At 62.5% G+C, this 57,671-nt stretch carries 46 protein-coding genes and 2 pseudogenes (1 of these 48 running past the window's edge); 40 read left to right on the forward strand and 8 right to left on the reverse strand.

Annotation, left to right across the window (positions count from 1 at the left end):
* Positions 1–320: 320 nt before the first annotated feature.
* Positions 321–1,229 carry a PRC-barrel domain-containing protein gene (locus J1C48_RS04750; protein WP_231081622.1) on the reverse strand — a complete coding sequence of 303 codons (909 nt, stop codon included), beginning with the start codon at positions 1,227–1,229 and terminating at the stop codon, positions 321–323.
* Between the two features lie 361 nt (positions 1,230–1,590).
* A complete protein-coding gene (locus tag J1C48_RS04755; RefSeq protein WP_207256656.1) occupies positions 1,591–2,862 on the reverse strand; it encodes an SAM-dependent methyltransferase in 1,272 nt (423 codons plus the stop codon).
* Between the two features lie 355 nt (positions 2,863–3,217).
* Between J1C48_RS04755 and J1C48_RS04760 the strand changes: the two genes are divergently transcribed.
* Positions 3,218–3,787 carry a carboxymuconolactone decarboxylase family protein gene (locus J1C48_RS04760; RefSeq protein ID WP_207256658.1) on the forward strand — a complete coding sequence of 190 codons (570 nt, stop codon included), beginning with the start codon at positions 3,218–3,220 and terminating at the stop codon, positions 3,785–3,787.
* Positions 3,788–3,923: 136 nt separating this feature from the next.
* Here the strand turns inward: J1C48_RS04760 and J1C48_RS04765 are convergent, their stop codons facing one another.
* On the reverse strand, positions 3,924–4,874 hold the full coding sequence (locus tag J1C48_RS04765) for a TAXI family TRAP transporter solute-binding subunit (RefSeq protein ID WP_207256659.1): 951 nt from the start codon (positions 4,872–4,874) through the stop codon (positions 3,924–3,926).
* A 147-nt stretch (positions 4,875–5,021) separates the two neighbouring features.
* On the opposite strand from J1C48_RS04765, the gene mscL reads away from it, so the two are divergent.
* The 11 genes and pseudogenes from mscL (at position 5,022) to J1C48_RS04820 (ending at position 15,161) form a co-directional block, all read left to right on the forward strand.
* A complete protein-coding gene (gene mscL, locus J1C48_RS04770) occupies positions 5,022–5,459 on the forward strand; it encodes a large conductance mechanosensitive channel protein MscL (protein WP_207256660.1) in 438 nt (145 codons plus the stop codon).
* A gap of 183 nt (positions 5,460–5,642) precedes the next feature.
* Positions 5,643–7,010: an ethanolamine ammonia-lyase subunit EutB gene (locus J1C48_RS04775; protein WP_207256661.1), complete on the forward strand. Its 1,368-nt coding sequence runs from the start codon at positions 5,643–5,645 to the stop codon at positions 7,008–7,010.
* A complete protein-coding gene (gene eutC / locus J1C48_RS04780; protein ID WP_207256662.1) occupies positions 7,010–7,816 on the forward strand; it encodes an ethanolamine ammonia-lyase subunit EutC in 807 nt (268 codons plus the stop codon). The genes J1C48_RS04775 and eutC overlap by 1 nt, the downstream gene beginning before the upstream one ends.
* Before the next feature lie 239 nt (positions 7,817–8,055).
* Positions 8,056–9,576 (forward strand): annotated as a pseudogene (locus J1C48_RS04785) (amino acid permease).
* A 490-nt stretch (positions 9,577–10,066) separates the two neighbouring features.
* Entirely contained in the window at positions 10,067–11,101 is a 1,035-nt protein-coding gene (locus J1C48_RS04790; RefSeq protein ID WP_207256663.1) for a TerC/Alx family metal homeostasis membrane protein, read from the forward strand.
* Positions 11,102–11,185: 84 nt separating this feature from the next.
* Positions 11,186–11,593, forward strand: a complete 408-nt coding sequence (locus tag J1C48_RS04795; RefSeq protein WP_207256664.1) for an AtpZ/AtpI family protein — start codon at positions 11,186–11,188, stop codon at positions 11,591–11,593.
* 118 nt (positions 11,594–11,711) lie between these two features.
* Positions 11,712–12,470, forward strand: coding sequence for a F0F1 ATP synthase subunit A (locus J1C48_RS04800; protein WP_207256665.1), 759 nt, complete (start codon positions 11,712–11,714; stop codon positions 12,468–12,470).
* Positions 12,471–12,563: 93 nt separating this feature from the next.
* On the forward strand, positions 12,564–12,791 hold the full coding sequence (locus J1C48_RS04805; protein ID WP_134764362.1) for a F0F1 ATP synthase subunit C: 228 nt from the start codon (positions 12,564–12,566) through the stop codon (positions 12,789–12,791).
* A 75-nt stretch (positions 12,792–12,866) separates the two neighbouring features.
* The gene (locus J1C48_RS04810; protein ID WP_207256666.1) at positions 12,867–13,472 is read left to right on the forward strand and encodes a F0F1 ATP synthase subunit B; all 606 of its coding nucleotides are present in this window, start codon (positions 12,867–12,869) and stop codon (positions 13,470–13,472) included.
* 15 nt (positions 13,473–13,487) lie between these two features.
* A complete protein-coding gene (locus J1C48_RS04815; RefSeq protein WP_207256899.1) occupies positions 13,488–13,967 on the forward strand; it encodes a F0F1 ATP synthase subunit B in 480 nt (159 codons plus the stop codon).
* Between the two features lie 224 nt (positions 13,968–14,191).
* Positions 14,192–15,161 (forward strand): annotated as a pseudogene (locus J1C48_RS04820) (IS481 family transposase).
* Between the two features lie 339 nt (positions 15,162–15,500).
* On the opposite strand, the gene J1C48_RS04825 reads toward J1C48_RS04820, so the two are convergent.
* Complete coding sequence (locus J1C48_RS04825; RefSeq protein ID WP_207256667.1) at positions 15,501–17,648, reverse strand: TonB-dependent siderophore receptor; 2,148 nt, start codon at positions 17,646–17,648, stop codon at positions 15,501–15,503.
* Between the two features lie 449 nt (positions 17,649–18,097).
* Between J1C48_RS04825 and J1C48_RS04830 the strand changes: the two genes are divergently transcribed.
* From J1C48_RS04830 to J1C48_RS04940, 23 genes are all read left to right on the forward strand, one after another.
* Positions 18,098–18,970 carry an ABC transporter ATP-binding protein gene (locus J1C48_RS04830; RefSeq protein WP_207256668.1) on the forward strand — a complete coding sequence of 291 codons (873 nt, stop codon included), beginning with the start codon at positions 18,098–18,100 and terminating at the stop codon, positions 18,968–18,970.
* A 5-nt stretch (positions 18,971–18,975) separates the two neighbouring features.
* Positions 18,976–19,980, forward strand: a complete 1,005-nt coding sequence (locus J1C48_RS04835; RefSeq protein WP_231081629.1) for a FecCD family ABC transporter permease — start codon at positions 18,976–18,978, stop codon at positions 19,978–19,980.
* On the forward strand, positions 19,977–21,023 hold the full coding sequence (locus J1C48_RS04840; protein ID WP_207256669.1) for a FecCD family ABC transporter permease: 1,047 nt from the start codon (positions 19,977–19,979) through the stop codon (positions 21,021–21,023). Before J1C48_RS04835 ends, J1C48_RS04840 begins: the two co-directional genes overlap by 4 nt.
* On the forward strand, positions 21,020–21,991 hold the full coding sequence (locus J1C48_RS04845; RefSeq protein WP_207256670.1) for an ABC transporter substrate-binding protein: 972 nt from the start codon (positions 21,020–21,022) through the stop codon (positions 21,989–21,991). Before J1C48_RS04840 ends, J1C48_RS04845 begins: the two co-directional genes overlap by 4 nt.
* Positions 21,992–22,128: 137 nt before the next feature.
* Positions 22,129–23,013: a MurR/RpiR family transcriptional regulator gene (locus tag J1C48_RS04850; protein WP_207256671.1), complete on the forward strand. Its 885-nt coding sequence runs from the start codon at positions 22,129–22,131 to the stop codon at positions 23,011–23,013.
* Between the two features lie 55 nt (positions 23,014–23,068).
* Positions 23,069–23,881, forward strand: a complete 813-nt coding sequence (locus J1C48_RS04855) for a TetR/AcrR family transcriptional regulator (RefSeq protein WP_207256672.1) — start codon at positions 23,069–23,071, stop codon at positions 23,879–23,881.
* Positions 23,878–25,182 carry a phenylacetate--CoA ligase family protein gene (locus J1C48_RS04860; protein ID WP_207256673.1) on the forward strand — a complete coding sequence of 435 codons (1,305 nt, stop codon included), beginning with the start codon at positions 23,878–23,880 and terminating at the stop codon, positions 25,180–25,182. The genes J1C48_RS04855 and J1C48_RS04860 overlap by 4 nt, the downstream gene beginning before the upstream one ends.
* Positions 25,179–25,943, forward strand: coding sequence for an enoyl-CoA hydratase/isomerase family protein (locus tag J1C48_RS04865; RefSeq protein WP_207256674.1), 765 nt, complete (start codon positions 25,179–25,181; stop codon positions 25,941–25,943). Before J1C48_RS04860 ends, J1C48_RS04865 begins: the two co-directional genes overlap by 4 nt.
* A gap of 99 nt (positions 25,944–26,042) precedes the next feature.
* The gene (locus J1C48_RS04870) at positions 26,043–27,233 is read left to right on the forward strand and encodes an ABC transporter substrate-binding protein (protein WP_231081621.1); all 1,191 of its coding nucleotides are present in this window, start codon (positions 26,043–26,045) and stop codon (positions 27,231–27,233) included.
* 111 nt (positions 27,234–27,344) lie between these two features.
* On the forward strand, positions 27,345–28,127 hold the full coding sequence (locus J1C48_RS04875; protein ID WP_207256675.1) for an ABC transporter ATP-binding protein: 783 nt from the start codon (positions 27,345–27,347) through the stop codon (positions 28,125–28,127).
* A 52-nt stretch (positions 28,128–28,179) separates the two neighbouring features.
* Positions 28,180–28,890 (forward strand): ABC transporter ATP-binding protein, encoded by a 711-nt coding sequence (locus J1C48_RS04880; RefSeq protein WP_207256676.1) that lies wholly within the window; start codon positions 28,180–28,182, stop codon positions 28,888–28,890.
* Positions 28,891–28,893: 3 nt separating this feature from the next.
* Positions 28,894–29,904, forward strand: coding sequence for a branched-chain amino acid ABC transporter permease (locus J1C48_RS04885; RefSeq protein WP_207256677.1), 1,011 nt, complete (start codon positions 28,894–28,896; stop codon positions 29,902–29,904).
* Complete coding sequence (locus tag J1C48_RS04890) at positions 29,901–31,217, forward strand: ABC transporter permease subunit (RefSeq protein ID WP_207256678.1); 1,317 nt, start codon at positions 29,901–29,903, stop codon at positions 31,215–31,217. Before J1C48_RS04885 ends, J1C48_RS04890 begins: the two co-directional genes overlap by 4 nt.
* 45 nt (positions 31,218–31,262) lie before the next feature.
* Positions 31,263–32,864: a carboxyl transferase domain-containing protein gene (locus J1C48_RS04895; RefSeq protein WP_425523485.1), complete on the forward strand. Its 1,602-nt coding sequence runs from the start codon at positions 31,263–31,265 to the stop codon at positions 32,862–32,864.
* 8 nt (positions 32,865–32,872) lie between these two features.
* Positions 32,873–33,682: an enoyl-CoA hydratase/isomerase family protein gene (locus tag J1C48_RS04900; RefSeq protein ID WP_207256680.1), complete on the forward strand. Its 810-nt coding sequence runs from the start codon at positions 32,873–32,875 to the stop codon at positions 33,680–33,682.
* Positions 33,664–35,643: an acetyl/propionyl/methylcrotonyl-CoA carboxylase subunit alpha gene (locus J1C48_RS04905; protein ID WP_207256681.1), complete on the forward strand. Its 1,980-nt coding sequence runs from the start codon at positions 33,664–33,666 to the stop codon at positions 35,641–35,643. The genes J1C48_RS04900 and J1C48_RS04905 overlap by 19 nt, the downstream gene beginning before the upstream one ends.
* Positions 35,640–36,542 (forward strand): hydroxymethylglutaryl-CoA lyase, encoded by a 903-nt coding sequence (locus tag J1C48_RS04910; protein ID WP_207256682.1) that lies wholly within the window; start codon positions 35,640–35,642, stop codon positions 36,540–36,542. The genes J1C48_RS04905 and J1C48_RS04910 overlap by 4 nt, the downstream gene beginning before the upstream one ends.
* The gene (locus tag J1C48_RS04915) at positions 36,542–37,222 is read left to right on the forward strand and encodes a glutathione S-transferase family protein (protein WP_207256901.1); all 681 of its coding nucleotides are present in this window, start codon (positions 36,542–36,544) and stop codon (positions 37,220–37,222) included. The genes J1C48_RS04910 and J1C48_RS04915 overlap by 1 nt, the downstream gene beginning before the upstream one ends.
* A 324-nt stretch (positions 37,223–37,546) precedes the next feature.
* A complete protein-coding gene (locus tag J1C48_RS04920; RefSeq protein WP_207256683.1) occupies positions 37,547–39,082 on the forward strand; it encodes a cryptochrome/photolyase family protein in 1,536 nt (511 codons plus the stop codon).
* Positions 39,083–39,366: 284 nt separating this feature from the next.
* Complete coding sequence (locus J1C48_RS04925) at positions 39,367–39,648, forward strand: usg protein (RefSeq protein WP_207256684.1); 282 nt, start codon at positions 39,367–39,369, stop codon at positions 39,646–39,648.
* Positions 39,649–40,166: 518 nt separating this feature from the next.
* Positions 40,167–41,180, forward strand: a complete 1,014-nt coding sequence (locus J1C48_RS04930; RefSeq protein WP_207256685.1) for a DctP family TRAP transporter solute-binding subunit — start codon at positions 40,167–40,169, stop codon at positions 41,178–41,180.
* A gap of 255 nt (positions 41,181–41,435) precedes the next feature.
* Complete coding sequence (locus tag J1C48_RS04935) at positions 41,436–42,116, forward strand: TRAP transporter small permease subunit (RefSeq protein ID WP_207256686.1); 681 nt, start codon at positions 41,436–41,438, stop codon at positions 42,114–42,116.
* A gap of 7 nt (positions 42,117–42,123) precedes the next feature.
* The gene (locus J1C48_RS04940) at positions 42,124–43,749 is read left to right on the forward strand and encodes a TRAP transporter large permease (RefSeq protein ID WP_207256687.1); all 1,626 of its coding nucleotides are present in this window, start codon (positions 42,124–42,126) and stop codon (positions 43,747–43,749) included.
* Positions 43,750–43,953: 204 nt separating this feature from the next.
* Here J1C48_RS04940 and J1C48_RS04945 read toward each other — a convergent pair whose 3' ends face one another.
* The 4 genes from J1C48_RS04945 to J1C48_RS04960 form a co-directional block, all read right to left on the reverse strand.
* Complete coding sequence (locus J1C48_RS04945; protein ID WP_207256688.1) at positions 43,954–46,269, reverse strand: putative bifunctional diguanylate cyclase/phosphodiesterase; 2,316 nt, start codon at positions 46,267–46,269, stop codon at positions 43,954–43,956.
* Positions 46,270–46,804: 535 nt separating this feature from the next.
* Entirely contained in the window at positions 46,805–47,722 is a 918-nt protein-coding gene (locus J1C48_RS04950) for a crotonase/enoyl-CoA hydratase family protein (protein ID WP_207256689.1), read from the reverse strand.
* Between the two features lie 254 nt (positions 47,723–47,976).
* Complete coding sequence (locus J1C48_RS04955; protein ID WP_231081620.1) at positions 47,977–49,971, reverse strand: putative bifunctional diguanylate cyclase/phosphodiesterase; 1,995 nt, start codon at positions 49,969–49,971, stop codon at positions 47,977–47,979.
* Between the two features lie 275 nt (positions 49,972–50,246).
* Positions 50,247–51,704, reverse strand: a complete 1,458-nt coding sequence (locus J1C48_RS04960; RefSeq protein WP_207256690.1) for a cryptochrome/photolyase family protein — start codon at positions 51,702–51,704, stop codon at positions 50,247–50,249.
* 223 nt (positions 51,705–51,927) lie between these two features.
* Here J1C48_RS04960 and J1C48_RS04965 point away from each other — a divergent pair, with 223 nt between their 5' ends.
* The 5 genes from J1C48_RS04965 to denD all read left to right on the forward strand — a co-directional run.
* On the forward strand, positions 51,928–52,875 hold the full coding sequence (locus J1C48_RS04965; RefSeq protein ID WP_207256691.1) for a ring-cleaving dioxygenase: 948 nt from the start codon (positions 51,928–51,930) through the stop codon (positions 52,873–52,875).
* Positions 52,876–52,902: 27 nt separating this feature from the next.
* Positions 52,903–53,553 (forward strand): alpha/beta hydrolase, encoded by a 651-nt coding sequence (locus J1C48_RS04970; protein ID WP_207256692.1) that lies wholly within the window; start codon positions 52,903–52,905, stop codon positions 53,551–53,553.
* A gap of 363 nt (positions 53,554–53,916) precedes the next feature.
* Complete coding sequence (locus J1C48_RS04975; protein ID WP_207256693.1) at positions 53,917–55,737, forward strand: IlvD/Edd family dehydratase; 1,821 nt, start codon at positions 53,917–53,919, stop codon at positions 55,735–55,737.
* Positions 55,738–56,004: 267 nt separating this feature from the next.
* Complete coding sequence (locus tag J1C48_RS04980) at positions 56,005–56,757, forward strand: SDR family oxidoreductase (protein WP_207256694.1); 753 nt, start codon at positions 56,005–56,007, stop codon at positions 56,755–56,757.
* Positions 56,758–56,807: 50 nt separating this feature from the next.
* On the forward strand, positions 56,808–57,671 hold the 5' portion of the coding sequence (gene denD, locus J1C48_RS04985; RefSeq protein ID WP_207256695.1) for a D-erythronate dehydrogenase. 120 nt of this gene lie beyond the right edge of the window; the window shows 864 of its 984 coding nt (coding positions 1–864); it begins with the start codon at positions 56,808–56,810; its stop codon lies beyond the right edge, outside the window.

The following is a 57,671-nucleotide window of genomic DNA, read 5'->3' on the forward strand; positions in this document are numbered from 1 at the left end:
GAAAGTTCATGCCCGCCTGGGCCAACCGCTTTGCGCACCATCATTGCGGTGTTGCACCACCCCAATGACACTTGAGGCCGGAGCATCTTAACCGATGCTCCGGCCTCACAATGTATAAGGCCCGCCAGGAGAGCTGCGGCGGGCGAAGTTTGACAGAGAGGCTGAAAGTCTGTGCCGCCGAACCTGCGGGCGCGAGGTCTTGAAAGTGCCGCCCCGGAGGGTCTTGGTGACGCAGGTGATGGGGAGCGGTGACGCAGCTTCCCCAAACCCTGCCGCGCGGGCGGCGGGCGCGCCGCCCTAAGGGCGACGCGCGGTGACAGTTAGTTCGACGAGCCCGAGGCGCCGCCGTCTGCCGGGGCGGGGGCTGCGGCGCCGCCGGTCGCCGGGGTGGAGGCGCTACCTGCAGCCGGCGCCGTCGACGCATCGCTGGAGCTGCTCTTCTCCTCCTTCGGCTTATTGTAAGCTGGAGCATTCTCGAGCTGGTCGCGCGAGACGTTGAGGACGATGCGGTCCGGCAGATTATCCTCGCCGACCACCGGCTTTTGCGGCTCGGCGCTGGCTGCCGGTGTCGCCGTGCCTCCGCCAGCCGCGCCACCCGCTGCCATGCCGGTGCCGCCTGCCGATCCTGTGGCCATACCGGCGTCGCCTGTCGTGGTCGAGGCGGTCGTTTCAGCCGCCGCTTCCTTCTCGCTCTTCAGGCCCTCGGTCTTGCCCGGGCCGAATTCGAGCGCCGTCATCGAAACCGCGACGTCTTTTTCGCCGATCCCGAGGAAGCCGCCGACGCCGACGAGAACCGCCATCACCTTGCCGTCCTTGGACACGAGCACGTCGGTGATCTCGCCGATGCTGTCGCCCTTCGGATCATAAACGTCCTTGCCTTCCAAGTCCGTCGCCCGCCAGGCACCGCTCGGCGGCACGGTGACGAAGGGCCCCGACGATGCGGCTTCGGCACCGGCGGCGGTTGTCGCCTGATCGCTCGGGGTCGACGACGCGCTGCCGGAACTCATGTCACTGGTGCCATCGGACGCCGGCTTTGCCGGTGCCGCATCCGACGACTGGCCGGAGCTGTTCGACATCGCGTCGCCGCTGCTCGATCCGGCCGTTGTGGAATCGCTGGCGGCCGGCGGCGTGGTGCTGCCGGCGTCGGGGGTCTTGGTCGCGTCCTGCGCAAAAGCGCTGAGCGGCAGGGCGACGCTGGCGAAAAGGGCGATGATTGCTGACTTACGCATGGTACAGTCTCCCGATTGGAATTCGACAGACAGAATTGTTGAGTGGAGATGACGTTCCTTCACGGATTGTGATTTTTCTTTTCAAGACTGACGATCGGCGCATCAGTAACGATCGATCACAATGGTGACCGGTCGCATTCGCAAGCGCGAAAAATGTTTCAAATCACTGGGAATTTTGCTTCCGCGATGCAGCACCTGAAGGTGATTTCGATCGCATTTTCACGGCGCGTCCAAATTTTTCAAAAGTGAAGTCGGGGCTAAACAATCGGGCGAAAGCCGGCAAAGCAATGGCGACAGCACCGCCGTCGATAAAATCCGACAGCGGCATATCCCCCGAACATATGTTTCGGCGCTCGCATGCTCAGCGGTAGAGGTCCCGCCGCGTTGGCGGCAACCCGCTCGGGCCCTTGGAGCGCTTCGAGGCGAGCGTCTGGTAGATCAACAGGCCGCCGCGTTCGAAGCCGAGGGAGACGCCGGCGAGATAGAGCAGCCACAGCCGCGCCCGCTCTTCGCCGGCGATCGCCGCCGCCTCGTCCATGCGTGACAAAAGCCGATCATGCCAGAGCCGGCAGGTGCGGGCGTAATGCTCACGCCAGTTCTCGACGTCATGGACCTCGAAGCGGTGCTTTTCCAGAAACTGCGCCGAATGGCCGATATGGTCGAGTTCGGCGCCGGGAAAGATGTAGCGGATGATCGCCGCATATTCCTTGGTGCCCTTGCGAAATTTCGCGTCGGTCTCTTTGCCCGGCCGGGTGATCGCGTGGTGCAGATAAAGCCCGTTCGGCTTGAGCAGCTTGCGCACGGCTTTGAAATAGGCGTCGTGCTTGTCCCAGCCGACATGTTCGAACATGCCGATCGAGGCCACCTTGTCGAACTGGCCGGTCAGCGCTTCGAAGGGTTTGAGTTCGACGGTGATCCGATCGCTGAGACCCTGTTCGGCGATCCGCTGCGTGGCGAGATCGAACTGCGCCTGGCTCAGCGTCACGCCGTGGCCGGTAACGCCGTAATGTTTTGCGGCGTGGATCAACAATGCGCCCCAGCCGCAGCCGATATCGAGAAACCGCTCGCCGGATTTCAGCCGCAGCTTGCGGCAGATCATCTCCAGCTTGTCGGTCTGGGCCTTGTCGATATCGTTGTGCCAGCCGTCGAAATAGCCGCAGGAATAGACCATGCCGGCATCGAGAAAGAGCCGGTAGAAGTCGTTGGAAACGTCGTAGTGGAACTGGATTGCCGCCTGCGACGAGCCGCTCGCGGTGGCATCGTTGCCCAAGGTCGGGCCGCTGGCCTTGGCTTTGCGCGACAGGCTGTAAAGGGCAGGCAGGGCGCTTGCCACCTTCAGCTTGTTGACCTTCGCCAGCGCCGTCTTGCTGCGGATCTCGGAGCGTGCGGCGGCCAGATCGAAGATCGTGCCATGCTCGACGTCGATTGCCTTGGTCATCCACAGCCCGACGGCGATGGCGATGTTCGGCTTGACCACCAGCCGGGCGATGGCGGCCGGATCGTTGAGGGCGAGCACCGGCCCGTCGGTCGGGCCCAGCCATTCGCCATTCCACAGCCGCACCGAAATGCGCGGCTCGAAAGCGGCGACGACCTGCCGAATGAGATCGGCCAGCTTGTCTTCCGCACCTGCCATTCGTCTGCTCCGATTGACTGCATCGGCCTGACAATCGGAATCGATTTTCGGCACAGCGCGATGCTTCGATTCAAGGGGTCAGAGCGTCGGTTCTGCGGCCGATCGGACGCAGGGCGCTCTAACGTGAAACGCCATTGGGTTGCGCGGGGCTTATCCTGCCCGCGTGCACGGCGCAACTGACCGCGGCGTGGCGCGGTGAAGGATCGCGGTCGCCGCTGCGGTTCGATGAAATTTCGGCAAGCTGCGTCTTCGGCGAAACGATGACGGGGTGTTTTGCATTGCAACAACGACGCGCCCTTGCGGAGCTGCGCCGCGCGCCGATGCGCGCTTCCTGATGACCCGAGAGGATCCCCCAATGCGTCTTCCCTTGATCGAACCGGCCCATCTCAGCGACGAGCAAAAGCCGCTCTATGACGATATGAAGGCCGGCATTTCCAGCAATTTCAACGCGTTCGAAGCGGTGCGCGAGGATGGTGCGCTGATGGGCCCGTGGAATCCCTGGCTGCACGAGCCGAAGATCGGCGGCGCCATCTGGGAGCTGACCAAGGCGATGTCGCTGGCGGCGACGCTGCCCGACAATGCCCGCCAGATCGCCATTCTGGTCACCGGCGCGCATTTCAACGCGGCCTATGAGATCTACGCCCATGTGGCGGTGGCCGAGAAGGAAGGGATGACCGACGAGCGGCTCTCCACGCTCGTCGCCGGCGTCAAGCCGACCGGCCTGAAGGGTGAGGAAGAGGTCGCTTACGACGTGACCTTTGCGCTGCTCAATGGCGGTGGGGTGTTGCCGCGCCCGACCTATGAGATGGCGGTCAAGACCTTCGGCCAGCACGGCGCCAACGAGCTGATCTATCTCGTTGGTCTCTACTGTCTGGTATCGGTGACGCTGAACGGCTTCAACGTCCCGGTGCCGGAGAAGGAATAAGCCGGCTAATTTTAATGTCCCGGGCCGGGCCGGGTCCGGCAGATCATGCGGCGGGCGCGGTGCTTACGGATCGCAAAGCCGGCGCGTCAGGACATCACGCGCCGGCCTCTGCGTGTCGTTTGAAGCCGCCCGTCGCTCAGAGCAGGCCGGCTTCCTTGTAGTAGCGCTCGGCCCCCGGATGCAGCGGCACCGGCAGGTTCTTGGCAGCCGTCTTCGGGTCGATGCCCTTGGCGGCATTGTGGGCGGCGACGAGCTCCGGCAGATGCTCGAACAGCTGCTTGGTCATCTGATAGGCGAGTTCGTCGTCGACATCGGCCGAGGTGACGAGAATGTTGGTGATCGCCAGCGTCGGCACCGCCTTGTCCTGGCCGTCATAGGTGCCGGCCGGGATCTCCGCGGCCCGGAAGGGCGCGCCGAGCTTTTCGGCGATCGACGCAGGCACGGCGACGACATTGATCGGGATCGAGGCGGCGAGGTCGCGGATCGAGGCGACGCCGAGGCCGGCCGATTGCAGCGTGGCATCGAGCTGGCGGTTCTTGATCAATTCGACCGATTCGGCGAAGGGCAGATATTCGGTCTTGCCGAGATCGTCATAGCTCATGCCGTCGGCCTTGAAGATCGCCCGGGCGTTCAGCTCGGTGCCCGAGGCCGGCGCCCCGACCGACAGCGCCTTGCCTTTCAGCCCGGCAAGATCGGTGATGCCGGATGCCTTCGAGGCGACGATCTGAACATAGTTCGGATAGATCGCGGCGATCGCCCGCAGCTTGTCCATCTTCTGCGGAAAGCCCGCTTCGGCATCACCCTCGGCCGCCGCCTTGACGGAGTCGCCGAGCGCGAAGCCGATTTCGCCCCGCCCTTGCGAGATGAGTTTGATGTTCTCGACCGAGGCCTTGGTCGATTGGACCTGCGTTTTCACATTCGGGATGTTGTCGCTGTAGATCTTGGCGAGCGCAACGCCGAGCGGATAATAGACGCCGGACGTGCCGCCGGTCAGGACGTTGATGAACTGCTGGGCCAAGGCGCCCGAGGGGGCGAAGGCGAAGCCGGCTATGACGGCCGACGCCGTAAGGCGCGCAAAATGTTTCATATTTTTCCTCCCGATTTGGACCAGACCGGTCCGCCAGGCCAAATATTCACAAGCCACCTTCAAAGCTCAAGCCTGCCGCGATTGAACCTTCGTTGGACGCGCTAAATCTTCGGTGTCCTTCCATTTGCGTTCGAGCACGGTTCCGGCATGCTGAAAGAATTTCGCGAATTCGCCCTCAAGGGCAACATGGTCGATCTCGCCATCGGTATCATCATCGGCGCGGCCTTTTCCGGCCTCGTCAACTCGATCGTCACCGATCTCTTCATGCCATTGGTCGGGGTGATCACCGGCGGCGTCGACTTCACCAACAAATTCGTGCCGCTGGCCAAGACGATCACCGCGACCAGCCTGGACGAAGCCCGCAAGCAGGGGCCGGTCTTCGCCTATGGCCGCTTCATCACCCTGACGATCAATTTTGTCATCGTCGCCTTTATCCTGTTTCTCATCGTCAAGCTGATGAATCGTCTGAAGCGCAAGGAGGAGGAAAAGCCGGCGCCGGTCGCCGATGTGCCGCGCGAGGAAAAGCTGTTGGAGGAGATCCGCGATATCCTCGCCGCGCGATCGGGCGTCGAAAAGCAGGTCTGAGAGCGTCTCGCGGCTCGGGCGAAGAGGCGAAAGCGGCCGCGATTGGACGCGATACTGAGCGATTGACCAGCCGGCGAAAATGCCGTGTGATGCAGCGCAAGATCTGCCGGCCCGGCGCCCGGTTTGTCTGGGACCGGCCGGCTGCCGCGCATCGGCGTCACCCCGCAACCGGAATGCTCGACCATGTCGCAGGAAACTCTCAAGGCGCTTCTCGCAGAGGCTTCGCCCGCCCGGTCGGGCGACTTTCTGGCCGGGGTCGCGGCCGAAAACCAGGAGGCCCGTGTCAAGGCCCAGCGCATCCTCGCCGACACGTCGCTCGCCGACATCCTCAACACCCCGCTGATCGACCCGGCAGAGGACGATGTCTCGGCGTTGATCGAGGCGCAGCATGATGCCGAGGCGTTTCGGCCGATCGCCGGCTTTTCGGTCGGGGATCTGCGCGACTTTCTGCTCTCCGACCAGGCGACCAGTGAGGCGATCGCGGCGCTGAAATGGGCGCTGACGCCGGAAATGGTGGCAGCCGTCTCAAAAATCTGCCGCAATCAGGATCTGATCGCGATTGCCCGGAAACGGCCGGTCGTCACACAATTCCGCACCACCGTCGGCGAGCCGGGCCGGCTGTCGGTGCGCATTCAGCCCAACCATCCGACCGATGATGCCAAGGGCGTTGCCGCCTCGATTCTCGACGGTCTCGCCTTTGGCTGCGGCGACGCCGTGATCGGCATCAATCCGGCGACCGACAGCCCGTCGGCGATGCGCCGGCTGCTCGACCTGATCGAGGAGCTGCGGCTGCGGCTGGATTGCCCGGTGCAGTCCTGCGTGCTCGCCCATGTGACGACGGCGATCGATTGCATGGCGCGGGGCGCGCCGGTGGATCTCGTCTTCCAGTCGATCGCGGGCTCGGAAAAGGCCAACGCCTCCTTCGGCATCAATCTTTCCATGCTGAAGGAAGCCCATGACGCCGCCCAGGCGATGCAGCGCGGCACCGTCGGCCAGAACGTCATGTATTTCGAGACGGGGCAGGGGGCGGCGCTCTCGGCCAACGCCCATTTCGGCATCGATCAGCAGACCATGGAAGCGCGGGCCTATGCCGTGGCGCGCGCATTCGATCCGCTGCTCGTTAATACCGTCGTCGGCTTCATCGGCCCGGAATATCTCTATGACGGCAAGGAGATCACCCGCGCCGGGCTGGAGGATCATTTCTGCGGCAAGCTGCTCGGGGTGCCGATGGGCGTCGACGTCTGCTACACCAACCATGCCGAGGCCGATCAGGACGACATGGACAACCTCTTGACGCTGCTCGCTGTTGCCGGCGTCAATTTCGTCATGGGCGTGCCGGGCTCCGACGATGTCATGCTGAACTATCAGTCCACCTCCTATCACGATGCCGCCTATGTGCGCCGGGCGCTCGGGCTGAAGCCGGCGCCGGAATTCGAAGCCTGGGCGAAGGATGTCGGAGTGTTCGACGAGGCCGGCTTTCTGTTGCCCGAGACAGACGGCGGCGACCGCGGGCTGATCGCTCGCTCCAAACTGCTCGAGGCAGCTGAGTAATGAGCGATAAGATCGAGATTGCCGGGCCCGACGATCAGCATCCGCTGAGCCGCTTGCGCGCCTTTACCGAGGCGCGGATCGGGCTTGGTCGGCACGGGGCGGGGCTGCCGACCCGCGCCCATCTCGATTTCGCCGAAGCCCATGCCCGGGCGCGCGATGCCGTGCATTCCGACTTTCAGGCCGAGGCGATCGCCGCCACGCTCGAATCCGCAGGATTTACGGCGATCGGCGCGGCGAGCGAGGCGGGCGATCGAGCGACTTATCTTCGGCGTCCCGATCTCGGCCGGCGCTTGTCGCAGCGCTCGGTGGCCGATCTTGCCAGCCGCGCCGAAATGCCGTTTGATCTCGTCGTCGTCGTCGCCGATGGCCTCTCGGCGACGGCCGTGAACGCCCATGGCGCTGCCGTTGCCATGGGCGTTCTTAACGCTGTTCCGAAGAGCTGGCGGGTGGCGCCGGTGGTGGTTGCGCGCGGCGCCCGGGTGGCGCTGTCGGATCCGATTGGCGCGGCGCTGCGGGCGAAGATCGCCTTGATGCTGATCGGCGAGCGCCCGGGGCTATCTGCCGCCAACAGCCTCGGCGCCTATCTTACCTTCGCCCCGAAGCCGGGCCGCTCCGACGCTGACCGCAACTGCGTCTCCAACATTCGGCCGGGGGGATTGCGCCCCGAGATCGCTGGCGACAAGCTCGCCGGCCTCATCATCCGCGCTGCCGAGCTTGGCCTGTCCGGAACCAAGCTCAAGGACGACGCCGATGACCGGCTCGGCGTTGAAACACCCGCCGCCGCGATCGGGCCAGCGGCGGACTGACCCTGCCGCGCAAGGCCGACCGCAGCCCTTGGAATTGCGTCGGGAAGGCCGGCCTCGGCTCACGAGAAACGTCCCGGAATCCGCCGGAGTGCGGGTGGCGCTCAGCCGTCGCGCCGGCGCCGGCCGTGAGATATAATCTGACGCTATTATTATTTGTTTGTATGATTTGACAGCACTTGCGTTTGGTGCCTCTATCTTGCGCAGCAGAGGGAGCTTCGTTTCCAAAGAAGGGGCACAGCATGGCAGCGGACAAGAAGGGCATCGCCTACGTCACGGCCGAGGCCGGCTATTTCGAAAAGCGGGTGTTGAAGAAATACGCAGGGGTGTGGTCGCTCTGGGCGCTTGGCGTCGGCGCGGTCATTTCGGGCCAGTATTCCGGCTGGAATCTTGGCCTTCTCTCCGGCGGCTGGGGCGGTATGCTGATCGCCACCATCATCATCGCCATCATGTATCTTGGCCTGACCTTCTCGATCGCCGAGATGTCGCCCGCCCTGCCGCATACCGGCGCGGCCTATTCCTTCGCCCGCACCACCATGGGCCAATGGGGCGGCTTCGTCACCGGCCTGTTCGAAAATGTCGAATATGTGCTGACGCCGGCCGTCGTGGTGTTCTTCATCGGCTCCTATCTCACCGGCATCTTCGGCACGCCGACGGAGTTCCAGCCGGTCTGGTGGATCCTCGGCTACGTCGTCTTTGTCGGGCTGAACATCGTCGGGGTCGAGATGTCCTTTAAAGTCACGGTTATCGTGACGCTGCTGGCGCTGGCGGTCCTTGTCGTTTTCTTCGTCTCCGCCCTGCCGCATTTCGACTTCGCGCGCTGGGCGCTGAATATCGGGCCGGGGGGCGCGCTGCTAAAGGACGGCAACGGCCCGTTCCTGCCGATGGGGATCGCCGGGGCCCTGGCCGCGATGCCCTTTGCGGTCTGGTCGTTCCTGGCGATCGAGCAATTGCCGCTCGCCGCCGAGGAATCGGCCGATCCGCAGCGCGACATGCCGAAGGGCATCATTCTCGGCATGCTGACGCTGATCCTCACCGCCTTTCTGATCCTCTTCCTCAATCCGGCACTGCCGGGGGTGGGCTCCTATGCGCTGGGTTCCTCGGGCGAACCGCTGCTCGACGGCTTTCGCGCGATCTACGGTTCGGGGCTCGCCAAGGTGCTGGCCTTCGTGGCGATCATCGGCCTCGTCGCCTCCTTCCACACCATCATCTTCGCCCAGGGGCGGCAGATCTACTCGCTGTCGCGGGCGGGCTATTTTCCCCCCTTCCTTTAGGTCACCCATGACGCGCGCAAGACGCCGCATGTGGCGATGATCGCCGGCGCCTTGGTCGGGCTGGCGATCATGCTGGCGCTGTTCTTCGGTCTCGGCGCGGACGCCGGCGAGGCGGTGATTGGTGGCACGCTGCTCAACATGGCGGTGTTCGGGGCGATGTGCAGCTATATCGCCCAGGCGATCTCCTTCATTCTCCTGCGTCGGAACCACGCCGAGATCGCACGGCCCTATCGCTCGCCCTTCGGCATTCCCGGCGCGGTCGCGACGATTGTCATCGCTCTCGTCACCCTCAGCTTCCAGTTCTCCGATCCGACATATCGGTTGGGCGTGCTTGGCGTTGCCATCTGGTTCGCCATCGGCCTCGTCTATTTCGCTTTCGTCGGTCGCCACCGGCTGATTCTCTCGCCGGAGGAGGAGTTCGCGATCGAGCATGCCAGCCGCAGCGAAGCGGCCGCCGCCGGCATGCAGGATCCGGCCGGCGCCCACTGAGGACTGGTGCCGGCGTATCAGGCTGACATCGAAGCTATGGGGCCTCCGCCGCGTGTCGGGTTCGACACGCGGCGTCTGTCGTAATGGCGCCCGGGTTCGCGGCGAAGTCGGCGCGACCGAAGCCGGTTGGATCGAATGCTTTGAATCCCGAAATCTTGCGTCGCCGAAAGTCGATGCAGCAGTCGGGCCGGTGCTTGGCGGTCGCATTCGAACAATGCCGCTGACCGGCCGACACTGCGGCAACGCGTCTCAAAAAACTCCCCGGCTAGAGTTTGCAGTCGCCACCCGACACCACATCTATGGGCCAACGCCGGCGCCGGCCCGAAAAGCGGCACCGGCGTCGTCACATCGGTGTCGATCGCATGCCATGGTTCGTGCGATCCGCCATCGGGACGCTGACGAGCAGACGGATCGGCGAGGCGAAATCCTCAGCCCTGACCGACGCTTGGCGAACCGGCATCGGGCCGGTCGCGCCCATGGGAGTTGACTGTTGGAAGATCTGTTCACGAGCGCGTCGGGTGACGACACCATTCCAGCCGTCATCTGGCTCGCGACGATCGCCGGCTTTGCCGGGCTGTTCATCTTCGACTTCGTCACCCATGTGCGCAAGGCGCATGAGCCGAGCTTCAGGGAAGCGGCGTTCTGGTCGATTTTCTATATCGTCCTGGCTTGCCTGTTTGGCGGCGGTGTCTTTTGGTTCTGGGACCACGTCCACGGCATCGAGTTCTTTGCCGGCTTCATCACCGAAAAGAGTCTGTCGGTCGACAATCTTTTCGTCTTTGTGATCATCATGAAGTCGTTTCAGGTGCCGCGCGAGGATCAGCAGAAGGCGCTTTTGATCGGCATCGTGCTGGCGCTGATCATGCGCGGCATCTTCATCGCCATCGGCGCCGCGGCGATCGAGCGCTTTGCCTGGGTATTCTATATTTTCGGTCTGTTCCTTTTGTGGACGGCTTGGAAACTCGCGGTCGAAAGCCTCTCGGGCCACAAGCAGACCGACGGTGAATACGAGCCCAACGTCTTCGTCAAATGGTTCCAGACCCATCTGCCGGTAACCTCGGAGTTCGAAGGCAATGCCTTGACGGTGAAGCGTGACGGCAAGCGATTCTACACCCCGATGGTGATCGTCATCATCGCGCTCGGCATGACCGACATCCTGTTTGCGCTGGATTCAATCCCGGCGATCTACGGGCTGACGGATGCGCCCTACATCGTCTTCACCGCCAATGCCTTTGCGCTGCTCGGCCTGTTGCAGCTCTATTTCCTGCTCGGTGGGCTGCTTGACCGGCTGGTCTATCTCGGCTTCGGCCTCGCGCTCGTCCTTGGCTTCATCGGCGTCAAGCTGATCTTCCACGCTCTCGAGGAAAACTCGCTGCCCTTTATCAATGGCGGTCAGCCGATCGAGAGCATGCCGCATATTTCGACGCCGCTCTCCTTGGGGGTGATCATCGGGATCTTGGTGATCACCACGATTGCCAGCCTGTTGAAGAGCCGGTCGATGGGATCGTCGTCCGGTGATCATTGACGCCAGCTTGCGTCGGGCCTTGCGGGCTGCCACAGGTGGGCGCGAACGGGGCGAGATGAACCATCGAGCCAGGGAGTGGCGGGCGTGGCAGCGAAGGACGAGGACGTGGACGCGGTGGGCGAAACGCCGGTCGGCGGCTCCGGCGCAAATGACGCGGCGGCCTGGGACGTTCGCCGCGACCAGCTGTCGCGCAAGCTCGCGGAACATCGCACCCGGCTCGATATCGAGGCGCGGGCCAGCCGCAAGGCGGGGAGCTCGCAGGGAATCGCCGAGGGGCTGAAGCTTGCCAGCGAATTTGCCGCAGGGATCATCGTCGGCGCGGCGATCGGCTATTTCATCGACCGCGCCGCCGGCACCACGCCTTTCGGTCTGATCTTTTTCCTGATGATCGGCTTCGCCGCCGGGGTGCGCAACATTCTGCGGGCGGTGTCGCCTGAAACCAAGCCGGTCGCCAAGCCGCCTCAGATCGGGCCGAATGACGGCAAAAGGTGACGGCAATGGCCGCATGTGGTGTCAAACTCATGGAAGGGGTGTTGCTTCGCGCCTTCGGGAACGCTATGGGCAATCCGTCTCTTCTTGGGCGCAGTAATTCGACGAAGGACCAGGCCGTTTGGCATACGACCCGATAGATCCGATCCATCAGTTCCAGATCTTCCGTATTGTTCCGATCAAGATCGGAAGCTGGGATTTTTCCTTTACGAACTCCGCCCTGTTCATGGTGCTGACCGTCGCGGTCACGGCCGGTTTTCTTTATTATACGACCCGTGGGCGGGGTCTCGTTCCGTCACGTGGGCAATCGATCACCGAGCTCAGCTACGAGTTCACCGCCAACATGCTGCGTGACGCGGCCGGCACGGCGGGCATGAAGTTTTTCCCCTTCGTGTTCTCGATCTTCATGTTTGTTCTGGTGGCGAATCTGTTCGGCATGATGCCGTATTTCTTCACCGTGACCAGCCATCTGATCGTCACCTTCGCCCTGGCGATGCTGGTGATCAGCGTGGTCGTCGTCTACGGTCTGATGAAGCACGGGCTGCATTTCTTCCACCTCTTCGTGCCGCCCGGCGTCCCGGCGGCGCTGTTGCCGCTCGTCGTTTTGATCGAGGTGGTGTCGTTTCTGTCGCGCCCGGTTTCGCTGTCGGTTCGTCTGTTCGCCAACATGCTCGCCGGCCACATCACGCTGAAAGTCTTCGCAGGCTTTATCGTCTCCTTGAGCGCACTCGGCACGCTCGGTATTCTCGGCTCGATCCTGCCGCTCGCCATGGTGGTGGCGCTGACGGCTCTGGAGTTCCTGGTCGCCGCTCTGCAGGCCTATGTGTTCGCGGTGCTGACCTGCATGTATCTCAACGACGCCATTCATCCGGGTCACTGATCCCGTTCGGGAACAGTTTGCTCAGATCCACCTCCGCATGGCGCTTTGCGCCTTTCAACCGCCGCTATCAGACACATTCAAAGGAGTTTCGACATGGAAGCGGATGCAGCTAAGTTCATCGGTGCCGGTATCGCCTGCCTTGGTATGGGCGGCGCCGGAATCGGCCTCGGCACGATTTTTGGTCAGTACCTGGCGGGCGCTCTGCGCAACCCGTCGGCCGCCGATGGCCAGTTCGGCCGCCTGATCTTCGGCTTCGCAGTGACGGAAGCGCTCGGCATCTTCTCGCTGCTGATCGCCCTCCTGCTGCTCTTCGCCGTCTAAGCGAAGACATTTTCGCCTTAACCGTTGCGACCGGCGGCCGACCAGCCGCCGGTCATTCTTGCCGGAGACACCGCGATGTTCGTCACGCAAGCCTTCGCCCAGGACGGTGAAGCGACGGGTTCCGCCCAGACCACCGCTCCAGGTGTGCCGGGCGCTGTTCATCAGGGCACTGTTGCCCATACGGAACACAAGGAGGGGTTTCCCCCCTTCAATCCCGAATATTTTCCGTCGCAGATCCTGTGGCTGGCGATCACCTTCGGCGTCTTCTACTGGCTTTTGAAAAACGTCATCATGCCGCGCATCGGCGGCATTTTGGAGAATCGGCGTGATCGCATCGCGCTCGATCTCGAGGCGGCTGAGCGGATGCGCTCCGACGCCGACGAGGCCGAGGCGGCCTATGAACAGGAGCTGGCCGAGGCTCGCAACCGCGCCCATTCGATCGCCCATGAGGCGAAGGAATCGGCCCGCAGCGATGCCGAGAAGGAGCGCAAGCGTCTCGACGGCGAGCTCGACAAGAAGCTCGAAGAGGCCCAAGCCCGCATCGCCGGGGTGAAGGGTTCGGCTCTCGCCGAGGTCGATCAGATCGCCCGCGACGTGACCGACACGATCCTGCGCGAAGTCGCGAGCATCGAGGCGAGCCAGGATGAGATCGCCAATGCCGTCGCTCAGGCCGGCCGCTAAGGGAGACCGATCATGATGACGAATTCATTCTGGGCATTTGTCGGCCTCGTCATTTTCTTCGCCATCGTCTTCTATATCAAGGCGCCGTCGAAGGTCGGCAAGAACCTTGATGAGCGCGCCGCTCGGATCCGCAAGGAGATCGAGGAGGCTCGCGAGCTGAAGGAAGAGGCCAAGCAGCAGCTGGCCGAATATCAGCGGCGTCGCCGCGAGGCCGAGCAGGAGGCGAAGGACATCGTCGCGGCGGCCAAGCGCGAGGCCGAGGCGATGCTGAAGGACGCCCGCCGGCGCAACGAGGAATATGTCGAGCGCCGCACCGCCATGGCCGAGGCGAAGATCGCCCAGGCCGAGAGCGACGCGATCGCCGAGGTTCGTGCTTCAGCGGTGAACATCGCCGTCGAGGCGTCGGCGAAGATCATCGCCGATCGCAATTCCGGCGGCTCCAGCGGCTCGTTCATCGACCAGTCGATCAAGGAAGTGCAAAAGCGCCTCAACTGATCGGCCCGAGCGCCAGATCGCCGTTCAGAAAGCCGGGCCTCAGGGTCCGGCTTTTTTCGTTTGGCGGGGAATGCGGGGATATCGGCGACGGGCGGTTTTGCCGTCGTCCGCGTCCCCTTGGCGTTCTGACGCCCTAGATGTGGGATTTCGATAGGTTGTCCATTCGGGCCTGACCGAAGAGATTGGAGTTACGACGCTTCAACCGCTTTCGGAGGCAGGCCCGAATGAACATCCACAAGAATGCCCGCTTGACGCCACATGGTCGAGAGCGACTGGTGAGGGCGATGAAGGGCGGGCAAACGCCGCAGGCCGCGGCCCGTGACGCAGGCGTTTGCCCGCGCACGGCGCGCAAATGGTGGAGTCGTTATCAGGCCGAGGGCATTGCGGGCCTTCAGGACCGATCATCGCGACCGAGGCGGCTGCGCAAGCCGACGCCTGACGCGGTGAAGGCCGAGTTCGTCGGCCTGCGTCGGCAGCGATTGACAGGAAAGCATGTGGCCCGTCTCACCGGGGTCTCGCGTTCGACGGTCAGCCGTCTTCTTCGCGGCGAGAAGCTTTCGCGCGCCAGGGATCTCGAACCGAAGGAGCGGACGCGGCGTTACGAGCACCGGCGCCCCGGCGACATGATCCATCTCGACATCAAGAAACTTGGCCGCTTCGAGCGTCCCGGTCATCGAGTGACAAGGGGATCGCACGGGCCAGTCCTCACCGCGCAGCCACGGCAAATCCGGCTATGGCTGGGAGACTGTCCATGTCGCGATCGACGATCACTCCCGGCTCTCTTTCACCGAGATCCATCCCGACGAAAAAGCCGTCAGTGCCGTCGCCCATCTGAAGGCCGCCATCATCTGGTACAAAAGCCTTGGCGTGAAAATCCGCCGGGTCATGACCGACAACGGCGCCTGCTATAAATCCAAGGCCTTGCGAAAGACCTGTCGCGACCTCGGCCTCAAACACGTCAGGACCAAGCCCGACACGCCGAAAACCAACGGCAAGGCCGAGCGCTTCATCCAGGCTGCCTTGCGCGAATGGGCCTATGGAAATTCCTACCAAACATCGCAAGAGCGAGCCAACGCACTGCCGTTCTGGAACCACCTCTACAACTGGCACCGTCCTCACGGCGGCATCAACGATCAAACCCCAATCTCCCGATTAGGCTTCAATCGCGACAACCTGTTGCGACACCACATCTAACTCTTTGAATCGACGCATCTTGCTTTGCCGAGAATCGATCCCGCTTGTCGGGCCGATGCTGGAGCATGATCGATATTTTGCGCCGGGGCAAAAATCCCCGGAGCTCCTATTCTCAGGGATCTGAAATCGTGCTCTTTTGCCCGCCCGATCATCGTCAGGCGGGCAAGACACCTCGTTGCAGGACTAGGAGACGCCCCTCACATGGGCCCCGTCACATGGGCCAACGAGCGGCGGAGAATTGAGGTGGCCTTCGCCGCAAATGGGGTGGACGGACCGCATTCGTCAGTCCGTCCAAGGCCCGGCCCCGCATGGCGACCCGCGTCGCTCGCTCGATACTTCTCAGTATTTCACCCTTAGGGTCAAAGCGGCACTGAAGGGCTCACCGACGGCGACACCGAAGGGGGAGTTGCCCATCGAGGAGGGGTAATAGGTCTTGTTGAAGAGGTTGTTCAGGTTGAGATTGATCTCGATCGGATGTTTGCGTTCGATGGTGTAGCTGGCGAAGAGATCGACCACGCCATAGGCCGGCAGATCGAAGCTGTTGGCGGCATCGCCGGGACGCTTGCCAACGGCCCGAACGCCGCCGCCGAAGCGGAGCCTTCCGGTATTATCGAACACCTGGCCATAGTCGTAGGCAAGCCGCAGCGCAGCCGTGTTGCGTGCGACATTGGCGAGGCCATTGCCGGCATAGGTCGCGTCATCGACCACGACCGCATCGGTAAAGCCGTAGCTCGCCACCATCTGCAAATTGTCGGTGAGCTGTCCGGCGATGTCGAGTTCGACGCCTTTCGAGCGGACCCGTCCGGCTGTCCGGTAGATCGTATCGCCGTTTGCCGTCGTCTCGGCATAGGCGACGTTCTGCTTTTCGGAGTAGTAAAGGGCAAGATTGCCGCTCAGCCCGTCGGTGATATCGACCTTCGAGCCGACCTCGTAGGAAACGCCTTGCTCCGGATCGAGGCTGCCATAGGGCCGATTGATCGAGACGTTCGGCCGGAAGGTCTTCGCGACATTGGTATAGAGCGACATGTCGGGCCGGAACTGCCAGACGAGCCCGGCATTCGGGACGAAGGCGTAGCCGGCCGTGTCGGTGTTGACCGTGTCGCCGCTTCCGGCCTTGATGCCATAATGTTCGAGCCGGACGCCGCCGACCGCCGTCAGCTGGTCGGTGAGATGGACACGATCCTGTCCATAGAGCGAGGTGGTGAGCAGGTGCTCATATTCCTCGACCGCACCCGATGCATTATAGGTGCAGGGCGAAATCGTCCCGTATTCCGGATCGTAGACGTCCAGTCGCGCGCCCTTGTTGCAACGCTGCAGCGCAGAACGCGAGATATCCTTGTCGCGCAGGGCGGAGCCGAAAAGGAATTCGTTTTTCAAACCGAAGAGATCTTCGCTTCCGGTCAGGTCTGCGCGGACGGCGTGTTCCTTGGTGTCGTCGTAACCGCGCACATCCGAACTGCGGTTCAGCATGCCTGTCTTCGCGTTATAAGACACCGGGCGGGTTTGATTGGCCTCGAAGGAATTCCTGCTGAAGCCGTAATTCAGTGAGAATTTCCAGTCGCCGCCAAGTTGCCGTGTCAGCGACGTCTTGAAGAGGTCCGAGTCCCCGTCGATCTTCGACCATTTTTCGTCCAACCGCTCACGTGGGCTGATGTCGAGCATCCTGCCATTCGCGGCATCGTAGACCGTTCCCCGGTCATAGGGACTGACGTAATTCTGGTGGGTGTAAGAGACGAGCAACTGCGTGCCGTCGTTTTCCCATTTGAACGACGGTGCGATCAGCCAATTCTTGTTGGTTCCGAAATTGCGCCAATAGTCGCCGTCTTCGCCCTCGGTGATCAAGCGATAGGAAAAACCGGTATTGGTGACCGGCCCGGTGATGTCGACGCCAGCCTTGCTGGAATAGCGCCCTGCGCCATAAGCGGAAAAGGTCGACCAGGCCTCGGCGGAGAATGTGTCTTGCGGCTTTTTGGTCACGACATTGATCATTCCGCCGGGATCGAGAATGCCGTAGAGCGTGGAAGCAGGGCCCTTGAGAACGTCGACATAGTCGGTCGTCGCATTGAAGCTGTGCGGCAGGACCGTATTCAATCCATCGGTCAGGATTGAATCGTCGCTACTTTCACCGAAACCTCGACGGATGACGGCATCATAGACGCCCCCGATCGTGTTCGCCTGGGTGACACCACTGACAGTCGACAGCACGTCGTCGAGATTTTTTGCCGCCTTGTCCTTAATGGCCTGCGCCGTCACCGTCGTGACGGCCTGGGGGATTTGCAGCACCGGCGTCTCAGTCCGGGTTGCCGTTGAACTGCGCGATGCCTTGTAAGATCGGCTGTTCGTCGTCCCCTTTTTGCTCTGCAGGACGACCTCTTTCAGCTTGATGACAGTTGTGTTGTCGGCGATGGCTGGATCGACGAACGCAAGAATGCAAGCGCTGAGGGCGAGACTGCTGCACAGGATCGAGATGGGGCTGCGGGGTTTCATGGACGTGGTCACTTCGAACGGTATCGGGAGGATTCGCGGTCGGTCTCGAATAGTGGACTGTAGTAGTCAAGTTTTTGCCGCGAAATCGACACCGTGACCGGACCCTTGCCCATCCCCTTGCAGTCGACGCGGCGCGCATGCCGCCAGCCGACGGGGAGGCGGATACCGCCGATCCGGGCAGAAGTTTCTATTCGCAAGTCCAGCGATTTAGAGGGATTGGTCCGGTCAATCCGGCGTGTTGGTGAACCCGCATGGGTGCGAAGCTGGGGTGTGTCGTCCAAGCACTAGGATCGGCGTAATCTTGCGACACGCTGGAAAAAAATGTAGCGCAAAATTTGACTACTACATTCAGCTTATATTTCGATCCCTGTTAAGGCGAAATGAGAAATCCATGGAAATTGCGGCTCCAGCATCGGCTCGAAAATCGAAATCGATTTTCGGCAAGCACGATGCGTAGAATCAACACCATAGAGCGTCCATTCTGCGTCCTTCCAGACGCACGGCGCGCTCAAGAGGTGCTGGCCTCAAAGCTTTCAGCGACTCGTCTTGCCGCCGGCTTTGGCCGGCGCATCGTCATTCGCGACGTCGATCTCGCAATCGAACCGGGATGCCTCACGGTCCTTTTGGGGCCGAACGGATCGGGAAAATCGACCCTTCTCTCGACGCTCGCCCGCCTGCTGCCACCACGCCAGGGCAGCGTCCTGCTCGATGGAGCGGACATCAGCCGCCGCCCGACGCTCGAGGTCGCACGCAAACTCGGCCTGTTACCGCAACAGCCTCCGGTCCCGGAGGGTCTGACGGTTGCCGAGCTGGTCGGCAGAGGGCGTTTTCCGCATCAAGGCTTCTTGCGTCACTGGAGCCGCCGCGATGAAGCCGCGGTCGACGAGGCCATGGCCCTGACCGGTATTTCACACCTTGCCACAACCGACGTCGAAGCCTTGTCAGGCGGCCAGCGTCAGCGTGTGTGGATATCGATGGTCCTGGCGCAGAAGACGCCGCTGCTTCTGCTCGACGAACCGACGACGTTTCTCGACATCGCCAATCAGGTCGCGATCCTGACTTTGCTGCGCCGGCTGGTCCGGCACCATGGCCGCACGATCGTCTGCGTGCTGCATGATCTCAACATGGCGCTGCAATATGCCGATCGGTTCGTCTTTGTGAAAGACGGCGTCATCAAACACACGGTTGCCGATCCCAAGCAATGTACCGGTGCGATCATCGAGGAGGTCTTCGACACCTCGGCCATCATGGTTCCCCACCCGCAAACGGGTTTGCCGGTCTTCCTGCCTCGCTATCCGGATGCTCAGGGAGCCCCGGCTTGACACCCGTGCAGGGCGCGGGTGGCGGGGCCCATAAGGCGTCCTTGACGCTGGCGCTCGGTTTCGTGGCGGTCCTTTTCGGACTGCATGTCCTGCAAGGTCCTCGCAACGTGCCGCTCGAAACCTTTCCGGCGCTGCTGTTTGACCGCTCGCCGGCGAGTTTCGATCAATTCGTGATCCTCCATCTGCGTCTTCCGCGCATCCTCGCCGTGGTGATGGCAGGCGCCTGCCTGGGGGCTGCCGGGTTCCTTCTGCAAACGGCCATGCGCAACCGTCTCGGTGAGCCGCACATCCTGGGCCTGAATGCCGGCGCTAGCCTTGCGGTCGTCGTCCTCACGGCCTTCCCGCTGATTCCGTTGCCGGTGGCGGCAAAACCCTTCGCCGCAAGCCTGGGGGCGTTTCTTCTGTTCGGGGCGGTGCTGGCACTTTCGGCAGGCGGGCGAGACCGCTTCAGTCCCGTGCGTGTGATCTTCTTCGGTATCGCGCTTTCGGCCATGGCCAATGCACTCGTCTCGGCGATTTTGATCCTCGACGAGGACACGCTCGAACAGCTGCGCTTCTGGCTGCTCGGCGACAGCGCGGGTGTGCAGATGTCCGCCATTGCCGCCGCCGCTCCGACGGTCGTGATCGGGCTGGTCGGCGCGGCATTGGTGATGCCGCGTCTTGCCGCGTTGAGCCTCGGCGATAATCTGGCCCGCGGCCTGGGGGCGTCCGTCAAGCGCACGCGCCTGATCGCCTTGCTGATGGCAGCCCTCCTATCCGGGTCGGCGGTGTCTTTGATCGGACCGATCGGCTTTGTCGGTCTTGTCGCCCCGGCACTGTGGCCAAGGCTGCACAACAAGCCCTCGGTCGCCGCCTTGCTCCTCGTCACCCTCAGCGGCGCGGGCCTTCTGCTGGCGGCCGATAGTCTTGCCGCCGGCATTCTGGCACCTCGAGAATTGCCCACCGGCGCCCTGACCGGTCTGGTCGGGGCACCGGTTTTCATCTGGCTCGTCCTCAGGACCTTGCGATGAGCGCCGGCATGCTCGTTTTTCGTCTCGGCGATCTGTCTGTCCGCATGCGATGGAAAGCCTTGCTCGCCAATACCGGTCTGGCCGCTTTGCTGCTCGTGCTGGCCGGCTGGGCGCTGACGGTTGGCAGCCGCGCGATCGACGTCCAAAGCGTCGTGCGCTGGATGGTCTTTCATGATCTCGGGGCGACGGATGCGCTGATACTCGGAGACTTCAGGGCGCCGCGGATCTGTCTGGCGATGCTGGCCGGCGCGATGCTCGCGCTCGCCGGTGCGGTGACCCAGTATCAGACACGGAACGGCCTTGCCGATCCGAGTCTCCTCGGGGTGCGCGAGGGGGCGAGCCTGTTCATTGTTGCGCTCCTCCTCGTCTCACCGGCGATGCCGCTGGCATTGCGCCCAGTCGTCGGCCTTGCGGGCGGCCTTGCGGCTGGCCTCGCGGTCGCGCTGGTTTCACGGGGGGCATCTCCGCTGAAATTCGTGATGACCGGATTCGGCATTTCATGGTGCCTCTCATCCATGCTTGTCATCCTCCTTGCCTCAGCCGACCTCACGAGCCTGCAATCGGCCTTGCTTTGGCTGGCGGGCAGCCTTCAAGCCGCCGATTGGCAGAGCGTTCGCATCGCCGCTGTGATCCTGGTTTTCGCCGGATCGGTGATCTTCTGGCTCGCGCGTCACACCGAACTCGACGACATGGGCGAGGCGGTCGCCACGGTCCTCGGCACGGCGCGATCTGGCCCTCGCCGATCCACGCTGATGTGTGCGGTGCTGCTGGTCGCGGGATCGGTCTCGGTGGTCGGGGGGCTCGGCTTCGTCGGATTGATTGCGCCTCATATCGCCCGTTTTCTCCCCCGTCAGAGCCTTCGCGGCCAGCTCGTCGCGAGCATGATGATCGGCGCGCTGCTGGTTCTTGCCGCCGATACTCTGGGCCGCACGATATTCGCACCGGTGACCTTGCCGGCGGGCATTTCCCTTGCCGCCATCGGGGCCCCGCTGCTCGTCCTGTTGCTATGGCTGCGGCGGGATCGGACCGAGGACTTGCGATGAGAGCGATTGTACTGGGCCTTTTCCTCAGCCTCGCCGGGATTGGCGCCGCACGGGCTGAGCCCATCGTCATTCACGACGACAGCGGCCACGACGTCACCCTCGCCAGTCCGCCCCAGCGGATCGCGTCCCTCTATGATGTGGATGTCACCATTCCGCTGATCGAGCTCGGTGTCATGCCGATTGCAAGTCACGGCCGGCTGGACCGTCACGGCAACCCCTATATGCGATCCTCGGCGCTTCTGACGGGCGTCGATTTCGACAATAGCGACATCGCCTTCATCGGTGCCACGGACATCGATCTGGAAGCGTTGGCGGCCCTCAAGCCGGACCTCATTATCACGGCACTCTCGCGCCCGACACCGATCGAGCAGCTGCGAAAGATCGCTCCGACCATCGTGATCAATGCCGATCTCGGGGCGCCTCACATCTATCGGCTGCTCGCGGCCGCAACCGGTCGGGAACAACAACTGAAGCGCCTCGAACGCCGCTATGGCGAGCAGATCGCACTCCTCAAGACGCAGCTGCACCCGCAAGATTACTCGGTCTCCGTGTTCCAGCCGCTGCGGGGCAAGCTCGACGTCTACCACAGCTATCGCGCGATCGGGCAGGTCCTCAGGGACGCCGGTTTCCGCTTCCCCAAACTGATCGATTCTGTGCCGGAAGGGCAAAGCCGCGTCGTCAGCGCCGAATATCTGCCCGATCTCGATGCGGACGTCATCTTCGATCCTTATCGAGCCGACCGGCCGGGGGGAGCCAAGGCGGAGATCAGGGCCATGGAAAAGATGGTGCCGGGCTTTTGCCGATTTCTCTCGGCCTGTCGCGCCGGACACTACCTCCTCATTCCGCGCGACGAGGCGATCTCAAACTCCTATGCGGCGCTGTTCGACATGGTCACGACAATCCGGACGGCCTTCGAGCGCCCTGCGTCCGATCGGACGCAGAACAAACGCTCAAACTCTTTGAATTGACGCATCGTGCTTTGCCGAAAATCGATTCCGATTTTCGAGCCAATACTGTAGGGCGGCGGCCGAGTGCAAAACAGCCTGCTTATGGCGGTGCAACGACCGGCCTTTCGCGGCGCGGCGCATTCTTCACGGAAAGATCAATGTCCGGCATCAACCATTCGCCGCGAATCAAGGACCGCTTTGCCGAACAGCTGGCTAAGCGCCGTGATCGCCTATCGCCAAGCCTTCTGAGGGTTGCCGAATTCATCGACGCGCATCGCCACCGCGTGCTGGGCCTTTCCGCGCTCGAAATCGGCTTTGAGGCGGGTGCTTCCGATGCCACGGTCATTCGTGCGATCCAATCGCTCGGCTTCAGCGGGCTGCGGGAACTCAAGGATGTGCTGGAAGCCTGGCTCGGCGAGACGGACAGTCCGATCGAGAAGATGGCCGCCACGTTGCGGGACGTGGACGGGCAGGTGGATCAAGCGATCGACTTCGTGCTGCAAAGCAATTGCCGGACGATTGAAGCGTTGGCATCGGAAGACAATCGCAAGGCGATTGCCGGCATGGCGAGACGTCTCGTCGAGGCGCAGGAAATTTGCTTCTGCGGGATTGGCGCCTCGGGTCTGATCGCGGACTACGCTGCCCGGCTCTTCTCCCGATCCGGATTGCGGAGCTACGCGTTGAACGCCACGGGAATCGCGCTGGCCGAACAGCTCATGGCCATGCGCGAGGGGCAGCTGTTGATCATGCTGCTGCACGGGCGCGCGCATCGGGAAGCCATGGCCGCGATCGCGGAAGCCGAGCGGCTTAACATTCCGATCGTCATGTTTCTCGGCAAGCAGGGTTCACCCCTGCGCGATCACGCGAAAGAGGCGGTGATCCTTCCCCGCGCCAAGTCGGAACGCATCGCGCTGCACGCGCCATCGCTGATCGCCGTCGAACTGCTGCACATCGCCTATTCGGCCATGCGGCCGGATGAGACGCTGCGCTCGCTCGATCGCCTGATCGAGCTGCGAGGGATGATCCGGCCGACCTCGAAATGAGACGCGCGAGCGGCGGCGTGTCGATCCAGGTCGGCGCGGGAATTTTCCGCCGTGAATGGCCTGTCCGCGATATCAGCACCACCTCAGCACCTTTCATATCGATGTCTGCGGCATTCCCGTCGGCGGTTCTTTCGCGCTGCAAAAAGCGATTGACTCAAAAATGAAAATGAAATCACATTCAGGAAACGAGGTGACGATGACATCGACCGCGACAGCTGAAATGAACGTTGAAACGCCGCGTTTGCGGTTTGCAGATTTCGTCGTTGATGAAGCTGCAAGCGGACGCAAGCGCGAGCGGACGGAGGCGGCGATCGTCGCGGCGGTCTGTCAAATTCTCGATCACACGCCGTTATCCGGTTTGACGATCGCCGAAATCTGCAGTGTGGCGGGCGTCGCCAACGGCACGTTCTACCTTTATTTCACCGACCGCAGCGACCTGATCGGCCGGGCGCTTCTTCGCTTTGTCGATTTTGTCCAAAACACCATGCGCCTGGCGGGCCGGGCGGCGGGTGGCGATCGGATATGGAATGCCACGGCGACCTATTACGACCTCGTCGCCGCGAATCCCGGCCTCATGCGAGGTCTGATGAATCATTCCGACGACCTGCCCGAGGCGACCCAGGCGTTTCAAAAGCTCAACCATGAATGGATCACCGCCGTGGTGGCGTCTTTGCGCCGCCGCCCGGCCATGGCGGCGCTCCCCTCCGACGAGCTGTTCCGCCGCGCCTATGCGCTCGGCGGCATGATCGACCAGTATCTTTCAGCGCTCCTTTTGAATCGGGATCCCGATCTGCAACGGCTCTCGGGCGATCGCGACACGACCGTCAATACGCTCGTCGCGCTTTGGAAAAAGGGACTGCTGGCATGACGCTCACGATGGGCAGCGAGTTCTTTCCGCCATCAAAAATCCTGCCGCTCCAGCAGCGCGCCTGGGCGAAGCAGCGTGTTCACGTCCAGCAAAATTCCGCGTTCTATCGCCAGCTTTGGGGAGACACGCCGCCGCCGGAAGACCTCCGCGATCTGGCCTCGCTTCCCCTCTCCGACAAGTCCGGTCTGCGTCAGTCGCAGGCCCAATATCCGCCTTTCGGCAACTATCTGGCAACGCCGCGCTCCCAGGTCGTGCGACTCCACCGCACCTCGGGGACGACCGGACAGGCCATGAACCTCGCGCTTTCGGCCCGTGATTGCATGGTGACGGAGGCCGTTGGCGGCAGAAGTCAGAGCGCTGCCGGACTGACGCCGGACCACACCGTCGTTCACTGCCTCAATTATCAGATGTGGATGGGAGGGCTGACGGACCACATGACGCTGGAGCAGACCGGGGCCCTTGTGGTGCCGTTCGGCGTCGGGGGGACGGAACTGCTCATCCGAACCATCATGGAGGTGGGGATCGACGCGATCTCCTGCACGCCGTCCTATCCGGCGGTTCTGGAGCGGGTGCTGGAGGAAAAATTTCCGGGCGTTGCACCCCGAGATCTCGGCCTGAAGCTTGGATTGTTCGGTGGCGAGCCGGGGCTCGACGATCCGGCGCTGCGCAACCGGCTGCGCGAGACCTGGGGCATGGAAGCCCGGAACGCGAATTATGGCGTTTCCGACGTGCTCTCCAATTTCGCTGCCCAGTGCGACGATGATACCCGGCTGCATTACCTGGCGAGCGACGTGCTTTATCCGGAACTCATCGATCCGGATTCGACTGCCGCCGTTCCGCTTGCGGCCAGTCAGCGCGGCGAACTGGTGCTCACGCATCTCGATCGCGAGTGCCAGCCGCTCGTTCGTTTCCGCACCGGCGACATTATCGAGATCGACGAAACCGAGCCCTGCCGCTGTGGCCGGCATGGCTTCCGCTTCCGGGTGGTCGGGCGCAGCGACGACATGATCGTCGTGCGCGGGCTCAACATGTTCCCCACCATGGTGGCTGCCGTTCTGGCTGCCAATCCCGCGCTTTCGGGCGACTATCGGATCTATCTCGATAATCCGCCCCCTTATGACGTCTTGCCGCTGACCTGCGAAGCGGCCCGTGGACAGACGCTCGACGACGGCCTCGCCAGACGTGTCGAAGCCGATCTGAAGAAGAACCTGGGTGCGACCGCGCGTGTCATCTTGGTGGCTCACGGCACATTCCCTGTCACCGAAGGCAAGACCAAACGCGTCGTCAAGAGATATTCATGACATCCTTTACCTATGCTGCGATCTTAAGTACACTCGATGCCAACGGCGTGCGCACCATCGCCCTCAATCGCCCCGGCAGCCTCAATGCCATGAATCGGACGCTGATCGACGATGTCGCGCGGGCATTCGACGATGCCAACGGCTGTCCCGAGACCAAGATCATCGTCTTCACCGGCGAAGGCCGGGCCTTCTGCGCCGGCGACGACCGGCGTGAGCATGTTCATCCGGAAACCGAGGCGCAAGCGCGCGACCTCGTCGAAGCCATTCAGGCCGCCACCCGTGCCATCACTTTCGGCGCCAAGCCGGTCGTCGGCGCGATCAACGGCTGGGCCGTCGGCGGGGGTTTCGAATGGGCGATCAATTGCGATTTCTCGATCTGGGGCGAAAGCGCGCGCGCGTTCTTCCCGGAGATGAGCCTCGGCATCTTCGTCACCGGCGCGGTCACGTCGCTTCTGCCGGCGCTGGTCGGTCTCCAGAAAGCCCGCGAAATGCTCTATTTCGGTGAGCGATATTCGGCTCAAGCGCTTCTCGAGATGGGCCTTGCATGGCGCGTCGTGCCGGATGCCGAATTGCGCGACACGGCGCTGGAGGTCGCGGGCCGACTGGCCGCGTTGCCGCAGGATGCCATCCGCCGGATGAAACGCGCGCTCAACGCGTCCGCCGTCTGCGATATCGAACGGGCTTTACGAGAAGAAACCGACGCCACGATCGCCGGCTTTCTCGACCCCGAGACGTCGCGACGAATCCTGGCATTCCAATAGTTTGAGGATCCCTGTCGCCGGGAACGGGGATCTGAGCATGCGCAGACTTTTTGTGGACCGGCACACGAAGAGAGCAAGGGGAACAGGATGAGACATCGCTTGAGCAAACTCGCCGCCATTGCGCTTGCAACCAGCACAATGGTCGCCGTCGGAGCGGCGCATGCCGAAGACATCAAACTGGGCATTCTTTTCGGCTTTACCGGACCACTTGAGTCGATCACGCCACCGATGGCGCGGTCGGCGGAGATGGCGATCAAAGAAGTGAGCGATTCCGGCGCTCTTCTCGACGGCTCGACCGTGACGCCGGTGCGGGCCGATTCCACCTGCGGTGACGCGGCGGCGGCAACCGCCGCCGCGCAGCGCCTTGTCACGGCTGATCATGTCAACGCCATTATCGGTGCCGATTGCTCGGGCGCGTCTGCCGCCGTCCTGCAGGCCGTGGCCCGTCCCAACGGGATCGTGATGGTCTCCCCTTCCGCCACCTCGCCGGCCCTATCGACCGCTCCGGACGATGGCCTGTTCTTCCGCACCGCACCGTCCGATGCTCGCCAGGGCGTCGTCATGGCTGACGTCTTGATGAAAGCGGGCTTGAAGAGCGTCGCGGTGTCCTATTCCAACAGCGACTACGGCAAGGGTTTGGATGAGGCCTTCGAACCCGCATTCAAAGCCGCCGGTGGGACAATCACGATTTCCGCGCCGCACGAAGACGGCAAGGCGGACTATTCCGCCGATGTCGGCGCGCTGGCTTCGGCCGGGGGCGACGCGCTTGTGGTGATTGGCTATGTCGACCAGGGCGGCAAAGGCATCATCCAGGCGGCCACCGATTCCGGCGCCTTTTCCAAATTCATTCTATCCGATGGCATGTATGGCAACAGCCTGATCAAGGCGATCGGTGCCCCGCTCGAAGGGAGTATCGGCATTATCCCGGGCGCCGAAGGCGAGGGGCACACCAAGTTCCTGACAATGGCGAAGGCAGCCGGTGTCGACGGCACCAGCTCCTATACCGGCGAATCCTACGATGCAGCCGCGCTGATCATGCTGGCGATGGAGGCTGCGAAATCCTCCAAATCGGCAGACTTCAAGGGCAAGATTATGCAAGTCGCAAACGGGCCGGGTGAAAAGATCCTGCCGGGCGAACTTGCCAAGGGCTTGAAGCTTTTGTCCGAGGGCAAGCCGATCGACTACGAGGGTGCGACAGCGGTGAAGCTGATCGGACCGGGCGAGGCATCGGGATCTTATCGCATCTACACTATCAAAGGTGGCACGCAGGTCACCGATTACTACGAATAAGACCCTTTGCCATCCCGCCGATGAAGCGCAGCGGCCCAGATCGCTCTGGGCCGCGAAAGCGCTCTGTTGCGGATCGATCGCGGCGCCCGCTGCGAAGAAGGATCATTGTTGATGATAGTGGTCGAGGACATCCGCAAGCATTTCGGCGCGTTCCATGCCGTTGACGGTGCATCGTTTAAGATTGCCACGGGATCGATCACCGGATTGATCGGCCCGAACGGTGCTGGAAAGACGACACTGTTCAATGTCGTCGCCGGGCATCTCAAACCCACCTCGGGGCGGGTCATCATGGATGGCGAGGACATCACCGGCCTCAGCCCGCACGAGCTCTTCCACAAAGGGCTCTTGAGAACATTTCAACTGGCGCATGAATTCGGATCGATGTCCGTGCGCGAAAACCTGATGATGGTCCCGTCCGGCCAGATCGGTGAAAGTCTTTGGAGCACCTGGACACGCCGCCGCGAGATCGCCGCCAATGAACACGCGCTCGCGGAGAAGGCGGACAAGGTTCTCGATTTTCTGACGATTTCTCATCTCGCGCAAGAAAAGGCGTCCGATATTTCAGGCGGCCAAAAGAAGCTTTTGGAACTCGGCCGCACCATGATGGTCGACGCGAAGGTCGTCTTTCTGGACGAGGTTGGCGCGGGCGTGAACCGAACGCTGCTCAACACGATCGGCGATGCGATCGTCCGCCTCAACAAGACCCGCGGCTATACGTTCTGCGTCATCGAACACGACATGGATTTCATCGCCCGCCTTTGCGATCCTGTCATTGTCATGGCTGAGGGCAAAGTCCTCGCACAGGGCCCTGCGGACCACATCATGGACAATGAGGCGGTGATCGAAGCCTATCTCGGGACGGGGCTGAAGAATGCGAAAGGGGCACGGCAATGACGCAAGACGATCTTGACGGCGGGCCCGACACCTTGGGGACGCGAGCAGCCTAATGACGGCACCGCTTCTCGTCGGCGACCAGATGACCGGTGGCTACGGTCACACCACGATCCTGAACGGCTGTTCGATTGCGCTTGCCCAAGGCGAGATCGCCGTCATCGTCGGGCCGAACGGTGCCGGAAAATCGACGGCGATGAAAGCGCTGTTCGGTATGCTGACATTGCGCTCTGGCTCGGTGCATTTTGAAGGCGAGGATATCACCTCGCTCTCGCCGGAGGAGCGGGTGTCCTGCGGCATGGCCTTCGTTCCCCAGACCCAGAACATCTTCACCACAATGTCGGTCGAAGAAAATCTCGAGATGGGCGCTTACCGCCGGCGCGAGGGCCTTGGTGAGACGATGAGCCAGATCTTTTCGCTGTTTCCTGTCCTGAAAGAAAAGCGCAGTCAGAAGGCGGGCGAGCTTTCGGGGGGACAACGGCAACAGGTGGCCGTCGGCCGGGCCCTGATGACGCGGCCGAAACTGCTGATGCTCGATGAGCCGACCGCCGGCGTTTCGCCGATCGTCATGGACGAATTGTTCGACAGAATCATCGAGGTCGCGCGCAGCGGAATTTCGATTTTGATGGTCGAACAGAATGCGCGCCAGGCGCTGATGATCGCCGATAAGGCCTATGTCCTGGTCCAGGGCGCCAATCGTTATACCGACACCGGCCAGGCGCTGCTCGCCGATCCGGAGGTTCGAAAAACGTTCCTCGGAGGCTAGGGCATGGAGATTTTGAATGCGGCCGTTGCTCTGTTGAATTACGTGATCATTCCCGCGACCTCCTATGCGGCGCAACTGTCGCTCGGCGCGCTCGGCGTGACACTCGTCTACGGCATTTTACGGTTTTCCAACTTCGCGCATGGCGACACGATGGCGTTCGGGACAGCGATCACCATCCTGTTCACATGGCTGCTGCAGTCGTTCGGAATGACCGCCGGACCTTTGCCGACGGCACTGATCGCGCTTCCCATCGGCATTGCCGCGACATCGGCATTGCTCCTGCTGACGGATCGCGCGGTTTACCGGTTTCACCGCAAGACGAAAGCACCACCGGTGCGATTGGTCATCGTCTCGATGGGGGTCATGTTCGTTATGAACGGACTGACCCGGTTCATCATTGGCGTGAAGGAGCGCAATTTCGCCGACGGCGATCGATTCATCATCAACGCGGCGCAATTCCGCCATTTGACCGGGCTCCACGAGGGTCTGGCCATCCGCAGCACAACGGCCATCACCGTCGTCGTCGCCATCGTCGTCGTCGGACTGCTCTTTTGGTTTCTCAACAACACCTGGACGGGAAAAGCCATGCGGGCGTTTTCCGACAATGAGGACCTGTCGCTGCTGTCAGGCGTCAATCCCGAATATGTGGTGAAGGTGACATGGCTGATCGTCGCTGCGCTCGCCACCATTGCCGGCGTGCTCTACGGCTTGGACAAGGCGTTCAAGCCCTTCACATATTTTCAGATGTTGCTGCCGATTTTCGCAGCCTCCGTGGTGGGTGGACTGGGCAATCCGCTGGGCGCGATCGGCGGCGGGATCGTCATCGCCTTTTCCGAAGTTTCGCTGACCTATGCTTGGCGGAAAGTCTTCAGCTACCTGTTGCCGGAGCAATTCCTGCCACACGGCATCGCCCAGCTCGTGTCGATCGACTATAAATACGCGATTTCCTTCATCATTCTCGTTGTGGTCTTGCTGTTCAAGCCGACCGGGCTGTTTAGCGGGAGATCATTGTGACCCGGCTCAATCGACCACTTATCTATTTTGCCGTCATTGGGCTCCTCTATCTGTCCATCGGCATCTTACAGAGCTGGATGCTCGCGCTGACAGTGCTCAACGATGCGCTTATCGCCGCGGTCATGGCGCTGGGCGTCAATATGATGTGGGGTTACGCGGGCCTGTTCAACATCGGGATATCGGGCTTCTTTGCGCTTGGCGGTCTCGCCGTCGTTCTCGTGTCGAATTCGGCGAACCTTGAAGCCTGGAATGCCGGCACGCCTCGCATTTTATTGTCGTTGTTGTGCGGCGGCGCATTCGTTTTCGGCGGCGTCGCCGCATATCGCAAACTGCCGTCGGCCTGGTTGCGGGTCGTCGTGATCCTTCTCTTGACGGGTCTCGGGTGGGCGACCTTCGAATATGTCTACACCCCGGCCGTGGAGGCCGTGGAGGCCGTCAATCCGGCCTCCGCCGGCAATATCGGCGGCATGGGGCTGCCGGTTCCGCTCGCATGGTTCGTCGGCGCGGGCTTTGCCGCGTTTGCGGCATGGGTGGTCGCGAAGATCGCGCTGGGGCTGCGCTCGGACTATCTGGCGATCGCCACATTGGGGATCGGTCAGATCATCATCAGCGTGATGAAAAACGAGATCTGGCTCGATCGTGGTGTCAAGGATGTCTACGACCTTCACCGCTGGCCGGTCCCCAAGGAAGTCAATTTGCAAAATGCGGATTGGTTCATCGCAGCTGCCCATAGCATGGGGATCGACGTTCGAACCGCGTCGGCTCTGTTCGTTGGCATTTGCTTCGCGCTGATTTCAGCGACCGTCCTGGTCTTCTTGCTCACCCTTGCGGAAACGTCGCTGAATTCGCCATGGGGCCGCATGATGCGCGCTATTCGCGACAACGAAGTCGCCGCCGAAGCGATGGGCAAGGATGTCAAGAAGCGTCATTTACAGATCTTCGTCCTCGGCTCTGCCGTCGTCGGCATCGGGGGCGCCCTTTATGCCGTGTTCCACGGGATCTTTTCGCCGCACAGCTATGACGACCCGCTGCGCTACACGTTTTTGATTTGGGCGATGGTGATCCTCGGCGGTTCAGGCAACAATTTTGGCTCGACCCTCGGCGCGCTGGTGGTGATGCTGATCTGGATCCAGGCCGAAAGCCTTGGGCCCGCGTTGATGCATCTGATCACGGCCCATCTTTCCGACGGGCCGCTCAAGTCGCAGTTGATCAATTCCGCCGTGCAGATCCGCCTTCCGCTCGTCGGTATTGTCTTGATCGCGGTTCTAAGGTTCAGCCCGCGCGGTCTCCTTCCCGAACGCAGCCGAAATTAAGGGCCACATTCAAGAACAAACGAGGGGAAGGAAAAACCATTGCAGATCCTGGAAACGAAGATCAATGCGCGCTCCACGGAGTTTCAGGCGAATGCCGCAACGATGACGGCACTCGTTAGCGAGTTGCATGACAAGGCGGCCACGGTGATTGTCGGCGGCAATGAGACCTCCCGTGCCCGCCACACCGCACGCGGCAAACTCCTGCCACGCGACCGGATCGACCATCTGTTGGATCCCGGCTCGCCTTTTCTGGAGATCGGGCAGCTGGCAGCCAACGGCATGTATGGCGGTGAAGCCCCCTGCGCCGGTGTCATTGCCGGCATCGGCTGTGTCGAAGGCCGCAAATGCGTCGTGGTCGCCAATGACGCGACGGTGAAGGGCGGCACCTACTATCCGATGACCGTGAAAAAGCACCTCCGCGCCCAGGAGATCGCCGAGCAGAACTATCTTCCCTGCATCTATCTGGTCGATTCCGGTGGCGGTTACCTGCCGCGTCAGGACGAGGTGTTCCCGGATCGCGATCATTTCGGGCGAATCTTTTACAATCAGGCCAAGATGTCGGCGAAGGGCATTCCGCAGATTGCCGTCGTCATGGGCTCATGCACCGCGGGCGGAGCTTACGTTCCGGCGATGAGCGACGAAACGATCATCGTCAGAAACCAGGGGACGATTTTCCTCGGAGGTCCGCCTTTGGTGAAGGCAGCGACGGGGGAAGTCGTGAGCGCCGAAGATCTCGGCGGCGGCGATGTTCATACACGGCTGTCCGGCGTTGCCGATCACCTGGCGGAGAACGACGAGCACGCCTTGGTTCTGACCCGGCGCATCGTGGCAAGTTTCCGACCACCGGCAAGCGGCGCCGAAGTGGCAATCTCCGTCGATGAACCGCTCTATCCCACCGAAGATATCTACGGCGTGATTCCCGCCGAGACGCGCAAACCTTACGATGTCCGCGAAATCATTGCGCGCCTTGTCGACGGCTCGCGGTTCGACGAATTCAAGGCGCGTTATGGAACGACGCTGGTGACCGGGTTCGCGACGCTGTTTGGCAACCGGGTCGGCATCGTCGCCAATAACGGCATCCTGTTCGGCGAGTCGGCACAAAAGGGCGCGCATTTTATCGAACTGTGCGCCCAGCGGGAGATCCCGCTGATTTTCCTGCAGAACATCACCGGCTTCATGGTCGGTCGCCAGTATGAAAACGATGGGATCGCCAAGCATGGCGCGAAGATGGTGACCGCGGTCGCGACCGCGGCCGTGCCGAAGCTGACCATGGTGATCGGCGGCAGTTTCGGTGCGGGCAATTACGGCATGTGCGGTCGCGCCTACAGTCCCCGCTTCATGTGGATGTGGCCCAATGCCCGTATCAGCGTGATGGGCGGCGAGCAGGCAGCTTCGGTCCTGGCGCAGGTCCGGCGGGATAAGATTGAAGCCGAAGGCGGTGATTGGTCCGCCGAGGACGAAGAGTCGTTCAAGGCGCCGATCCGCGCTCAATACGAAGAACAGGGAAGCCCCTACTACGCCACCGCGCGTCTGTGGGACGACGGCGTGATCGACCCGGCGCAAAGCCGGCGGGTGCTCGGTCTGTCGCTCGCCGCCGCGCTCAACGCCCCGATCGAGCCGACCCGGTTCGGTCTTTTCCGGATGTGAGGTGTTCCATGACCTCGTCGTCTATCGTTCTTGACCAAAAGCAGGCGGTGGCCTGGATCTGGATGAACCGGCCAGATCTGCACAACGCCTTCGACGAGACGCTGATTCGGGAACTGACCGAGGCGATCATCGCGCTCGAAACCGATCATACCGTCCGGGTCATCGTGCTTGCCGGCCATGGCAAGAGCTTTTCCGCCGGTGCCGACCTCAACTGGATGAAGCGGCAAGGGGCATCGTCCCAAGAGCAAAACATCGCCGATGCAAAGCATTTGGCGCGATTGTTTGCGGTGTTGTCGGATTGCACTAAGCCGACCGTAGCCCGGGTGCAGGGCGCGGCCATGGGCGGGGGAATGGGCCTGGCCGCGGCCTGCGACATTTGCCTGGCCTCGGATCGGGCGTTTTTTGCCACCTCCGAAGTTCGCCTCGGTCTCATCCCCAGTGTCATCGGCCCCTATGTCATCCGGGCGATCGGAGCACGGCAGGCTTTTCGCTACTTTCAGACGGGTGAACGCATACCGGCGAAGATTGCCCGCGACATCGGCCTCGTTCACGAGGTGGTGGAGGATGACGGATTGGACACGGCCGTTGCGGCGATAACGGATGCGCTGTTGAGCGGTGGCCCGCAGGCGCAAGCCGCGGCGAAGGCGCTGATCAGAGACGTCGAAAATCGTTCGCTGACGCCGCAACTGCATGACGACTGCGCCGTCCGGATCGCCGAATTGCGCGCCTCGCCCGAGGCGCGGGAGGGTTTGACGGCCTTTCTGGAGAAGCGGCGACCAGTCTGGATGGAAAGTACCTCATGTTCACCAAGCTCTTAATCGCAAATCGCGGCGAAATCGCTTGCCGCATCATCAAGACCACCCGGCGCATGGGCATGACGACCGTCGCGGTTTACTCGGAAGCCGATCGGAATGCCCGGCATGTGCGTCTGGCCGATGAAGGGGTGTTCATCGGTTCGTCGCCCGCTCGGGACTCCTATCTGGATATCGCGAAGGTCATTGCCGCGGCGGTTCAGTCGGGAGCTGCGGCGGTCCATCCTGGATATGGATTTCTCTCCGAAAACGAGGATTTTGCCACCGCATGCGCTGAGGCTGGTTTGATCTTTGTCGGCCCTCCGCCCTCGGCCATTCGCGCCATGGGGTCGAAATCGGCCGCCAAGGCTCTGATGGACAAAGCCGGCGTGCCGCTGACCCCGGGTTATCACGGCGATGAGCAGGATCCGGCATTTCTGGCGACTGAGGCCGATCGGATCGGCTATCCGGTCCTGATCAAGGCGAGCGCCGGCGGCGGCGGCAAAGGCATGCGCCGGGTCGATCGGCCGGACGATTTCCGCGACGCGCTCGACAGTTGCAAACGCGAGGCGGTCAACGCCTTCGGCAGTGACCACGTCCTGATCGAAAAATATGTCCTTCGGCCCAGACATATCGAAATTCAGGTCTTTGCCGACACGCTCGGCAATTGCGTTCATCTGTTCGAGCGGGATTGCTCGGTCCAGCGCCGCCACCAGAAGGTGCTGGAGGAGGCGCCGGCGCCGCATATGACGCCCGAGCGCCGCGCGGCCATGGGCAAGGCCGCCGTCGAGGCGGCGCGTGCCGTCGGCTATGTCGGTGCTGGAACGGTCGAATTCATCGTCGACAGCTCCGGCGCGTTCTACTTCATGGAAATGAATACCCGTCTGCAGGTCGAACATCCGGTGACCGAAATGATTACCGGCGTCGATCTGGTGGAGTGGCAGCTGCATGTCGCCGCAGGCAAATCTCTGCCCCTCACCCAGGAGCAGCTGACGATCAGCGGCCACGCCATCGAAGCCCGCATTTATGCCGAAGATCCGGACAGTGGTTTCCTGCCCGCGACCGGCAGGCTCGTGCATCTCGCACCACCCCCCGAAACGGCCCATCTGCGTGTCGATACCGGCGTCGAGCAGGGCGATGACATCACCCCATTTTACGACCCGATGATCGCCAAGCTGATCGTGCATGGCGACAGCCGGGAGCAGGCCCTGGCCCGGATGAAAGCGGCTCTTTTCCAGTTCCGCATTGTCGGGCTTCGCAATAACGTGCCGTTTCTGGCGCGGCTTGTTCAGTGTGCGTCCTTCGCCGCGGCAGACCTCGATACGGGCCTGATCGAGCGGGAAAATGCCGCCTTGTTTCCGCCGGCGAGCGAGACGGTGCCGGACGAGCCCTTCGCTTTGGCGGCCCTTGCCGAACTTCTCGACAGCCGCTCTTTCGAACACCGAGCGGATCCTTGGATGCGGTCCGACGGCTGGCGCATGAACGCCGCCAGCCGTCGACAATTCCGCCTGACGTCGGCCGCGACGGAGCGAGCTGTTGAGGCCCGGCCGGCTGCGGATGGCTGGACGCTGACGATTGACGGTCGACGGATCGACGCGCGCGGGCAAATGGGCCGCGACGCAAATCTGCGCGCCGAACTCGATGGCCGCTCGCTCAAAGCCGTGATCGTTGCCGACGGGGCGACCCGGCATGTCTTTTTCGACGGCACCGCCTATGCCGTCACCCATGTCGCAAGCCATCGGCCGGCGGCCGGAGAGGATGCCGCTCACGGGCAATTGCGCGCGCCGATGCCGGGCCAGATCGTTGCGCATCTCGTCGCCACCGATACGCTTGTCGAGAAGGGGACCAAGCTCCTGGTCATGGAGGCGATGAAAATGGAACACACGCTCGAAGCGCCGGCGCGAGGGCGTGTCAGGGCGTTTCTGTGCGACGCTGGCGAACAGGTCGCCAGCGGCCTGGAACTGATCCAGTTCGAGCCCGAGCAATGATACCATCCGTCCGCATCGTCGAGGTCGGTCCGCGAGACGGGCTGCAAAATGAACCGCAGATCGTCGCCACGGATGTCAAACGGGCGTTGATCCACCGTCTCGCCGGCGCCGGATTGAAACACATCGAGGCGACGGCGTTCGTTTCCCCGAAATGGGTGCCGCAGATGGCCGATCACGCCGCGCTGATGGCCATGATCGGCGACATTGACGGCGTGAATTTCCCGGTTCTCGTCCCCAATTTCAAAGGCTTCGAGGCGGCGATGGCCAGCGGAGCGAGGGAGGTCGCCGTCTTCGCGTCGGCTTCCGAAGGATTTTCGCAGAAGAACATCAACTGCTCGATCGCCGAGTCCATCGATCGCTTCGTCCCGATCTTCGAGGCCGCCCGCGCGCAAAATGTCCGCGTCAGAGGCTATGTCTCATGCGTCGTCGCATGCCCCTATGACGGCGCGATCGCACCGGCAAAAGTTGCTGACGTCGCCGGTCTTTTGTTCGATGCCGGGTGCTATGAAATTTCGCTCGGCGACACGATCGGCGTCGGAACGCCCGCCTCGGTGCGGCGCATGCTCGAAGCGGTTGCGGGCCGGGTGCCCGTGGAACGGCTGGCCGGACACTATCACGACACCTACGGCATGGGCGTCGCCAATGCATTCGCGTCATGGGAGTTTGGCTTAACCGCTTTCGACAGCTCCGTCGCGGGCCTTGGCGGCTGCCCCTATGCCGAGGGCGCAAGCGGCAATGTCGCCACCGAAGATCTTGTCTATCTCTTCGAGGGGCTCGGCGTTGAAACCGGTATCGATCTTCCCCGCCTCGTCGACTGCGCGCACTGGTTCAGTGCAAAGCTCGGACGCGGTCCCCATTCGCGTGTCGCAAAAGCGCTGCTCGCCCGGACGAAACCATGATGATCACGCTTTACCATTGCGTCAGTGCCCGCTCCTTCCGCGTCTTGTGGGCACTGGAGGAGCTGGAACGGCCGTATGAGCTGGTCATGCTGCCGTTTCCGCCGCGCGTGTGTCAGCGTTCGTTTCTTGAGATCAATCCGCTCGGAACAATTCCCTTCATGATCGACGGCGACGTGCGGATGAGCGAATCCGCCGCGATCTGTCAGTATCTGGCGGCAATGTCGGCGCCGACGCTTTTGCAAGTCGGGACGCACGAGGGGGATTTCGGCACTTTTCTCAATTTCCTGCATTTCGGCGAGTCGACGCTCACCGTTCCGCAAACGCTTATTCTGCGATACGGGCGGTTTGAGCCCGAAGAGCGCAGGCTTCCCGGCGTCGTCGACGATTATACGAAATGGTTCCTCGCTCGGTTGCGAGCGATCGGTCCCAGGCTGTCCGAGACCCCTTATCTGGCAGCCGGCCGCTTTACGATCGCGGACATTTCTGTTGGCTACGCATTGATGCTGGCCGACATTATCGGGCTCTCCGAGCATTTCGAACCGGGCGTTCGTGACTATTGGGAGCGTCTGGAGGGTCGCGAGGCCTTTCAGCGGGCGCGCCGCGCCGAGAATGCCGCCGCGATGGCGCAAGAGGTGTCAAATATTCCGGCGCCTCTGACGAATGCGACCGCCCGGATCTAGCGGCAACAGGTGACGGGCCTGGAAAAGGACCATCGCACGCGTCGAAGGGCCGCAGATCGCGCCCCTTTCGGAGCAGGGTGAAATTTCGCTCAACTGTCCTTCGACAGCACGATGCGTCAATTCAGAGAGTGAGAGCGTCCTGTCTGCGTCCGACCGGACGCAGGGCGCTCAAAATGGCGATGCTTCCTCTGCTGTCATGCGATGCCAAGGGCTGGACTTGCCTCAAGAATGGGGTGGCCGAGGTCAGCGAGATTGAGGGAGTCCATGGTGAGACGTTCGCTCGTTGGCGGCAAATCCGCCAGTTCCGTCCCGCGCGGTTAGGGGATGGCAGGCCTGCGCTTCGTGCTCGGCGATCAGCTCAGCCGAACGATATCCTCGCTTGATGATTTGGCGGCGGGCGATGTCGTCTTGATGTGCGAGGTGGCGGACGAGACCCGCTATGTGCGGCACCACAAGCGCAAGATCGCCTTTCTCTTCGCCGCCATGCGCCATTTCGCCGAAGAGCTCGCCGATCGCGGAATCACGGTCGACTACGTCCGGCTCGACGACGAGGCGAATACCGGCTCGTTTTCAGGCGAGCTGAAGCGCGCCATCGAGCGGCACGGGCCGGAGATCGTGATCGTGACCGAGCCCGGCGAATGGCGGGTGCGGCAGATGATGGAGGATTGGCGCGAGGAGCTCGAGGTGCCGGTCGAGATCCGCCCCGATCACCGGTTTCTCTGCAGCCACAAGCGCTTCCAGGATTGGGCCGAGGGGCTGAAAGCGCTGCGGATGGAGTCGTTTTACCGCGAGATGCGCAAGGAGACCGGCTATCTGATGGAGGGCGACGAGCCGGCCGAGGGGCAGTGGAACTTCGACCACTCCAATCGCGAGCCGTTGAAGAAGACGGTGACGGCGCCGAAGCGCCCGACTTATGCCGTCGATGACACCACCGAGGCGGTGCTCGATCTTGTCGCCGGCCGGTTCGGCAACCATTTCGGCAGCCTCGACGATTTCGACTATCCGGTCTCGCGGCGCCAGGCGCTGCATTACTTGAACTGGTTCATCGACACGGCGCTGCCCGACTTCGGCACCTTTCAGGACGCCATGCGCGCGGGCGCGCCGCTGCTTTTCCACTCGCATCTCTCGGCGCTGATCAATTGCGGGCTGATCGATCCGCGCGAGGCGTGCGACCGCGCGGCGGCGGCCTATCGTGATGGCAAGGCGCCGATCAACGCGGTCGAGGGGTTCATCCGCCAGATCATCGGTTGGCGCGAATTCATCCGTGGCATCTACTGGCGCGAGATGCCGGACTATGAGCGCTCCAACACGCTTCTCGCTCGGCGCAAGCTGCCGGATTTCTTCTGGACCGGCGAAACCGACCTCAACTGCCTGCGTCAATGCTTTGCCGAGGTTCGGGCCAGCGCCTACAACCACCATATCCAGCGGCTGATGGTGATCGGCAATTTCTGCCTTCTCTGCGGTTTCGACCCGCGCGAGGTGCAGGCGTGGTATCTGATCGTCTATCACGACGCCTATGAGTGGGTGGAAATGCCGAATGTCGTCGGCATGATCCTCTACGCCGACGGCGGGCTGTTCGCCTCAAAACCCTATGCGGCGTCGGCCAACTATATCGACAAGATGTCCGACTATTGCGGAACCTGCCGTTATTCGCCGTCGGTAAAGACCGGCGAAGGCGCCTGCCCGTTCAATCTGCTTTATTGGGATTTCATCGCCCGCCACACCGAGCGGTTGAAGGGCAATCCGCGGATGAACCGCACCTATGCGACGCTGGACCGGATGGATGCGGAGAAGGTGAGGACGATCCGCGCCGAAGCCCAGAGCTTTTTGGACGGGCTTGAGGCCTCCGGCGACTATTGAGTCCAAGGCGCGCGGCGCCAAAGCTGGCGTCAGCCTTGCGGCGTGTCGCGGCCCACCGGCTCACCGGCGCTTACCGGCCGGCTGGCGCCTGCACCAGCGGCGGGGGTGGAGGTGCGAGGGTCGAACTGGTCTGTTTGTCGCGGGCAGGGTTAAGATTGCGTTAACCAAGGCGGCGCAGCATGGATCCTGTCGGGCGGTGCCGCACCGTTGTGAGGGGGCACCGTCGACGACGGGGCGATCCGGATCGACCTGACGCGATCCGGTCCACACCTGGAGGTGAGCCGATGACCACGGGAACAGTCGACACGTCGTTTCGCCGCATGATCGAGGGCTACAGCCTGACCTCGGCCGAAGTTCTCTATCGAATGCCGGATCATCCGTCCCTGTTGCAGACCTTCCTCTGGCAGTTTGAGGATATCGCGCCGGACTATCCGCGGCTGAAGCGTTTTCTCGACCATTGGGAGCGGGAGATCGAGGCGGTCATCCACTCGGTCCGCGTGATGCACAAAGGCCTGATCGCGCCGCAGGAGGTTCGCCTGGTCAAGGACGGCGGCGTCCTGCATTGAGGCCAAGACGGCCGATTTGCAACGGGATGCATCGCGTTCGTGTCGAGCCGGTGTAAGCCCGGACGATCAGCACGGCCCGAAAGCGCTTATCCCGCGACGCCATTCGCGCTGTCGGGCGACGATCCCGGGCATCGGCGATGTCACCGGCGATACACGTCGGTCCGCGCGGATGGGTAGCATCGCACCCGCCGCGGCCGCGGCGCGGACGGGTCGGATCCAGCGGCACTCACAAAATCCTTTTCAACGCAGGCATTCGCGCCTTTTCGACCGGCGACCGCGCGTTTTGGCACGGCGGTTGCCAAGCTGTTGCTGTCGCGACGGCGGGAGGCGCTGCGGCGTTACGCGGACCGGTTCATGCCACTTGGCATCCAACCGGCCGGCGGCGGGCGTCGGCGGACCATCCCGCATCAAAGGCCGGTCGTCAGCCCGCCGCCGCGTCGCGGGCCGCTCGTCCAGCGGCACCGCTCGACGAAGAAGTCTTAACGGGCCGGCGCGGCCCGCCGCGGAGGAAAACTGCCATGAAGACGCTGCTGCTCGGGACCGTCTCGCTGCTCGCATTCGCACTCACAACGACATTCGCCAAGGCCGATCCGAAGGGCTGCGACGACGGCGAAATCGTCATCAAGTTCAGCCATGTGGTCGCTGCGACCGGCCACCCGAAGGGCGACGCCGCGACACTGCTCGCCAAGCGCGTCAATGAGGAGATGGACGGCAAGGCCTGCATGCAGGTGTTTCCGAACTCGACCCTCTTCGACGACGACAAGGTGATGGAGGCCCTGCTGCTCGGCGACGTCCAGCTCGCCGCGCCGTCGCTGTCGAAATTCGAGGCCTATACGCTGAAATACCGCCTGTTCGATCTGCCCTTCCTGTTCGAGAGCCTCGACGCGGTGTCGCGTTTCACCCGGTCCGACGAGGGCAAGGGGCTTTTGAAGGTGATGGAAGGTGTCGGCTACACCGGCCTTGGCTATTGGTCGTCGGGTCTGAAGCAGTTTTCGGCGAACAAGCCGCTTCTCCTGCCCGCCGACGCCAAGGGGCTGAAATTCCGCATCCAGACCTCCGACGTCGCCGAGGCGATGATCGAGGCGATGGGTGGGTCGGCCCAGAAGCTCGCCTTCAAGGAGGTCTATGGCGCGCTGCAGACCGGCGTCGTCGACGGCCAGGAGAACACCTGGTCGAACATCTATACGCAGAAGTTCTTCGAGGTACAGGACGGCGTCACGGAGACCAACCATCAGCTTCTCGCCTATCTGCTCGTCACCTCCACCGACTGGCTGAACGGCCTCGATCCTGAAGTCCGCGACCAGTTTCTGAAGATCGCCGACGAGGTGACCCAGGAAGCCAACGCCCGGGTGGCCGAGGTCGAGCAGAAGAATCGCCAGAACATCATCGATGCCGGCGGCAAGGTGCGCGAGCTGACCCCCGAGCAGCGTGAGAAGTGGGTCGAGACGATGAAGCCGGTCTGGGATCAGTTCAAGGGCGATATCGGCCAGGATCTGATCGACGCGGCGGTGGCCTCCAACAAGGCGAACTGACTGGCCGCTTCGGGGCGGCAAGCGTCATCGCCGCCCCGCAAACCTTGAGAGCGTCGTGCGTCCGACAAGCGCACACAGGACGCTCTCACTCATGGAAGCGACGCATCGGGCTTTGCCGGACATCGATTCCGATGTTCGGGCCGATGCGTCAACCGGCACGCCCTTTGGGCCGCGCCGGCATGCCGTTTTCCCCGTCCATGCCCGGTGATGCCGTCGCTTGATCGGACGGCCCGCGCCCCTCTGGAGATTTCGACCGTGCTCAGTCTCTGGCCGTATTTCGCGATCCTCGGCCTGATCGTGCTGCTCTTTCTCGTCGAGCGCCGCTTTCCGGACGCGGTCACCCGCATGGAAGAGAATATTCTGGCGCTTCTCCTCGCGGTGATCACGCTGGTCTCGTTCGTTCAGGTGATCGCCCGCTACGGCTTCAACACCGGCTGGGGCGGGGCGCTGGAATTCAATCGCATCCTGTTTGCCTGGATGATCCTGTTCGGCATGAGCTACGGCTTGAAGACCGGCCTGCATCTGGGCGTCGACGCGGCGATCCGCACCTTTCCCCGGCCATTGTTCAAGGCGTCGGCGATCTTCGGCGCCGTCGCGACGCTGCTTTACGCGGCAATTCTCCTCTCTTCCGACTGGCTGCAGATCTTCGGCGCCCACACCTCCGGCGGCGCGGTGTTCTATTGGGAGCGTTTCTTCAAGGTCGGGATCGGGCTCGACGATCTGCGCTATCCGGTCTGGGTGCAGGAGGTCTTCGGCGTGCAGGAGCGGGTGCAGCGCTGGATCGCCTATCTGATGCTGCCGCTTGGTCTCGCGCTTCTCGGCTTTCGTGCCATCCAGGCGATGATCGAGATCGCGCTGGACAGACGCGAGGTGGTGATCGCCGGCCATGAGGCGGAGGACCTTGTTGCCGAGAACAAAGACGTTCTGAAGGACTGAGCCGACCATGGAAGCCCTCGTTCTCCTTCTCCTGGTCCTCGGCCTTTTGTTCCTCGGCGTGCCGGTGGCGATCTCGCTCGGCCTGTCGGCGGTGATCATGATCGCCTTCTTCTCGACCGACTCGATGTCGTCGGTGGCGATCCAGCTGTTCACCGCGGCGCAGAACTACACGCTGCTCGCCATTCCCTTCTTCGTGCTCGCCTCGGCCTTCATGTCGACCGGGGGTGTCGCCAAGCGGCTGATCGATTTCGCCATTGCCACCGTCGGGCATTTTCGCGGCGGTCTCGCCATGGCCTCGGTGCTCGCCTGCATGCTGTTCGCGGCGCTGTCGGGTTCCTCGCCGGCCACCGTCGTCGCCATCGGCACCATCGCCATCGCCGGCATGCAGCGGGTCGGCTATTCCAAGGAGTTTTCCGCCGGTATCATCGCCAATGCCGGCACGCTCGGCATCCTGATCCCGCCCTCGATCGTCATGGTCGTCTATTCGGCGGCGACCAACGTCTCGGTCGGGCGCATGTTCCTTGCCGGGGTCATTCCCGGTCTCGTCGCCGGGCTGATGCTGATGGCAGCGATCTATCTGGTCGCACGCTACAAGAACCTGCCGTCGGAGGACTGGCGCGGCGTCGTGCATCTCCTGCGCCACGGCAAGACGGCGAGCTTCGGCCTGTTCCTCATCGTCATCATTCTCGGCGGCATCTATGGCGGCGTCTTCACCCCGACCGAAGCGGCGGCCGTGGCGGCGGTCTACGCCTTTCTCGTCGCGGTCTTCGTCTATCGCGACATGGGGCCGCTGAAGGGGCGGCCGTGGGTCGCCGAGACCGACAGCAGCCGGGCACGCATTGGTTTCAACGCCGTCGCCTACGGCATCTCCTTCTTCATCGTCGCTTTGATCCTGGTCTATTTCCTGACTGCGGGACCGGGCGGCGGCTCCAGCCTCTCGGTTGGTGAGCGCAGCGTTTTGTGCGGCGTTCCGGCATTGTTCGTCGCGATCGCCTATGGGCTGTGGCGCGGCGAGGGCGGCGTTGCAGCCCTGCCGGCGACTTTCATCGCTGGTCTGCCGATCTTTGCCCGCAATTTCGCCCTGATCCTGCGTGCCTTCCTGCCCGCCTGTTTCCACGGCGAGACCCGCAAGGTGATGGTCGATGCGGCGAAGACGACGGTGATGCTGATGTTCATCATCGTCAACGCGCTCTTGTTCGCCCATGTGCTCACGTCGGAGCGCATTCCCGACGCGATCACCGCCTTGATGCTCGACTACGGCTTCAACTGGTTCACCTTCCTGATTGCCGTCAACGTGCTGCTATTGATCGGCGGTCAGTTCATGGAGCCGTCCGGCTTGTTGCTGATCGTCGCACCGGTGGTCTTTCCGATCGCGATGAAACTCGGCGTTGACCCGGTGCATCTCGGCATCGTCATGGTCGTCAATATGGAGATCGGCATGATCACCCCGCCGATCGGCCTCAACCTCTTCGTCACCTCCGGCATCACCGGCATGAGCTTGGTCAAGGTGGTGAAGGCGGCGATGCCCTTCGTCGGCGTGTTGTTTCTGTTCCTGATCCTCGTCACCTACGTTCCCTGGCTCTCGACCGTGCTGCCCTACAGCCTGATGGGGCCGGAGACGGTGATGCGCTGAGGGCTGGCACTCGGGTGCGACGGTGGTGGCATCGAGGTGCCGGCGTGGGTCGGCGCCCGCGGGTGATGGCGGGGTCCGTCGAACCGCAGCCGTCGGGAGGCACTAGAGCGGAATGCGATAAACTGGAATCGCCATTCCGCTCTAAGCCATTGTTTTGCCGCATGATGTGACCCGAAAAGTCATGCAACTTTTCGGCACCATGCTCTAGGCGCAAGCGATGGACAAGGTGCCGGTGCCGGCAAGGCGGCACTCGAGGTCGTCAAGGGGGATGGGCGGGCTGAAATAATAACCTTGGACGAGGGTGATGCCCGTCGCGGCGATCGCTTCGATCTGCGCCGTGTCTTCCAGTCCCTCGGCGACGACGGCAAAACCGATGCGCTCGGCCAGGAGCTGGACCATCTCGACGACGGAGCGCGAGGCCGCGTTGCTGCCGACGACACTGGCGAAGGTCCGATCGATCTTCACCTTGTCGAAGGCGTAGGTCGCCAGATAGCCGATCGAGGAATAGCCGGTGCCGAAGTCGTCGAGAGCGAAGCAGACGCCGAGACCGCGCAGCTCGGTCATCGTCTCAAGGGTCTGCTCGGGATCCTCGACGAGAACCGATTCGGTCAGCTCCAGTTCGAGCCGCGAGGCAGCAAGCTGCTCGGCCGCGATGATCTCGCGGATGGTGGCGACCAGGCGCTCGGGCTGCTGAAACTGTTTGGGCGAGACATTGACCGAGATGGCGATGCCGTCAGGCAGCCGTGCATGGTCTTGTGCCGCCCGCCGCAGCACCCATTCGCCGAGGTCGCAGATCAGATCGCTGCGCTCGGCGATCGGGATGAACTCGTTGGGCGAGATGCGTCCCTTGGTCGGATGGTTCCAGCGCAACAGCGCTTCCACCGCTGTCACCCGGCCGTCGCGAATATCGACGATCGGCTGGTAGTTCAGCTCGAAGGCGCCGTTCGCCAGCCCGTCGCGCATGTCGCGTTCGAGTTCGGTGCGACGGCGGAAGGTCGCGGCCATGTCCGGTGAGAAGACCCGCGCCCGGCCCTTGCCGGTGGATTTCGATTCGTACAGCGCCAGATCGGCGGCGGTCATCAGATTGCTGCCGTCCGGTCCGTGCTCGGGACCGACAGCGACGCCCACGCTGGCTGAGACGGAGAATTTGCGGGCGCCGACAATGATCGGCGCGTCCAGGGATTTGAGCACCTGATGGGCCACCGTCATCGCGAGTTCGACGTCGGTCGACGGCATGATGGCGATAAACTCATCGCCCCCGAAGCGCGCCAGAAAGTCGGTGATGCGCACGCTCTCCTGGATGCGGTCGGCGATCGCGACCAAGACCTTGTCGCCGATGCCATGGCCGAGCGAGTCGTTGATCGTTTTGAAGTCGTCGAGATCGATATAGAGGATCGCAACCGAGTGGATGCCGTGTTTCAGCACCGGGCCAATCGAGGCCAGCATCCGGTCGAGTTCGTGCCGATTGGCCAATCCGGTGAGCGGATCGGTGCGGGCCATAGTCTCGATCTTCTGCTGGATCTGCTTGCGTTCGGTGATGTCCTCGCTGAGAATCAGGATCCCGCCATTGGCCGTCGGCTCGACATGCAGGAGCAAGGTGCGGTTGGCCGGGGTCGCTATTTCGCGGACGACGGCCCGCTGATCCTTGAGCATGCGGGCGACATCCTGACGGATCAGCGTCGCGTCGCCGTGGGAGAGGCTGCGGATTTTGACAGCGGCATCCAGCATGCCGTCGAGGGTCGTGGCGGCCGGATCGTTCCAGACGCCGTAGAGTTCGCCATGGCGCTCGTTTTGCAATTCCCGGGTCAAGGTCTCGTCGAAGGTCACGAGACCATGGGTCATCGAGCGCAACGCCAGATGGGCCTGCTCGGCATGCTTGCGCGAGGAGGCTTCGTTTTCCTGGGCTTCTGCGGTCGCATCGGCAAGCGCGCTGAGATTGCGATGCAGCGACAAGACGATCACGACATTGGTCAGCATGTAGAGGACGATGAACAGCGAAATAAAGCTGTAGAACTCTTGTTGCGACTGCTCCAGCGCCATCATCAGCGGCACGCACAGGCACAGCACCTGAACGATGACGTATTTGGGCCGCCCGGCATTGCGCGCGACATAGCCGGACGCGAAGGCGACGGCCGCGATCACATTGAGGATCTGGACGGCGGCGCTCTGGGTTCCGGCAATCGCGTGATAGCAGGAAGCGCCCTGTAGCCCCGCAAACAGCGTCGCGCCGATCTGAAACTCGATGTCCCAGCGGCGCAGGGCTTGGCGGTTCTCGTTGCCATGCTCGGCCAGACGATAGCGCACGAGCGTCGCCATCCGGCCGAGCAGCACGACGATGGTCAGGCAGGAGAGGGTGTAGAAAGCATGATCGCCGGTCCATTGCCAGGACATCAGCATCACCAGGACGCCGACGAGATTGGACAAGATCAGGGAGGAGGGCGAAGAAAACAGCGAGCCGACGAGGATGCTTTCGTGCTGCGTTGTCGCATGTGCGCCGTTTCGCCGGCGCAACCGCCGCAATTGCAGGGCTCTTTCTCCATTCGCTGGAAAGCGACTATCGACCGAAATGGACACGGGTCATCCGCTACATTGTGAGCCTCTTTGGCGTCACCATGAGCGCAAACTCTTAACGCTTACCTGATCATCGGTGGATATTGCCAAAAAACTTATGCATGTCTGCACGAAAATTAAAATTTCTCATCGAAATATGATAAAGACCACTGAATCGGCCAGCCCAATAGCTGCGGCTAAATGCCGCATAAATCCGGTCCGCGTGGATTGGCGGTGGTCGGCGGGCAAAATCAGCACCTTCACGTTTGCCGCAAGACTTTTGCGTTTTCGTCGGAGTAAAGCCGGCTGATCAGGTCGGCCGGGACAACCGTCGCGAGCGATGTTTCACAGAGCCAGGCATTGTTCGGCAACCGGGGGCGCGTCCCGACGGACGCGGCCGGCTACAGGCCCATTCCCGCTGAATTGGGGCCCGATTTTGCGTCAAAAATTGCGTCCAAACGAAAGCTGAGAGCGTGATCTCGATTTGATCTTACGCAGACACGCTTTACCGGGCGTTTCGGCCCAGCAACCGGTCCTGCGCTTGGACGATGCGCCTCAGCTTGCTGCGCTCAGCCTCGCTCAGCCCCATCATGTGGTCGACCCAGGCCGCCCCGGCCTCGGCGAGTTCGCGCGACAAATCCGGCCCCATTCGGTTAAACGCCGCCGCAATGGCGATCCGGGCGCGCCGACTGGACGCGGTCTTGTCGCAGAATTCGCGGATCCACTTGGCGCTGCCGCCATCGGTCACGAGGGCGTCGACGGCGCCTTTGTCATAGAATTCGGTGGCGTTGAAGGTCTTGCCGGAAATCAGAATGCGCTCCGCTTCGATCGGGCCGATCCGCCGGGTAAGAATCGGAGCGGCGGCGATCGGGAAGTGATTGTGGTTGACCTCCGGATAGCAGAACGTCGCCGACTGCTCGGCCACCATCACATGACAGGCGCGGGCGGGATCGATGCCGCCGCCGAGGGCGCGAGCATGCACGGCCGAGACCGTTGTGACGAGGCCGTTGAGGCCCGTGGCGTTGCCTTCGATCACCGCGCAGGCGGTCTCGGCATAGCGCTGCAGGCCGTCGCGGTCGTTGCGGGCGAGACAATCAAGATAGAAATCGAGGTCGCCGCCGAGCGAGAAGGCCGGGCCCGAGCTGCGATAGGCCAGCACCGACACCGGCATGGCCGCTTCGGTCTCGGCCATCCGGCGCAAAGCACGTTGGACGCGCAGGACGCTGTCGACGAGAGCCAAGGTGAAGACCGGCTTCGGCTCCGGCCGCATGACGATCCACAACAGGCCGATCTGCGCTTCGAACAGCAGCTGGATCTGCGGCAAAGGGCCGGTCAGATCGAGGATGCGGTCGACAAACGCGCCGGCGTCCGGGACGGTCGCAGGCTGGGCTGCGACGGCATTGGCGATCTGGACCTTGGACATAAAACGATCTCCACTCAACCGATGCTTAAAACTTAACCGGGCAACCAGATTCTGTAAATTTGGTTTCTAATAGAAGGTTAATATTACAAATTTTGGTAACGAATCGTTAACGACGTTTCTTTCCCGGTAAATGACGGAAACAGCGTGACAACGCTTGGCAAACGGCCGCCGCGTCAACAAGGCTTCAAAGCGGTGACGGACCGTGCATGGTGTGAAAGCGCGATGCGTCCAAAAATGGCCGGAAGGCTTTGTGGTCAGGCGATCCGGCGCTCGGAACTGCCGATCTCGAGCGGGTCGCCGAATCGATCGGTCCCGCGGTGGCCGACCAGGAAATGCTCGGTTGTTTCGGATGCCGGGCGCGGTTTGCCGAAGAAATAGCCTTGCAGCTGATCACAGCCGAGGGAGGCCAGAAAGGTCGCCTGTTCTTCGGTCTCGACGCCCTCGGTCGTCACCTTCATCTTCATCTGATGGGCGAGGGTGATGATCGTCGCGACGATTTCTTTGACGTTCCGTTCACCGTTGTCCAGGGCGCGCATGAAGGATTGGTCGATCTTCAGCTTGTCGAACGGAAAACGCCAGAGATAGCCGAGGGAGGAATAGCCGGTGCCGAAATCGTCCATGTCGATGGAGATGCCGAGTTGCTTGAGGGTCGTCAGCTGATCGAGGATCATTTCGGACCGTTCGAGCAGCAGCGATTCCACCACCTCGACCTCCAGCCGGTCGCCCGAGAGCCCGGCCGTCTTCAACGCATTGACAATGATTTCCACAAGGTCGCCATCCTCGAATTGGACGGCACTGAGATTAACGGACACGAAGAGCGGCTCCGGCCATTCGGCAACTTGCCGGGTCGCCTCGCGAATCACCCAGCTGCCGATCGCCTTGATGTAGCCACGCGCCTCGGCGATCGGGATGAATTCGGTCGGGGAGATCAGATTGCCGGCCTCGTCTCGGAGCCGAATCAGGGCTTCAAAGCCGACCAGCGTGCCGTCGCGCCCCTTGACCAGCGGCTGGTAGAACAGTTCGAAGCCGTCGGCGTCCATCGCATGTTTGATGCGCGCCTCGATTTCGCGGCGGCGATGCATCGCCTCGTCCATTTCCGCTTTGAAAAAGACGAGATCCTTGGCGCTGTCACCCTTGTGGTGAAAGTGGGCGATCTCGGCGTGCTTGACGAGTTCGGAATGGCTGCGCCCATGGTGGGGCGCAATGGCGCAGCCGATCGAAATCTTGGGCGTCACGATCTGGCCGTCGATCTCGATCGCTTCAGAGACGGCCTCGTGCATCGCGCGGGCAAGCGTGACGACCTCGCGGCGATCCTTGATCCGGCGCCGAATGATCGCAAAATCGTCGGGCCCGATACGGGCCGCGAGGTCGTCCGCTGCAAGACCGGCCGACAGTCGGCGCGCCACGATGCGCAGAACCTCGTCGCCGCGCGATTGGCCATAATGGTCATTGATCTCGGAAATATCGTCGAGATCGACATAAAGATAGGCGATTTCTTCCCGTGTCGCGCGGATCTTGAACAACAGCTGATCGCACAATTCCTGCATTCGGCGCCGATTGAGCAGGTGAGTCAGGTTGTCGTGGTCGGCGAGAAACTGGATTCGTGCGTCCGCCTCGTCGATCTTTCGCCGCCGCCGCTGATAGAGCATGAAGGGGACACAGGTGGCCACGATGACGATGAGGATGATCAGCGCGTAAGTGCGGGCCAAAGTTTTCTCATAGTGATCGCGTTCCGCGATCATGTCGGAGACGATCGACAAATAGCCGATCGCCTTGCCGTTCCGGATCAGCGGCATGATTACCGATGGATTGGTCGCGCCGTCGTCATGGACGACCTGCCAGAAACCGGTCTTGGCGATGATGGAGGGCGAGAGCTTGTCGCCGGTGCTGACGCCCCCGGACTTGTCTCTCAGCAACCAGCCGTACCGCTCCGACTTGGACCGAAAGACCTCTTTGCCGTGCCGGTCAAAGATCGTGTAGCTGTCGATATTGGCGAGATCGGCGACTTTGCGGATGATGTCTTCGGAGCCGGGATTGCGGGCAATGCCGGTCAAGAATGCGTCGGCATAGCCTTCCGGGCCCAACAAGAGATTGGCGAAGTTCTGGCCGCGATTGTACATTTCCGATTTGACAAGCTTGCCGACGGCATTGTTTCCGACCGCGAAAATCGCCGCTGCCACGAAGACGATGACCGCCATCGAGCCGAAGAAACTCTGCCAGTAATGTCGGTTGGCCAAAATTGCCGTCATGAATCCAAAAGCTCGCTTTCAACATTCATGATGCCGGCAAGTGGTAAATTTTCTTCGATGAAAAATGGCGGGTCATGAAGATCACGCCGACAATCGAATTGGCCGCGACCGAATAATCTCGAAAGATACATTCGAATGAAGTCGGGAGGGCGGCGGCTGTTAGATTCACATTGCGAATTGCAGTTAAGACGCAGCATGTCCGCGGCCATGCGATCTCACGATCGAAAGCCTTGGCGGCGGCGCTTTGCGTCGCGGCGGTTTGACCGCACGCGCTTTCAGCCTTTGATCGCCTCATAGGCCGCAAGAGCACGGCTGCGGGCGTCGCCATGATCGACGATCGGCTTGGGATAATCTTCGCCGAGGGCGATCCCGGCCTGTTTCAGCACGGTCTCACCGGCTTCCCATGGAGCATGGATCGCCGTGTTCGGAAGGGTTTCCAGTTCCGGGACGAATTGACGGATATAGCGGCCGTCCGGATCGAACCGCTCGCTCTGGGTGATCGGGTTGAAAATCCGGAAGAATGGCTGGGCGTCGGCGCCCGATCCGCCGATCCACTGCCACTGGGCGGTGTTGGAGGCGATGTCGCCGTCGACCAGCGTATCCCAGAACCAGGCCTCGCCCCGGCGCCAGTCGATCAACAGATCCTTGGTCAGAAAGGAGCCGACGATCATCCGCACCCGGTTGTGCATCCAGCCGGTCTGCCAGAGCTGGCGCATGCCGGCATCGACGATCGGATAACCGGTCATCCCCTTTTGCCAAGCCTTCAGATCCTTCGGCGACTGTTTCCAGGAAAAGCCGTCGAAACGGTCGTTGAAGTTGTCCGAGCCGAGCGCGCCGAAATGATAGAGCAGGTGATAGTTGAAGTCGCGCCAGACGAGTTCCTGCTTGTACGTCCTGATCGCCTCGTCGGGAATGGTCTTACGGCGGCCGGCATAGGTGCTGGCGGTGTGATAGGCCCGATAGGGCGAGATCTCGCCCCATCTGAGATAAGGCGACAGACGCGACGTATCGTCGGCAAACGGACGCTCGCGGCCGTTGTGATAGTCCTCGAGCAGCGCATCGCAAAAGTGCGATAGCCGCTCCTGCGCAGCCTTTTCACCGGGGGTCCAGAATTTCGCAATGCCGCCGGACCAGTCCGGCTTGGTCGGCAGAAGATCCCAATCGTCGAGCGTGTCGGAGGCCGGGAAGGTGCCCGGCTGCGAAAAGCCGGTCGGCGGATCGATCGGATCGCGGGGCTCAGTTTGTGAGACCTTTTTCCAGAACGGAGTGTAGACTTTATAGTAGCCACCCGACTGGGTCGTCACGGATTCCGGCTCATGCAGGATGTTGGCGGTGAAGCTTTCGACCGCCACGTCGGCACGAAGGGCCTTTTCGATAGCGTTATCGATCTTGCGGGCGCTCTCCTCGTAGCGGCGATTGACGAACAGTGCCGTCGCTCCGACCGCCTCGATCACGTCGAGGACATGGTCCTTGGCTTTGCCTCGGCGCAGTGTCAGCTGCGTCCCCTTGCCGCGCAGCGAGCGGGCGAAGTGTTCGAGCGAATGGTGGAGCCACCATTTGTGCGCAGCGCCCAGCGCCCGCAGGCCTTGCGACTCCTCATCCAGAATATAGAGGGGAACGACAGGACGACCGGTCTCGGCGGCATGGGCGAGTGCGGGATTGTCGTCGAGCCGGAGATCGTCGCGCAGCCACACCACGATCGGCCCATCCGTTTTTCGCTCGCTCTTTGCCATGCCATCCCTGTTCGCTGAGGATCCGTCCCTGGCTCAGTATAACGGTGCCTCGCGGCGATGGGTTGCGGCCCTATGGCGGGGAAGGCCGGATGGTTGGTTTTGTCTGTAAGACGAATTGATAACGGCTGTTCAAAAAATGAAGACAATTCGTCACGAATCGGCCTCTCACGGATTGCGTCTGCAATCGCTAATTTCGCCGGCGACACGAGACACGGAGCAAACCATGGCGCTGTCCCTTTCCGGCATCCACCATCTGACCGCGATCACTGCCGATGCCCCCGGCAATCTCGATTTCTATACGAGCGTGCTCGGTCTGCGGCTGGTCAAGAAGACCGTCAATCAGGATGACACCTCGGCCTATCATCTGTTCTATGCCGACGGGCTTGCCTCGCCCGGCACCGACATCACCTTTTTCGACTGGCCGACGCCGCGCGAGCGCCGGGGCACCCATGCGATCGCCCGCACCGGCCTCAGGGTCTTCGGGCGCGCGAGCCTTGATTACTGGGCGGCGCGGCTGACGAAGCACGCGGTTGCACAGGGTGAGATCCGGGAACTCGATGGGCGGATGGTGCTCGACTTCGAGGATCCGGAAGGCCAGCGACTGCGGCTGGTCGATGATGGCGGCGCCGGCGCGGCCCATCCTTGGGATGCGAGCCCCGTTCCGGCCGAACACCAGATCCGCGGCCTCGGCCCGATCGTGTTGTCGGTGCCGGAGCTGGAGCGGACCGAAACGGTGCTGACTCAACTGATGAACATGCGCAAGCTGCGCCGCTACGAAGAGGCCGGCGCGAGCGTGCATGTCTTCGAAATGGGCGCTGGCGGCCCGGCGGCCGAACTGCATGTCGCCGTCGAGCCGCATCTGGCGCGGGCCGGGCAGGGCGCAGGCGGCGTCCATCACGTCGCCTTTCGCACCGACGATACGGCCAGCTTGACCGAATGGGCCAAGCGGGTGCGCGACTATCGGGTGCCGTCGAGCGGCGAGGTCGAGCGCTATTATTTCCGCTCGCTCTATTTCCGTGAGCCGAACGGGATTTTGTTCGAGATCGCCACGGACGGTCCGGGCTTTGCCGTCGACGAGCCGCTGGAGAGCCTCGGCGAGACGCTCGCTCTGCCGCCCTTTTTGGAGCCGAAGCGGGCGTCGATCGAGGCGAACCTCAAGCCGCTCGATTAACCTTGTCGAAAACATAGGAGCCGGATCATGGCTGCGATCGATCGCAACGGGCCGCTGGCGGCGAGCGGCCTTCTCACCGCCGGGTGTGATCCCAAGGACGCGCGCCTGGCGCTCGTCCTCATGCATGGGCGGGGCGCCTCGGCCGCCGACATCATCGGTCTCGTCGCGGCTCTCGGCCTGCCCGATCTTTTCGCCGTCGCGCCCGACGCGCCGGGCGGGGCGTGGTATCCGGCGCCGTTCATGCAGCCGCTTGCCAACAACGAGCCGTATCTGACGAATGCGCTGGCGCGGATCACCGCGATTTTCGAGGGGCTCGACGCCATCGGCTTTGGGCCCGAGAGACGGGTGCTGGGGGGCTTTTCCCAAGGCGCCTGCCTGTCGCTCGAATACTGCGCCCGCAATCCCGGCGGCATTGCCGGCGTTCTCGGCTTTTCCGGCGGGCTGATCGGGCCGGATGCAACCGGGCGGTCGGAGGTGGCGAGTCTTGCGGGCACCACGGTGTTCATGGGCTGCAGCCGGTCCGATCCGTTCATCCCCGCGGCGCGGGTGATGGAAACCGAGCGGCATCTTCGGGCGCGGGGCGCAAGTGTCGAGACTGTGCTTTATCCGGAGCCTGGCCACGGCATCAATGCGGACGAGATCGCCCGTGCCAAGCGGCTCCTGCAATCGATCGGCTAAAGCATCGGCCCGAACATCGGAGTCGATTTTCGGCAAAGCACGATGCGGAGAATCAATCAGAGTGCGCGTCCTATGTACATCCGACCGGACGCACGCCGCGCCGCCATGCTCGCCGAACTTGCCGTCGCAATTTGAAAATCTGCGTATTCGCAGTTTCTGAGAGGGCATTTTTCAGGCTGCGGAAAATTGGCTGCCGGCGACAAAAATCGCAACCTTTCCCGCCCAGCGTCTGGGGTTGCGGCGGTGTCCTGACCCGGCGGAACTGGTTTGCGTGCCGGCAAACTTATTGTATACGTCGTGGCATAATAAAACTCATGCGTCCGCCCGGTTGGCAAGCAACGGGCGGCCGAGCCGGGAGCTGCCATGACCGATCGTTCGTCTCCAAAGATTCCGCTGCGATCGCGCGCGTGGTTCGATAACCCTTCCAATCCCGATATGACGGCGCTTTATCTGGAGCGCTACCTCAATTTCGGCCTCAGCCAGGATGAATTGCAATCCGGCAAACCGATCATCGGCATCGCCCAGACCGGCTCCGATCTCTCCCCTTGCAACCGCCATCATCTCGAGCTTGCCAAACGGGTGCGCGAAGGCATTCGCGAGGCCGGCGGCATTGCCATTGAATTCCCCGTTCATCCGATTCAGGAAACCGGCAAGCGGCCGACCGCCTCGCTCGACCGCAATCTCGCCTATCTCGGCCTGGTCGAGCTGCTTTACGGCTATCCGCTCGACGGCGTGGTGCTGACGATCGGCTGCGACAAGACCACCCCGGCCTGCCTGATGGCCGCGGCGACGGTGAACATTCCGGCGATCGCGCTGTCGGTCGGGCCGATGCTGAACGGCTGGTTCCGCGGCGAGCGCACCGGCTCCGGCACGATCGTCTGGAAGGCCCGCGAAATGATGGCCGCCGGCGAGATCGATTATCCGGGCTTCGTCAAGCTGGTCGCCTCCTCGGCGCCCTCCACCGGCTATTGCAACACCATGGGCACGGCGACGACGATGAATTCGCTCGCCGAGGCCCTCGGAATGCAACTTCCCGGTTCGGCGGCGATCCCGGCGCCCTATCGGGACCGCCTGGAGATCTCCTATCTGACCGGCAAGCGCATCGTCGACATGGTGCATGAGGATCTCAAACCCTCCGACATTCTCACCCGTGAGGCCTTCATCAACGCGATCCGCGTCAATTCGGCGATCGGCGGCTCGACCAACGCGCCCATCCACTTGAACGCGCTCGCCCGCCATGTCGGCGTCGAACTGTCGATCGACGACTGGCAGACCTATGGCGAGGAGGTGCCGCTGCTGGTCAATCTGCAGCCCGCCGGCGAATATCTCGGCGAGGACTATTATCACGCGGGCGGCGTGCCGGCGGTGGTCGGGCAGCTGATCGAGGAGGGGCTGATCTTCGAGGACGCGCTTACCGTCAACGGCAAGACCCTCGGCGAGAACTGCAAGGGCGCGGTGATCGAGGACGAGAAGGTCATCCGGCCGTTCGACAAGCCGCTGAAGCCGCGGGCGGGCTTCCGCGTGTTGAAAGGCAATCTGTTCTCCTCGGCGATCATGAAGCTCTCGGTCGTCTCGCCGCATTTCCGCAAAACCTATTTGGAAAATCCCGACGATCCGATGGCCTTCGAGGGCACGGCAATCGTCTTCGACGGCCCGGAAGACTATCATCACCGGATCGACGATCCGGCGCTCGCCATCGACGAGAACGCGATCCTGTTCATGCGCGGTGCCGGCCCGATCGGCTATCCGGGTGGCGCCGAGGTCGTGAACATGCGCGCGCCCGACTACCTCATCAAGCGCGGCATCACCGAGCTGCCCTGTATCGGCGACGGGCGTCAGTCCGGCACTTCCGGTTCGCCGTCGATCCTCAATGCGTCGCCCGAGGCGGCGGCGGGCGGGGGTCTGGCGCTGTTGCAGACCGGCGATCGGGTTCGAATCGATCTTGGCAAGGGCACCGCCGACATTCTGATCCCGGATGCCGAGCTGACGGAGCGCGCGAATGCCTTGGAGGCTTCCGGCGGCTATGCGTTCCCGGCCCATCAGACGCCTTGGCAGGAGATCCAGCGCGGCATCGTCTCGCAGTTCGAGACCGGCATGGTGCTGCAGCCGGCGCTTTCCTATCAGCGGCTCGCCCAGGGCGGCGCCAGCGGCGAGATGCCGAAGGTGCCGCGCGACAACCATTGAGACCGGCCGCGCGTCGGCTTCGCGCTCGGCGTGCTCGCGGCGGTTGATCGGCTGCGCTACAGCATCGGCCCGACAATCGAAATCGATTTTCGGCAAAGCACGATGCGTAGAATCAAAGAGTTAGAGCGTCCTTTCTGCGTCCGATAGGACGCAGGGCGCTCTAAGCCGGGCTCGGGCGTTGGATCGCCGTTTCGGCGTGCTCGTGCTTCGAGCCAAGTGCGACCGGGTACAGGACACCAGTTGCGTGAGAGGGAAGGAATGCCAGTGATGTCAGGACGTCTTGAGGGCAAGATCGCGGTTTGCACCGCCGCCGGCCAGGGGATCGGGCGGGCCGTCGCCGAAGCCTTTCTCGCCGAGGGCGCGACGGTCTATGCGTCGGATCTTGACGCCAAAAAACTCAGCGGCCTCGACAGTCTTGGAACGGCGCATGTCAGCGGCCTCGACGTGACCGACAAGGCGGCGGTCGCGGCCTATCTCGCCGGTGTCGAAACGCCCGACATCCTCTTCAACTGCGCCGGCTTCGTCCATCACGGCACCGTTCTCGACTGCGACGAGGCGGCTTGGGACTTCTCCTTCGATCTCAACGTCAAGGCGATGCACCGCATGATCCAGGGGCTGTTGCCGCGCATGCTGGACCATGGCGGCGGCTCGATCATCAACATGTCCTCGGCGGCTTCCTCGATCAAAGCCGCGCCGAACCGCTATGTCTACATGGCGAGCAAGGCGGCGGTGGTCGGGCTTACCCGCTCGATCGCGGTCGACTTCGTCGGTCGCGGCATTCGCTGCAACGCCATCTGCCCCGGCACGATCGAGTCGCCGTCCCTCGACGGTCGGATCGCCGAACTCGGCAAGTCGGTCGGCGGCGCGCAGAAGGCGCGGGCGATGTTCGTCGAGCGCCAGCCGATGGGCCGGATCGGCACGGCGGCGGAAATCGCCCATCTCGCCGTTTATCTCGGCTCCGACGAGAGCGCCTATACGACCGGAACGACGCAGCTGATCGACGGGGGCTGGTCGCTCTAAGCCGACAGGTGAGGCGGATCGGCGGCGAGGACGATCGAAAGGAGGAAACGATGCGGATCTTGATACTGGGGGCTGCCGGCATGGTCGGCCGGCGCCTGATCGACCGGCTGCTGGCCGAGAAGACCCTCGCCGGCGAGGCGATCATCGCCATCGATGCCTTCGACGTGGTCGCACCGGACCTTGCCGCCTGCGATGGGGTTGCGATCGAGGCCAGCGCCGGCGACATCGCCGACGAAGCGACGGTCAAGGCGCTGATCGCCAAGCGTCCGGAGATGATCTTCCATCTCGCCGCGATCGTCTCCGGCGAGGCCGAGGCGGATTTTGCGAAGGGTTACCGGATCAATCTCGACGGTATGACCCATCTCCTCGAAGCGATCCGCGCGCAAGGCGAGAATTACCGCCCGCGCCTGGTCTTCACCTCCTCGATCGCCGTTTTCGGGTCGCCCTTCGAAGAGCCGATCGGCGACACCTTCCTCTCGGCGCCGCTGACCAGCTACGGCACCCAGAAGGCGATCTCCGAACTCTTGCTCAACGACTACAGCCGCAAGGGTTTTATCGACGGCATCGGCGTCCGGCTGCCGACCATCGTCGTGCGCCCCGGCAAGCCAAACAAGGCGGCGTCGGGCTTCTTTTCCGGGATCATCCGCGAGCCGCTGGCCGGGCAGGAGGCGATCCTGCCGGTCGCCGACGACGTGCGCCACTGGGTGGCGAGCCCAGCCTCGGCGGTGGAATTCTTGATGCACGCGGCGACGATGGACACCGATGTCCTCGGCGCCCGGCGGTGCCTGACCATGCCCGGCCTGTCGGTGACGATCGCCGAGATGATCGAGGCCTTGCGCATGGTGGCGGGCGACGCGGCGGCGGCGCGGATTCGCCGCGAGCCGGATGCGGTGATCGAGAAGATCGTTGCCGGC

It is taken from the genome of Jiella flava, assembly GCF_017349315.1.
Taxonomy (GTDB): domain Bacteria; phylum Pseudomonadota; class Alphaproteobacteria; order Rhizobiales; family Rhizobiaceae; genus Jiella; species Jiella flava.

Coding starts and splice junctions, on each gene's coding strand:
- J1C48_RS04750 (WP_231081622.1), bottom strand. CDS start 1,229: ATGCGTAAGTCAGCAATCATCGCCCTTTTCGCCAGCGTCGCCCTGCCG.
- J1C48_RS04755 (WP_207256656.1), bottom strand. CDS start 2,862: ATGGCAGGTGCGGAAGACAAGCTGGCCGATCTCATTCGGCAGGTCGTC.
- J1C48_RS04760 (WP_207256658.1), top strand. CDS start 3,218: ATGCGTCTTCCCTTGATCGAACCGGCCCATCTCAGCGACGAGCAAAAG.
- J1C48_RS04765 (WP_207256659.1), bottom strand. CDS start 4,874: ATGAAACATTTTGCGCGCCTTACGGCGTCGGCCGTCATAGCCGGCTTC.
- mscL (WP_207256660.1), top strand. CDS start 5,022: ATGCTGAAAGAATTTCGCGAATTCGCCCTCAAGGGCAACATGGTCGAT.
- J1C48_RS04775 (WP_207256661.1), top strand. CDS start 5,643: ATGTCGCAGGAAACTCTCAAGGCGCTTCTCGCAGAGGCTTCGCCCGCC.
- eutC (WP_207256662.1), top strand. CDS start 7,010: ATGAGCGATAAGATCGAGATTGCCGGGCCCGACGATCAGCATCCGCTG.
- J1C48_RS04805 (WP_134764362.1), top strand. CDS start 12,564: ATGGAAGCGGATGCAGCTAAGTTCATCGGTGCCGGTATCGCCTGCCTT.
- J1C48_RS04810 (WP_207256666.1), top strand. CDS start 12,867: ATGTTCGTCACGCAAGCCTTCGCCCAGGACGGTGAAGCGACGGGTTCC.
- J1C48_RS04815 (WP_207256899.1), top strand. CDS start 13,488: ATGACGAATTCATTCTGGGCATTTGTCGGCCTCGTCATTTTCTTCGCC.
- J1C48_RS04825 (WP_207256667.1), bottom strand. CDS start 17,648: ATGAAACCCCGCAGCCCCATCTCGATCCTGTGCAGCAGTCTCGCCCTC.
- J1C48_RS04830 (WP_207256668.1), top strand. CDS start 18,098: ATGCGTAGAATCAACACCATAGAGCGTCCATTCTGCGTCCTTCCAGAC.
- J1C48_RS04840 (WP_207256669.1), top strand. CDS start 19,977: ATGAGCGCCGGCATGCTCGTTTTTCGTCTCGGCGATCTGTCTGTCCGC.
- J1C48_RS04845 (WP_207256670.1), top strand. CDS start 21,020: ATGAGAGCGATTGTACTGGGCCTTTTCCTCAGCCTCGCCGGGATTGGC.
- J1C48_RS04850 (WP_207256671.1), top strand. CDS start 22,129: ATGTCCGGCATCAACCATTCGCCGCGAATCAAGGACCGCTTTGCCGAA.
- J1C48_RS04855 (WP_207256672.1), top strand. CDS start 23,069: ATGGCCTGTCCGCGATATCAGCACCACCTCAGCACCTTTCATATCGAT.
- J1C48_RS04860 (WP_207256673.1), top strand. CDS start 23,878: ATGACGCTCACGATGGGCAGCGAGTTCTTTCCGCCATCAAAAATCCTG.
- J1C48_RS04865 (WP_207256674.1), top strand. CDS start 25,179: ATGACATCCTTTACCTATGCTGCGATCTTAAGTACACTCGATGCCAAC.
- J1C48_RS04875 (WP_207256675.1), top strand. CDS start 27,345: ATGATAGTGGTCGAGGACATCCGCAAGCATTTCGGCGCGTTCCATGCC.
- J1C48_RS04880 (WP_207256676.1), top strand. CDS start 28,180: ATGACGGCACCGCTTCTCGTCGGCGACCAGATGACCGGTGGCTACGGT.
- J1C48_RS04885 (WP_207256677.1), top strand. CDS start 28,894: ATGGAGATTTTGAATGCGGCCGTTGCTCTGTTGAATTACGTGATCATT.
- J1C48_RS04900 (WP_207256680.1), top strand. CDS start 32,873: ATGACCTCGTCGTCTATCGTTCTTGACCAAAAGCAGGCGGTGGCCTGG.
- J1C48_RS04905 (WP_207256681.1), top strand. CDS start 33,664: ATGTTCACCAAGCTCTTAATCGCAAATCGCGGCGAAATCGCTTGCCGC.
- J1C48_RS04910 (WP_207256682.1), top strand. CDS start 35,640: ATGATACCATCCGTCCGCATCGTCGAGGTCGGTCCGCGAGACGGGCTG.
- J1C48_RS04915 (WP_207256901.1), top strand. CDS start 36,542: ATGATCACGCTTTACCATTGCGTCAGTGCCCGCTCCTTCCGCGTCTTG.
- J1C48_RS04920 (WP_207256683.1), top strand. CDS start 37,547: ATGGCAGGCCTGCGCTTCGTGCTCGGCGATCAGCTCAGCCGAACGATA.
- J1C48_RS04925 (WP_207256684.1), top strand. CDS start 39,367: ATGACCACGGGAACAGTCGACACGTCGTTTCGCCGCATGATCGAGGGC.
- J1C48_RS04930 (WP_207256685.1), top strand. CDS start 40,167: ATGAAGACGCTGCTGCTCGGGACCGTCTCGCTGCTCGCATTCGCACTC.
- J1C48_RS04940 (WP_207256687.1), top strand. CDS start 42,124: ATGGAAGCCCTCGTTCTCCTTCTCCTGGTCCTCGGCCTTTTGTTCCTC.
- J1C48_RS04950 (WP_207256689.1), bottom strand. CDS start 47,722: ATGTCCAAGGTCCAGATCGCCAATGCCGTCGCAGCCCAGCCTGCGACC.
- J1C48_RS04955 (WP_231081620.1), bottom strand. CDS start 49,971: ATGACGGCAATTTTGGCCAACCGACATTACTGGCAGAGTTTCTTCGGC.
- J1C48_RS04960 (WP_207256690.1), bottom strand. CDS start 51,704: ATGGCAAAGAGCGAGCGAAAAACGGATGGGCCGATCGTGGTGTGGCTG.
- J1C48_RS04965 (WP_207256691.1), top strand. CDS start 51,928: ATGGCGCTGTCCCTTTCCGGCATCCACCATCTGACCGCGATCACTGCC.
- J1C48_RS04970 (WP_207256692.1), top strand. CDS start 52,903: ATGGCTGCGATCGATCGCAACGGGCCGCTGGCGGCGAGCGGCCTTCTC.
- J1C48_RS04975 (WP_207256693.1), top strand. CDS start 53,917: ATGACCGATCGTTCGTCTCCAAAGATTCCGCTGCGATCGCGCGCGTGG.
- J1C48_RS04980 (WP_207256694.1), top strand. CDS start 56,005: ATGTCAGGACGTCTTGAGGGCAAGATCGCGGTTTGCACCGCCGCCGGC.